Here is a 57477-nt window from a genome sequence, read left to right as displayed (position 1 = left end):
GCGCCAGCAACTTGAAATCGCCATAGCCCATGCCTTCCTTGCCGGTGATCAGCTTGAACACCCAGAACACCGACCACAGGCTCAGGTAACCGGCCACCGTACCCCACAGCGCGTCTTCCAGCGGCACGAACAGCTCGAAGGCATTGACGATCAGCCCCAGCCACAACAGCGGCAGCACCAGGGCATCGGGCAACAGATGGTGTTCGATGTCGATCATGCTCATGGCCAGCAGGCCCCAGCTCAGCACCATCAGCGCCAGGGCGCTGGCGGTAAAGCCCAAATGCCAGGCGACAAACAGCGTCAGCGCCGCGCAGGCCAGCTCCACCAGCGGATAGCGCGGGCTGATGCGCGCCTGGCAATCGGAGCAACGCCCGCGCAAGGCCAGGTAACTCACCACCGGAATGTTTTCCCAGGGGCGGATGCGGTGGGCGCAATGCGGGCATTGCGAGGGCGGCAAAAACAGGTCGAAGCGCGGCGCCTGCGCCGCCTCGGGCAGCGCCAGCACCTCACGCGCTTCGGCCTGCCATTGGCGTTCGAGCATGATCGGCAGGCGATGCACCAGCACATTGAGAAAACTGCCCACGATCAGCCCGAGCAACAGGGCGATGCTCAGGTACAGCAGTGGCTGGCTGGCCAGGGTGTTCAACAGGTTCATGGTCAGATCACATTGCCCAGCTGGAAGATTGGCAGGTACATGGCGATCACCAGGCTGCCCACCAGCAGCCCGAGGATCAGCACGATCAAGGGTTCGAGCAGGGCGGTCAGGTTATCGAGCAGGTGGTCGATAGCCTGTTCATAGTGGCTGGCGATCCTGGCGAGCATATCGTCCAGCGTGCCGGCTGTCTCGCCAATGGCGCACATCTGCACCACCAGCGTCGGGAACAAACCGCTGGCGCGCAGTGCCACGTGCAACGCCTGACCACTGGCCAGGTCCTCGCGCACCTTGTGCAGCGCCTGCTCGAACAACGGATTGCCACAGGCCCCGGCAACCGGCCCCAGCGCTTCAACCAACGGCACTCCGGCGGCAAACGAGGTCGACAAGGTGCGGGCAAAGCGGGCGAGGGCGGCATGCTGGAGCAGGCTGCCCAGCACTGGCAGGCGCAGGGCCAAACGCATCAACCACAAGCGAAACCCGGGCTTGCGCCGATAAGCCTGGAGCACCGCGATGGTTACACAGCACAAGCTTATCAACAGCCACCCGAGCTGCGCGCCCAACCACTGCGACAAGCTGATCACCTGCTGGGTGAAGACCGGTAGTTCGGAACCAAAGCCTGCGAACAACGACTGAAAGCGCGGCACCACCTCCAACAGCAACAACGCCGACACCCCAAAGCCCACCAGCAGCACCAGCAGTGGATACGTCATGGCCTTTTTCAGCCGCGCGCGCAGGGCCTGGCGTTGCTCCTGCAGTGCCGCCACCTGGGCCAGGACGGTCTCCAGGCTGCCGGATTGCTCGCCGGCGTCCACCAGGTTGCAGTACAGCCGATCGAAATATTGCGGATGCCGGCGCAAAGCATTGGCCAGGCTGCTGCCGGCGGCGATATCGGCCTTGATCGCCCCCAGCAGGCTGGCCATCGCCGGGTTGGCGCTGCTTTGGGCGACCACCTCCAGCGCCTGCAACAACGCTACCCCGGCCTTGACCAGGGTGGCCAGCTGGCGGCTGAACTGGCTCAAAGCTTTGCCATCCAGTGGCTTGCGCCATTGCCACAATGGCGCGCGCACACTGTCGATGCGCCCCGGGCGAATCCCGCGCTGGCGCAACTGCGCCCTGATCAGTGCCGGGCTGCGCGCGGCGCTCTGGCCATTGACCAAGGCGCCCTGGGCGTTGGTGCCTTGCCAGTGGTACATACGGTTGCTTGCGGTCATCGCGACATCCTTGCTGCGCTGCCTTGCACAAGCCTGGTAACAGCTCCAGGCCCCGAGTGGCGAGCAGTGTTGCCCGCTGCCCACTAGAGTAGTCGAGCGAGGATGACCGAATGACCGTCACGGGGTGACAAAAGGTGTCTGTTCGGGCCTACTGGCGCGCCTGCTGGCGCCGCACCCCTGCGGCCCGGCATGAACCGATTTTGTGAGGGAGAGTGTCCATGCAAGGACAACGCGGTATTACCTTGATCGAACTGATGATCGTCGTGGCGATCATCGGCATTCTGGCGACCATCGCCTTGCCGATTTACACCAACAGCCAGGTACGCACCAAAGCCACGGCGGCCCTGGTCGAAATTTCCGCCCTCAAGACCGCCTTCGACCTGCGCCTGAACGAAGGCAAAGACATCGCCAACGTCGCCGCCCTCGGCGGCCAGGAACGCACCGCCCACTGCAGCATCACCGCCAGCGGCACTGCGGCTACGGGCGTGGGCAGCATCGTCTGCACCCTGATCGACGCCCCGGCCATCGCCACCGACAAAACCCTCACCCTGACCCGCTCCGCCACGGGCTGGGCGTGTACCAGCACCCTCAACGAAGACCTCGCCCCGGCAGGCTGCAAAGCACTCTGAAACACACGCAATTGCTGTTAATAAACAGTGATTTGCGTAAGCGACCCGGCAGTGGTAGCGTTATCGCCACGCCGGTGTAGCTCAGTCGGTAGAGCAGCGCACTCGTAACGCGAAGGTCGCAGGTTCGATTCCTGTCTCCGGCACCAGTCAATAGATTCATGCAGTGCCAAGCAGTCGCATGAAATCCCCCAGAAGCCCGCCTAGTGCGGGCTTTCTGTTTCATGCGGTTGTAGTGGTCAACTCATCCCGGACACGGTTTTGAGTTTTTCTTCAGCTTTCGCCGGAGCCAGTCCATCGTTGAATTGATGGGGTCGGATCCAGTTGTAGTGGTTCATCAGGTATCGGCTAATGTCTCGTTGAGCTTGCTGCCCGGTCAGGTAGCCTGTGGTCGGTATCCACTCTGATTTCAAGCTGCGAAATACTCGCTGCATCGGCGCATTATCCCAGCAGTTGCCCCGGTGGCTCATGCTCTGCCGCATGCGGTAGCGCCACAGTCTCTGGCGGAACTGACGGCTGCCATATTGCGACCCCTGGTCGGAGTGGAACAGCAGCCCTTGAGGCTTTCCGCGTTGTTCGTAAGCCACGTCCAGCGCTTTGACCACGAGGTCTGCGTCCGGCTTTTCTGATAAGGCCCAGCCCACCACTCTGCGTGCATAGAGATCCAGGACAACTGCCAGATAGTGCCATTTGCCCTGCGCCCAAACGTAAGTGATGTCGCCACACCAGACCTGATTTGGCGCTTCGACATCAAACGCTCGGTTCAAGATACTCGGAATATCTGGCCGCTCCACTGTGGCCTTTTTGTACGCATGTGATCCTGGCTGCTTGCTGACCAACGCCAGCTCACGCATCAGGCTGCGTACCTTGAACCTTCCGATTTGCTCACCCTCTTCTTGCATCATTGCCTTGATGCTACGGCTGCCGGGCGCACTTCGCCCTCGCGTGAACAGCTCATTCACTCGACTGCGCAACCGCAGTCGTTCAACGTCCGGAGTTCGCCTTCTATGACGATGTGCGTAGTAACTTGAGCGAGTGACTTCGAACACTTCGCACAAACAATCAACGGGCTCATGGTCGCTGAGCTGGCGGATCAGCGCGTACGCTCGAGATCTTCCGACATCAAGAGCGCGGTAGCCTTTTTTAGTATCGACTTCTCGCGTTCAAGGCGCGTGATCCGAGCTTCCAGCTCTTGGATTTTTTGCTGCTCTGGCGTCAACGCTTTGCTGGCCGGCGTGATGCCGCCGCGCTCTTGCTGAAGCTGATTGACCCACCGGCGCAGGGCCGACTCGACCAAGCCGAGCGAGCGTGCAGCTTCGGCGTGGCTATAGCCTTGGTCGAGCACCAGGCAGGCAGCTTCGCGCTTGAACTCAGGGGTAAAGGTACGGCGTTGCTTGGTCATCAGACACCTCTCTGTGGCGAGCATTCTCGCCTAAATGGGTGTCCGGGGTTAGTAGACCACTACAGTCCGATTAGCTGACTAGCATCACCGCTCGACAGAGGTACGTCTTAATCTTCGCTGATGGTTCCCGCTGAGTAATGGGCACGGGGATAGATGAACACCCTTAAAATGTAGTGTTTCAAGTGTTTCAAGTGTTTCAGGTGTTGCATTCCACCTAAGCTACCGTTTTATATAGAATAAAATTGTGTAACAGCTGTCGATGCTGGTGGTGTAACACTCATGAATAAACTTCCACGGTGTTACAAGCCTGCTTCCTTTTTTTCTGTGGATTTTACCCTTCTGTTCTGGCTAGAAAGAGTAGTCAATTGTCTCGAGAAAATTAGAGGCTATTCAGTTTTGGATTTCCATGAGGAGGCGAACACCCAAGATCCTTCTGCGTGCTGCTCGGTCGGACTTTGCAAGAGCAGCGATCTTTTCTGCTTCAAGCTGAAGAAGTTTGTTTGTAATAAAGTCATCCAGCGCAATCATGCACTGGGAACCAGTGCAGAATGTAAAAGCCCGTCCCCATCCCAAAATTATTTTATCGATACGGTAAAGGGCAGAAGAGTACGAGTACTTTCCGTCGCCATCTTGATATTGTGCGTTATAGCGAAGAGCATGTGAGGCTGCGGAAAACTCTGCGTCCAACTTTTTCCTGAATCGCCTCCGCGTCGCTTCGCTAGGCTGGACAAGACCAGGAGAAATATTGCATCCCAAGAAATCGAACCCCGCATCTGTGGGCCCACGGGAAGCCTTTGTTTTGTCTGTTCGTGGGTCGTAAGCCCCCAACCCAATCCTACCCAGCTCCTTCAGAGATCTATTGAAAGCCTTGTCTACATCACTAAGACTGTCCCCAAGGAGCAGGAAGTCATCGATATAGCGAAGGCACGTAATGCCGTTCGAGTTCATTGCTAGGTCAAAATCGGCCAGGTAGATATTTGCTAGCAACGGGGATAGTGGGGACCCCTGGGCCACGCCCTCAATTCCAATAGGAAAAATTTCGTCTAGGCCCTTTCTTCTGAGGTCGTCGAGATTGGCCAAATCTGTTCTGATTGCTTCCTTAAAAAGCGTGAGAGTAGCCTCACAGTTCAAATGTGGTCGAAGAAGCTCTAGAACGCGGTCTTTATTAATTTTGGTGAAAAATGCGGGGATGTCGGACCGAATATGAAATCGTGCCCCTGAATGCATTGCTTCCCGAGCATCTGCGATGGCCATGGCTACTCGTTTCTCAGGAATACCACCGTAGCTTGTAGGCGTGCCCAGAACTCGCTTAATGAATCGGACACGGCGCTGCAGTACATCTAGCAAGGCACGTTGGACGACACGATTCGGTATGGGAGCCAACACCAATGGCCGGGATTTTCCACTTGGTTTCTTCTGGGCGACGCCAGTCTGCTGGAGAAACTTGAACACCTGCTTGGATAGGGCGCGCTGTATTTCAATCAAAGAGTCGGGGAGACGACTTTCGAATTCTTCAGCCTCCCGCCTGATTTCGTCGGAAGAGGAGAAGTAAGCGCTGCTGCGCACCTTCCTCCAGGCACCGTAGAGAGTCCGTTGGCTGCAAATGTCCTTATATAGCCTACTCACATCCAATCCTTGTGTTGTTGGGCGTCACCAGTTCGCTCCCACCCAACTGCTACAGGGACTCACTACCTACGGGAGACCCAGATACCAGAACGGCTATCTTGGTCGCGACCCGAACAGCGCCCTCCGAAGAGAGATCGCTGCCGTCTGGCAAACTGGGTTCACCGCCGCGTGGCGGCTCGACCAGCAAGCAAACGAAGCAGAGGACAGCTAGGAACAGCCGAGCTGTCGCACATGCCGTATTGGCACGTTTTTGCATGAGAGCATCTTGGCCTCCTGATCGTGTGGGGCACAATAAATCGTACCTTTTTCGGTCCCTCGGTCAAGCGCGCATCACGCGGCCGGACGTCGAGCGCCGCACTCAAAATAAAGCTGCCAACCGCCTGGTGAGCCCAATGAAAGGACAGAGTCGCGGTCGTTAAAGCAGCAGTCGGGCGACACTCACTACCTACGGGAGACCCAGATACCAGAACGGCTATCTTGGTCGCGACCCGAACAGCGCCCTCCGAAGAGAGATCGCTGCCGTCTGGCAAACTGGGTTCACCGCCGCGTGGCGGCTCGACCAGCAAGCAAACGAAGTAACAACACAATAGCCATCTCACGGGTTCCGGGCAATGAGTAATGGCTGCTTTATTTTGAGGGCCCGATTCGAGCCCAGAGCGACATAATGCTGAAAGGTTTAACTGGTAGAAAAGTGGTCGTTCGAGAGGCCTGCGGAACGAGGAATACCTCATAAAACCCAAGTAAGATGATTAAAAACAGCCCTCGCCAGAGCTGTTTGCCTGGCATTTATTTGGCCTGCTGGTAAGCTGCTGCAAGCTTAATGTGCCAACCACTAACCAACATGCCAAACGCACGATGAATTAAAGATAATATAGATAAGTATGTGGGTCGCCATGGCTTGTGCAACCACATCTTAAGTCCAATTGGCAAAAATTGAAAAACCCGCAAATAGCCACGCAAGGAGGAACAATGAAGTTTGTCTGGGATGATATTTTATTTAAGCATGAGAAGCCGGACAGTATTAGCTTGTTCGAACACATGTTTTCCGCCGCTAGTCTACAGGCAGTATTCAACGAGCGCTTCATTAGCAACTCTGCAAAAGGTATTGATCGACTCAATGGCTATCAATTTGCAAGTCGCTCAAATGCAGAGTTAATAATAGCTTCAAATAAATGCTTGGATGGGTCATTTCGTTTCGCCCCCTTTCTTGAAAAGTTGAAGTTAAAGGGCCGCGGAAAGCCCCCAAGAGTTATCGGCGTACCCATCGTTAGAGATAGAGTAATACTTCATCAGCTACAGAAATATCTCGCAGTTATTTTTCCAGAGCGCGTGCCAAAAAACATTGCGAGCACTTATGTTCGACAAATTTCAGATGATATGAAAACGTTGGACCCTTCATCAACTTGGGTCTGCAGCACAGACATAAAAACTTTTTACGACTCCATCCAGCCCGAAAGGCTTAACAAAGAAATCGCCAAAAAAGTAAAGTGCGAAAAAGCGTTAAAATTGATTTCTCATGCACTGAGAACTCCAACAGTACCTAAAAACACAAAGAAAGCACAACGATTCAAATTCCAGCACGCAGAAGGTGTTCCCCAGGGCCTTGCAATATCCAATATCCTTGCATCTATCTACATGCAAGTAATTGATGACGCATTCAAGAATAACTCCGACATAACATACTTCAGATATGTGGACGACGTGTTAATGTACGGCCCTGAGGGATCAATAAAAAAATCATACATATCCCTTAAAAATCGCCTGAACACAAGAGGACTTTCGCTACACAATCTTGCATCCGGAAAAACACACATAGCTCCAATTTCAAGTACATTCGCATATCTTGGATATACTTTTTCCTGGCCAGAGATCACAGTAAGAGATGCAACTATTGAACGATTCCTACAGTCTATTGCCGAAAAGCTAACCGAATACAAACATAACAAACTGAAGCGATTAGAGCGACAAAAGTACCTTACTAAGGATCGCTTGGTAGAGATTTTTTTCATGGAGCTTAACGAAAAAATCACCGGCGCCATTAGCGGTAACAAACGGTATGGTTGGGTTGCATATTTCAATCAGATAACGGATATTTCGCTATTATATAAAATGGATCAAGCCATTCTCGGAATGCTCAAACGAATGCACGAGATAAATGTACAAGCACCTAACACAATCAAGAAGCTAAGTAGGGCGTACTACGAAATGAAATTCAACCCCAAAGGTGGATACGTCAGGAATTATGATGAGATCACCACGTCTGCACAGAAAATAAGTTTTCTGGCAGCCAGAGGTCGAATAGATCCAGAAATCCCACTTACAGATAAGCAGATTGATGAAATATATGATGAATACCTCAAAGCTGTCCTTGCAGCCATGCATTCAGATGAAGGTGAAATTTATTCCTAACCCGTGTACATTAGCATCCGTGAGTGGCGCCTACTGCGCAAGCAGTACCTCTTACCATTCATTGGCAAGAGCGGAAGTGCCCAAAACCTAGCGAAAGCAGGGCCTGACACCTAGTGTTAAACCTTCTCGAGGGCTACTTGGTAGCTGCCCGGGAAGAGGATCTGACTGATCTCTCAGGCGCCACGCACACACACTTTTTGGAAAAGTCAATGCTTGAATATCTGGAAAAACTGCAAACCACCGTCTGGAGAACGTCCGGAGCCAGGTACAACGCTTCTCGTCGCCTAAAGAGAAGGGAGTTGTTTTCCACGATTAGCTTAGCTCTATTCTCTGCAATAAGCATAATTATTGCCGTTGTGCAAAGAATATATTCAACCCCAATACAATGCATTTCCGGCCTAGATAACTTGCTAACTGCAATATCTATATGCATGGGTCTTTTTATTTTGGTATTTACTTTAATGGAGTGGGGCTCGGCAAATGGAGTAAAAGCATATGTGCTTCATAAAAATGCAGAGAATCTAAATGCCCTTCAAAGCAAAATAGGCCATATCATTGCGAAACACAAAGATAACCAAGAAGAAACTATCAGCCATGACGATGTCAACTTATTAAGATTAGATTATGAAGAAATAAAAGGTCAGTGCGCTGAGAACCACACACCGACCGATGATAGATTTTTCTTAACCTCTAAGCGTTTCTCACCAGAATTTAAGTACTTAAATCTAACAAAACAAGAAGCTGGAATAGCTTGGCTGGTATGGAATGCATCGAGCATATGGTACTACGCAGGGCTGTGGGTTATTACAATACTTGTTATGTGGCACGCACTCTCAAAAATTATCCCAGCATAATTTTCATGCCATATCAACAAATCGATTATAGATTCAATCGACAGCTAAAATATTAGACTAGCCGTATGTGCACTTCTTATCTTAACGGTTCAATATAAGATATAAGCCGCTCGGTCATTTGTCCTGCCTGGACATATGAGTATCTTCGTCTTTGATTTTCAATGCGACCCAGTCCGTTGACCATTTTTATTCATGCGAATGAATTGATAGAAACAGTATTTTTGCAACCCACCTTCAGCACATAGTCAAAAATAAAAAGGGGCCTACTGCCCCTATTTAACTCCTGCATTTAAATTTCCGATATTTACCGCCACCCTCCGAGCTGCACTTCTATACGCTGGATTTCTAAATCAATAACATCAATTGACATGGCCTCGACTTTGGTCAGGTTTCTGTAGTTTCCTCTTATTATTTTGATCAAATGTTTAAGATGGAGCCTCCGCGCCCCCAAGCCCTCTAACATTGAGACTGCACCTTCAGCCTTTTTACTCATGTACATATCTCGAAATCTCGTACATCACGTAGGTGATGTCATTAACAGGTAGCGTATAATGCGATTGCATCACGCAATTGTTTCCTTCTGATGCACCCTTATCTAAACTATTACGTCGCTTCGATTTCAACGAACACGTCACCCTGAAAATTTATAATTTGTGTCGGCCCGTATTGGTAGCTGAGCTTCAGCAAATCGCTCCAATCCCAAGCGATAGTGGAGCTCAGTTCGTTACGGATCTTCAAATCATGGAAGGCATTCTGCCCCCAGCCCATGTAACGCTTACCGGCATACAGCTTCGAACCCGTAGCTATCAGCTGCTGAACTGCGGCATCCCAATCCTCCTGAAGCCGCTCGGTGGCCAGACGGACCGCTGATCGTTCTATCTTTTCCAACTCGCGGACAGCCTCTTCAGACTGTAGCCAAGGACGGTGGGGACCCTAGGGGATTGCCTGAGATACGGGGCTGGAAACCCGCGGATCTTTGTTAGCTGCTGGGTAGCCAGCTTAGTGAACTGGTACACCTGGTGAACAGGGGTGAACTGTGCATCATTTTGGACACTGGTCGTGTTAAGCCCTAATGTGTTCGGGCTCGTAACCATCGGCCAGGGGCGTGGAACGGCTGACGGCTTTGATCCAAGAATGACGTTGCAAGGAGAGGAAATGGAGTCCGCACGGGATAGGGTAACGCTGGAAGTTGTAGATGCTGAAGATCTGTGGCTTTTGCCTGAGGTTGATAGGAATGGCTACATTTGCAGAGGATGTGCTCTGACGGTGTATCCAGCCTCCTACTTGAAGACGAATTTGCAGCGTCCCCATTTTCGAAGCCCACCTGGGAAAACGCATTTCCAGGACTGTGATATCGAAGGTGAGGAAAAAGCCGTCGCCAGAGGAAAAAAGGGTTCTGTACGGGACGAGCTACAGACCAGTCCTGCCCTGTCCCCGGCGCGGTTGGTACTCAGGAGTGAGCGACCTGTTGTAGATCCCACCGCTCAGCCGTCGTCGTCGGGGGCAACCCGATCCGTACGGACTGGCACCTCAGGAAATGGAGAAACGCGGCCTCAAGGGCGTAGGTCCGCGCAGAGCATTAGACGTATCTGCCGTGCGTTCATCAATTTTCCATTCGATCGGTCACTCTCTCTGGAGGTTCCAGGAGTCGAGGCCACAACCTACCTGCACGTGTTCAAAAAGCTTCGAGGGGACGGAGTCGAGGATTTGCCTTCCCTGAGGATTTTCTATGGTGAGCTCAGTTGGGGCAGGGCTGAGGCTGCCGAAGACAACCTTCTGATTACCCTTTCAGCTGGTGAGTGGGGCAAGGAGGCCAGCAGGTACGTCCGCCCTTACAAAGTGCAGGTGACTTGGGCAGGTTGGTCTAAGGCAAAGCGGACTATGGTCACCAACGAACTTGATGTCGTTCGGCAGGAGGGCATAGATGCTAAGAAAGGCGGTAGAAAGGATCGGCCCTACATTTTCTTCCTAGGCCGTCAGGACGAGGACGACCCATCCGTTTTCCATGTGGACGACCATCGTTTGATCTGTGCGCTGTTGGCCACAATCACGTATCCACCCCGCGACTAGCGAAGGTACTTTCTTTTTTAGGGATACGTTTAGGGATACATAACAGAATCGGTGATGGTTAGATCAAGTAAAATATGGGTTAAACCACTACTATTCGATTCCTGTCTCCGCACCATCCAGCTGTTCCGATACGTCTCCTCCTGTATACGGAACCCCCTGAAAAGCCCGCCAAGTGCGGGCTTTCTTGTTTCTACCTGTCTCGTTCTGTCTCTAGGCATATACTGTAGTGGTCAAGTCTGGTGCTGGGCTTGCGCTGTATGAGAGAAATCAACTCACTTTGTATCTATCCACCACTGCGCCGCCCCGTTACGGTTTGCACCTTTTGCATAACCTGGGGCAACCATGGAACTCACTGCTATCCCTTTTGGAACAACCGACTGGTCGAAGATCGAGCCCACTGTGCATCCGGGTGAAACCGGTACCGCCTTCTGGCGTACTTGCCAGTTCGGCAACATTCGCGTTCGCTTGGTTGAGTACACGCCGGGTTATCTCGCCGACCATTGGTGCAGCAAGGGCCATATCCTGTTTTGCCTGGAAGGCCAGCTCGACACTGAGCTGGACGATGCTCGTACTTTTACGCTCACCGCCGGCATGAGTTACCAGGTTGGCGATAACGCCGAGGCGCATCGTTCATCGACTGTTGTCGGCGCCAAGTTATTCATCGTGGATTGATACCTATGTCGCTGATCACACAACGCGTGGCACTCGCTCGCAATGGCGAAAATGACAAAGTGATTTGCCGGATGGCTTCAGGCTGGGCGGTGATGGGGGATGTGCAGTTTTTGCAGGGTTATTGCCTGTTGCTGCCCGACCCGGTTGTCCCGAGCCTGAATGATCTGGATAGCGAAGCCCGGGCACTTTATCTGCTCGATATGGCCCGAATCGGGGATGCGGTGTTGCAGGTTACCGGGGCGCTTCGCATGAACTACGAAATTCTCGGTAATTCAGAGCCTGAGCTGCACTGCCATATCTTCCCTCGCTACGCCCACGAACCTGAAGACAAACGCAGAATGCCGGCATGGTTCTACGACTGGAAAACAGCACCGCCCTATGACGAGTCTCTGCACGGTGATTTGCGCAAGCAAATAGCTGAGGTGTTGCAGGCAGCGAATGGTGGCTGACGTGCCGGGCGCTCGCTGCCAAGACATGGCGCTCGCTTGGCAGTATCCTGCGCGGTCTTCCAGGGAGAGGGTTTTACATGCGTGAGAGAAAGTCGGCGCGGTTGCTGGTGATCAGCCCGTCAAACCAGGTGCTGCTGTTTCGTTTCGAGCATGCGGACGGTGCGTTGGCAGGGGAGAGTTGCTGGGCCACCCCAGGTGGCGCGCTGGAGAGCGATGAGACGTTCGAGGCGGCGGCAATCCGTGAGTTGCGAGAGGAGACTGGTATTGTTGTCAGCACTGTCGCGGCACCTGTGGATTGCAGAGAGTTTCCAATGTTGCTGCCCAGTGGCGAAGAGGTGTTCGCCGTTGAGCAGTACTTCGTTGTGCAGGTAGAGCAGCGCGAACTTTCGCGTGCTGAATGGACGGCCCATGAGCTGCAGGTCATGACGGATCACCATTGGTGGTCAGAGCAGGAATTGCGTTCTACGCAGGAGACGGTATGGCCTGAGGGGTTGATTGCAATGCTCGCGGATGCAGGCGTTTTCCAGCGGGCGATTTAATCAGCGGCTTTCGACCCTCGGGTGTGTACGAAAAGTCCAGTGGGAGCGGGCTTGTCCCGCGAAGCAGGCACCGCGATGAATGGCACGGGCTTCGCCCGTGTTCGCGGGTCAAGCCCGCTCCCACTGGGATCTCGCCAGCTTTTAAAAAGCTGTGCAAGACAGTTGCTCCTACAAACATGGGTACGGCTAAAGGTTAGGTTCAGCCATTGCGTGCGCAACATCCTCAACCAATGCCTTGGCCATCCCGCTCAGGTAATGAGCCGCACAAACCATGGTTTCATCTCTTTCGAGCATCGCCAGGTGTGTGAGCTTGCCCACACAGCCGATCAACACAGCCGCTTGCTCCATTGCAAAATCCGCACTATGCCCAGGCTCAACCCGGAACAGTCGTTCAGTGCTCATTCCGCGCTGACCTTCACCGAATACGCCGATGCCTGTTGTTTGCAAACCTGAAGTGCGGCCTTCAATCGAGTTCTCGCTCATCCATACCTCCCACGGCGTGCCGTGCCATCAAGCAACCAGCCTTGCCCGGGCAACGCTGGCGCTCGCTTGAAAGAACCTCAGTGCTTCAACTGCACTTTGCTCAGTGCTACTTCCACCAAGCTGCGGGCATGTTCGATTTCATGCATGGTCGCCAAGGTCAGCACCTGGCCGGGTGGTCTGGTGTGGAGCAATGCCGTTTGTTGGGCAATGGTGAGGGCGCAGACCAGGTACTCGGACGTCTGGACGAGGAGGTCTTCGAGGGATTGGTTGGGGTGATGCGGTGGGTCTGGGACGATCTTGAGCATGCGAACCTCTAGAGTCAGTGAGACTGCTACAGACTTGCTGTCAAACAAGAAGGTGGCAGCTGTACGCGGGTTGACAGACCGAGGACTCTAGAGACTCGGCGCACACGAAGTGCCCCACGTACAGCCGCCATAAAGCGTGCACGTGTTCTAGAGATCTGGAACGGCCTGTCAAAGCCGGTCGTTGAATGTCAACGACTGGCCGAGACTAGAGTGGGCCCAATACCATCGCAATGGTTAACGCGCGGCAAAAGTATGATTGGGAAATGGACTACAGGGAATCAGGAAATCCTGAAGATATCCGCTGTAAAAGTACTGATATTGGCGCCTATTCGTTACAAGTCACTACCAGTACCACAGCAACCATGGAGTGTAACTGCGACTTGGCCCATCCAAAGCGTTGGCTTTGCTGACAATCAGTTCAGCGTGATTGGCGCTGGCGTATGGGCAGCAGTGTTCAGGCGTTCTTCGAGTTCGGCACATGCTGTCATCAGTACGTCGAACGATGGCGGGGTGCTGTCGAACATCCCGCCCTCTAACATTTTGGCGTAATCAGTTTCCAAATGAGCCCTTGCTTCACCGCTCGGTACCAGTCGAAGGTTGCCTGAAACAGCATGGTGGTAGTCCACGTTACTGCCGTCAGCGGCCTTTTCACTAAAGAACCAGGATTTGTGCTCTGCCACCAACGCAGCGATATCTCGACGGTCGATGACTTCTGCGAACCTCTGGCTTTGGACAATGGCGTTGAGGTCGTGCCAATGGCGGGCGAACCGTTCGCTCTTCAACCGCTGCTGTACACAGTACACATGGGCAGCGGTGGCTTTCTCCCAGAAGGTTCGAGCCACGTCCATGACGATGGGGGTTGCCTCGGGAAACAGCACTCCATCTAGTTGGGCTGCAGCCATGTCACAGCAAACATGCTGGCGGCCATGCGGTTCTCCGCTAGAACGCGCCCCAAATTCCAGTAGTACCCTTGGCATGACGTAATCGTTGGCCAGGGTGCATGGTCGATAGTGCAGGTAAAGCTTATCTTCATCCCGGCTCAGCTCTGCCGCCATGTTGTCGGCCCTGAGTGCATCGGACAGTAACGGAACAACGGATTCGTCAATCCAGCCGGGGAGCAGGGCCCGAGCTTTGGATGACCATTTTCTGGCTTGGCTGCTACTGGGTGGAATCTCACTTTCTGCCTCTGGCAGGATTTGCCGAATATCGTAGGTAAGGTCGATATCCTCGGAGAATCGATCAATCAGCCGGTAAACCTTGGAGAGTGAAGTACCGCCCTTGAACGTGAGGTGGTCACCCGCTGGGGCGGAAAAGAGTTTGCCCAGGGTCCAAACAACCCAAAGATCCTTTTCTAACAGGTAGGCTGGACGACCGAGGTTCGAGGATGCCTGCAGCAGTGCCTCTTTTTGGTCTTCTGGAGTCAGGGAGAAGAAGTTTTCAGCCACAGAGAGCCTCGCTACCAATCATTCTGGCCATCCAGGAAGGCAGCACTGCGCGAAACCCCATGAGTTTCGCCCATTCCGCTTCCGGCAGTCGCTTATGCAACTGGTGGATCACGCTTCTGGATTGCGTTTCTCCCAGCCAGGCAAAGGCGCGAACGGCTTCGCCGGCGGCCGAGGCTGAGAGCATCCAGCGTGGAGCGTGATTGATTTGAATCTCGGACTTGCCAAGCCTCAATGTACGGGCACGCCCGCTGGTGAGAAACACCTGGCGCACCGGAACCTGCTGGGTCAAACCCAAACCGTTGGCAGCGCGTGCACCGCTGGATGTTACGGGCTCGCTGGTTTTCTGCGCCAGTGACTGGATGACCTTTTCGGGCTCTGGCGCTCGAGTGCCGAAACGGCTCTTTACCGGGGCGACATACATTCCACGACAGATGCGCAGCAGTTTTCCGCGCCGGGCCAGGCGCGAGAACGCTTGGTCAACGGCTGCACGACTGCCCGCGCTCAGAAACTCTTTGGGCGACAGCACTTCGCCCTCAGGCAAAGACTGACTGCGTTGGAGGATCATTTCTGGAAGCTTTTGCATGGCGGTACGCACTGGGTTTGATACTGTGTCAGAAACTTATCATAGTTTCTGACAGTTGTTCAAATAATCGCCAGGCGCTTCTCCATCCACAAGCTACCTGCGCCCCACTCCAGTCGCTATTGAGAATATTTACTATTTGATGCTACTGTGCCGACCCCTTTTGCGCGCAGTTCAGGATGCTTGGCGAATGTCGCGGGATCGTGAACATCTTTTGGCTACCTTCATGGAAAACCGCGAAGCGCTGCAGGCTTACCTGGTGCGCCAGTTCGGCAATGCCAACGTGGCCGAAGACCTGGCCCAGGAGACCTGGCTGCGGGTCGCCAGCCGCAAGCTGGGCGAGCAGATCGGCAATCCGCGCGCGTATATCTTTCGCATCGCCCGTAACCTGGGCATGGACCTGCGCCGCCGCGAGGCGCTGGGCATCGAGGTGCAGGCCGACCCGGTGGTGGTCGAGCTGGTCGCTGACGCCAGGGTCGATCCGCTGCGTGAAGCCGAGATGAGCCGTGAGCTGCAGCGCCTGATGCAGGTGGTGGCCGAGCTGCCGGCACGCTGTCGCGAAGTGTTCCTGTTGTGCCGGGTTGAAGGCCTGGATCACCAGCAGGTTGCCGAGCGCTTGAACATTTCCAAGAGCACGGTGGTCTCGCAGATGGTCAAGGCCATGCAGCGCATCGAGAAAGCAATGCAATGACCGAATCCGACTCGCAGACTCCCCTGGACCAGGCGCTGGAATGGTGCGTGCGCCTGCAGGACGCCGGCGTCAGCGAGGCCGAGCGCGAGGCGTTTGCCCGCTGGCTTGGCGCCGATCGCCGCCATCCGCTGGCCTGGCAGCGCGCGCAGCAGGTGTGGCAGGCATCAGGGGCGGCGGGCCAGGCCTATGTCGCCACGCGCAGCGCGCCGCGGCGCCGTTCATCCCGGCGGCGCTGGGCAGGCCTTGCGAGCGCCGCCGCGGTCCTCATGGCGCTGGCCGTATTCACGCTGTCGCCAGCGCGCTGGGCGGATTACCGCACCGAGGTGGCCCAGGTGCGCAGCTGGACGCTGGAAGACGGCTCGACCGTGCAACTGGCGCCGCAGTCGGCGCTGGATGTGCGTTTCAGCGAAGGTGAGCGGCGCATTCATCTGTACCGGGGCGAGGCCTGGTTCAAGGTGGCCAGCAACCCGGCCCGGCCGTTCGTTGTTGAGGCTGCGCAAGGCTCTGTGCGTGCGCTGGGTACCGCCTTCGATGTGCGCCTGGCGGGCAATGGCGCCGAGGTGACGGTGACCGAGCATGCGGTGCGGGTCAGCCAGGCCGGGCAGCAGGCCGAAGCGCGCGAGGGGCAGGCGCTGCACTACGACGCCCGCGGTATTGGCCCGCTGCGCAGTGTTGACCTTAACCAGCAACTGGCCTGGCGCGAGCAGCGCCTGGCCTTTCGTGACGAGCCGCTGGCACAGGTACTAGAACGGCTGCAGCCGTACTCGCGCGCGCAGTTGCTGCTGAGCGACGCGAGCCTGGGCCAGCTGCGGGTAACGGCTGCCGTGCAGGCGCGCGAGGTCGATGGGGCGCTGCAAAGCCTGCAGGTCATCCTGCCGATTCGGGTCACCCGCATTGGCCCCTGGTTGACGCTGGTACGGGCCCGGGCGCAGTGATGGAAAATAATTTCACTTAGCCCGTCGTTGTCTTTGCTCACTGGTCCGTCATAAGTCTTGATCGCAAACGCGAATGAGTTGCGAATACTGCCATCACGACGGATTAGAGATCGAATGCCCACGCCTTTCGCACGTCCCCACCCGAGTCGTCCTTGCGCCATGCGCCTCAAGCCCCTGCTGCTGGCCAGCGCCATTGGCTGCGTGTCTGCCCTCGGTGCCTGGCCACAGGCCCAGGCCGCCAGCAGCAGTCAGGCGCAGACCCGCACCTACGCGATCGGCGCCCAGCCGCTGGAAAGTGCGATCCTGCAATGGTCGGCCAGCAGCGGCATTCAGCTGTTCGTCGATGGCGCGCTGACCCGCGGCAAGACCAGCAGCGCCGTGCACGGCGAGTACACCGCCAGCGCCGCGCTGCAGCAACTGCTGGCAGGCACCGGCTTGAGCTTCGTACTTGCCGAGGGCAATCGCGCCTACCTGCAGCAACGGAGTGATGGCGAGGCCGCCGTAGAGTTGGGGGCCACCACCATTCAGGGCCAGGGCCTGGGTGCGCTCAGCGAGAACAGCGGTTCATACATCACCGGTGCCACCAGCGTCGGCAGCAAGGTTGCGCAATCGCTCAAAGAGGTGCCGCACTCGGTGTCGGTGGTGACGCGCCAGCGCATCGAGGACCAGAACCTCACCACCCTGACCGACGCGCTGGACAAGACCACCGGGGTCACCCTGCAGAAGAACGGCGCCTCCGGTTCGTCGCTGGGCAACGATACCAACTTCTTCTCCCGCGGCTTCGCGGTGTCGAACATCCAGTTCGACGGCGGCGCGCCGATGGACACCTCGATCTCCGGCTACGGGTCGATCAGCCAGCTGGACCTGGCCCAATACGACCACGTGGAGTTTCTGCGCGGTGTCGACGGCCTGTACTCGGGCAGCGGCAACCCCGGCGGCACCATCAACCTGGTGCGCAAGCGCGCCCTGGACCACAACCAGCTGAAGTTCTCCGCCTCTGCTGGCAGCTGGGACACCTACCGCAGCGAGCTCGATGTCACCGGCCCGCTCAATGACGCCGGCAACGTCCGCGGCAGGGCAGGGATGGCCTATCAGGACAACAGGTTCTTCTACGATGTGGCCAACATGGAAAAGCACCTGTACTACGGCTCGCTCGAGTTCGACCTGAGCCCGGACACCCTGCTCACCGTTGGCGCCAGCTACCAGGAGAATGAAGGTATCCCCAACTTCGGCGGCCTGCCGCGTTACAAGAACGGTGATGATATCGGCCTGTCGCACGACACCGCCTACCTTGCCTCCTGGGGCTCGGTCCAGGAAAAAACCAGGCAGGCGTACCTCAAGCTTGACCACAACTTCAACGAAGACTGGCTGTGGACCACCGACCTGACCTGGATGGACATGGACCGCGACGGCAACTCGCTGTTCGCCAACGGCGCGGTAGACCCGATCACCCACAAGGGCACGACCTGGTTGAACTACCCGGCCAAGACCGGCCTTGAGCGCAAGGGCATAAACAGCTACCTCAAGGGCGGCTTCGAGCTGTTCGACCTGCACCACGACGTGCTGGTGGGGGCTGATTACTCCACCGCCGATGGCTACACGGTGCAGCGCTGGGGCCTGCTCAACGGCACTGCGCTCGATATCTTCAACCCGGTGCAGCCGCTCGACCCGGGCAGCACGCCGAACAAGACCGACGACAACACCACCGAAAAGTACGGCTACTACGGCATGACCCGGCTGTCGTTGAACGAGCGCACCAAGTTGATCCTGGGCGCCCGGGTGTCTACTTACAAGTACCGCGACCTGGAAGTGTTCTTCGACGACTTCGGCAATGTCCTGGAGGACCCGGCGCCCTACAAACGCCGGTTCAAGGAACAGGGCGTGACCACACCCTATGCCGGCCTGATCTACGACCTGACGCCGAACTGGAGCACCTACGTCAGCTATGCCGAGACGTACAAGCCGCAGTTCCTGCAAGTGGCCTATCCGAACCAGGCACTGGATGCCGCCACCGCGAAAAACTACGAGGTGGGCCTCAAGGGCCTGCTGTTCGACGACAAGGTCAACACCAGCTTCGCCATCTACCGTATCGAGCAGCAAGGCGCGGCCATTGCCGATCCGCGCTACCCGCAGACCTACGGGGCCAACAACTGCTGCTTCCTGAGCCAGGGTGAGGTCGTCAGCGAAGGCTTTGATGCTGAAATCAGCGGTGAGCTGCTTACCGGCCTCGACCTGTTTGCCGGCTACACCTACAACCACACCGTCGACAAGGCCAACGATGAGACGCGCGCCATCTACTCGGCGGTGACCCCCAAGCACCTGTTCAAGCTCTGGGGTACCTACCGCTTGCCGGGTGATCTGGAGAAATGGAAAGTCGGCCTGGGTGTCACTGCCCAGAGCAACAATGGCCGCAGCGGCACGGTGAACCCCTACAACCCGTCTACCGGCCGTTACGACGGCGATGCCGAAGCATTCACCTTCAACCAGGCGGGTTATGCCATCTGGGCCTCGAGCCTGGAGTACCAGATCGACAAGCACTGGTCGGCAATCGCCAACGCCAACAACCTCTTCGACAAGAAGTACTACCAGACCGTCGGCACCTCGGCCAATGGCAACTTCTATGGCGAACCGCGCAATTTCACCCTGACTGTGCGCGCTACCTATTGACTACGAGCGAGCTTTTTAAAAGCTGGCGAGATCCCTGTGGGAGCGGGCTTGCCCCGCGATACGATCTGGCTGACAGAACGCTATCGCGGGGCAAGCCCGCTCCCACCGGGTCCTGTTTCAATGCTTCCACTTGATCAGCACAGCAACAATGCGCTGCCCATACAGGCCGACAGCCAGCCCCGAGACGATCAGCACCACGGCGAGGATTTTGTTGGGTGACAGGCTTTCGTTGAAGATCAGCAGCGAACCCAGCAGCCCGAACACCGGCACCAGTAACGACAAGGGCGCGACGGTGGACACTGGGTAGCGTTTGAGCAGTGAGTTCCACACCCAGTAGCCGAACAAGGTGTTGGGGTACACCTGGAACAGGATCGACAGCACGGCGCGGTAGTCGAGCTGGTGGACCAGGGCGCTGTAACCGGCCGCGCCGTTCACGGCGTAGTCGAGGGCAAACAAGGGAATGGGCGAAAAGGCGCTGGACCACACCAGAAACGCGAACACCTGGGTGGTCCTGGCTTTTTTGATGATCACGTTGGCCACGCTCCAGGCCAGGGCCCCCAGCAGCACCAGGGCCAGGCCGAGGAGGGTGACGGTGCCGTCGACGATGGAGAGGATGCTCAGCAGGCCACCCAGGGCGATGCCCATGCCTGCCAGTTGGTAGCGGGTCAGCGCTTCCTTGAACAGCCACGCGCCGAGCAGGAGGGTGAAGAACGCACTGAACTGCAGCACCAGCGATGCAATGCCGGCAGACAGACCCGACTGGATGCCCAGGTTGACCACACCCCATAGGCCGATGCCGAAGACCAGCCCGTAACCGATGAGGTAGCGCCATGGCACATCAGGTTTGGCGATGAACAAGATCGCCGGCAGGGCGCACAGGGTGAAGCGAATGCCGGCGAGTATCAGCGGGTCGACGCTGGTGAGCCCCAGTTTGATCACCGAGAAGTTCACGCCCCAGATGGCGGTGATAAAGATCGCAAGTAGCAGGTGGCGGGTTTTCATCGGCGGCTTCCTTGACCGGGTGTAGTGGCATGCATCGAGAGTAACCACAGCAGCAAGGCTGTCGCGCTGATCAACGCCCCCAGCAAGCTGACCGCATTCCAGCCCCACAGCGCATAAACCTGGGTCGCGGCCGCGGCGCCCAATGCGCTGCCCACCGAGTAGAAGCACATGTAGGCGCCGACCATGCGGCTTTGGGCATCGGGCCGCGCGGCAAAGATCAGGCTCTGGTTGGTTACGTGCACCGCTTGTACCGCGAAGTCGAGGGCGATGACCCCGAACACCAGGGCGAGCAGCGAGCTCTGGGCATAGCTGATGGGCAGCCACGACAGGGTCAGGAGCAGCAGTGAAATGCCTGTCACCCGTTGCCCCAAGCCCTGGTCGGCCCAGCGCCCGGAACGTCTGGCCGCCAGCGCCCCGGCGACGCCGGCCAGGCCGAACAGGCCGATGGCGGTGTGCGAAAGCGACAGGGGCGGGGCGCTCAAGGGCAGGACCATGGCGGTCCACAGCACAGAAAAAGCAGCAAAGATCAGCAAGGCCAGCAGGCCCCTGAGGCGCAACACAGGTTCGGTGAGGTACAGCATGAACAGCGAGCGTATCAGCGCCGGGTAGCGGTGTTGGCGGAGTGGTGATTCAGCTGCAGGAAGCACTTTGCAGAACACCGCAGCGATGACCAGCATCAACCCGGCCGACACGAAATACACCGCCCGCCAGCCCGCCAGGTCGGCGATCAGCCCGGAGGTAAAGCGCGCCAGCAATATGCCCAGGACAATCCCACTGGTCACGCTGCCAACCGCTTGCCCACGTTGCGACGGCGTTGCCAGCACGGCGGCATAGGCCACCAGCACTTGCACCACCACGGCCAGCAGGCCGACGGTGACCATCGCGCTCAACAGGGTCAGCCACTGCTGCGCGGCGCCAACCGCCGCCAAGGCCAGTGCCGACAACAGCACCTGGGTCAGCACCAGCCACTTGCGGTTCAGCAAGTCGCCCAGCGGCACGATGAACAGCAAGCCGATGGCGTAACCCACCTGGGTCGCCGTCACCACCACGCCGATCATCGAGGCGTCCACGTTCAGGCTGTGGGCCATGGAATCGAGCAGGGGTTGGGCGAAGTAGACGTTGGCGACGGCCAGCGCACAGGTGATCGAGAGCAACAACGTGAGGGAGGGCGAAAGCCCTGGGGCGCGCGCTGCAGTGCGCCCATGCCCGGGCAACGCTTGGGCGGCTGACTCGGCATCTGCTGTCATGTGAGCCTCTGTGGGTTAAACTGGTTTCAATTAAAAACTTGTTTCGATTGTTGTCGAATAAGGTTTCAAATTGCAACCAGATTTCGCCGTCGTCATTCAAGAGGTCCATAGCATGGTGGCAGACACTGCAGCGCAAAACCGCGAATGCCCGGTGGCAAGAGCATTGGAGGTCATTGGCGATCGTTGGTCGTTGATGATCGTTCGCGACGCATTTGACGATATTCGCCGCTTCAGCGAATTCCAGAAGAGCCTCGGGGTGGCCAAGAATATTCTCGCCTCTCGGCTCAAGGCTCTGGTTGAAGTGGGGGTGTTCGATGTGCAGCCGGCGTCCGATGGCAGCGCCTACAAGGAATACGTTTTGACGGACAAAGGCCGTGAAATTTTCCCGCTGGTGATCAGCCTGCGTCAGTGGGGCGAGCGCTACCTGTTCGAGCACGGCGAGACGCGCTCGCAGCTGTTGGACAACGCCTGCGGCCAGCCGCTGATGCCGCTCCAGGTGCGCGCCTCAAGCGGGCAAGTGCTGGGGCCGGCTGATTGCCACCGGGTTCGGCTGGTAGACGGGAAAGGCTGAGCCGGCCATTGCGGTTCAATCCATCGTAAGATGGCAGCGCAGCCTGGCCGGTTCAGGTGCTGCGTTATAGACGAAGGGCACTTGAAGCCCTCTTTTTTTGCTGGGGCGATGGATGAAACAAAGGCGAGTGTGGGCGCTGATGCTGGCGGTGGGGATTTTGGCCGGGTGTGCTACCGCGCCGCCACGGGATCAGAACAATCTGTGCAACATCTACCGTGAGTACCCGGACTGGTACGAAGATTCGCTGAAGATGCAGCAGCAGTTCGGCACGCCGCAACATGTGGCCATGGCGATCATGAAGCAGGAAAGCAGCTTCGTTTCCGATGCACTGCCGCCCCGTGACTACCTGCTGTGGGTCATCCCATGGGGGCGAGTGAGTTCGGCCTACGGTTATGCACAGGCCCAGGACCCGGTCTGGGGCGAGTACAAGAGCGGTACCGGCAACGGTGGCTCGCGGGATAACTTCGATGACGCGGTCATGTTCATTGGCTGGTACACCGCCGGCACCCAGCGCCAGTTGGGGATTTCCAAGTGGGATGTGTACAACCAGTACCTGGCCTACCACGAAGGGCGCGGCGGTTTCAGTCGTGGGACTTATCGCAGCAAGCCGTGGCTGATGCAGGTGGCGCGCAAGGTGGAGGCGCAGTCCCGAGTCTACGGTGCCCAGCTCAAGGTGTGTCGCCAGGAGCTGGAGGATGATCGCGGCTGGTTCTAGTTGGCTGATGGGATCAGTCGGTATTTCAGCAAGGAAGCGCTATGAACCATGAAGCACGGGTACAGCAAATTATCTCGGCCGATACGCGCAGGTGGCAGCTGCTCGATGTGGTCCGGCGCCTGGAACTTCCGGACTGTTGGATTGGTGCCGGATTTGTGCGCAATGCGGTATGGGACCACCTGCACGACCGCAGGCCGTCACCGCTTACAGGGGATGTAGATGTCATCTGGTTTGATCCCGGCCGTGCCGACCCTGACGAAGACCAACGTCTGGAAGCGACATTGCGCACGTTGGCCCCCGGCATCGACTGGTCGGTAAAAAACCAGGCGCGTATGCACAGCCGCAACGGCGATGCGCCCTACGGTTCATCAGCCCAAGCGATGTCCTTCTGGTGCGAAACGGCCACAGCCGTTGCGGTACGGCGCACCGCAGCAGGGGGGTGTGAAGTGTCGGCGCCTTTGGGGCTTGATGATCTGTTCGGGCTGTTGCTCAGGCCGAGCCGGCGTTTTGTGGTGGAGAAGCGGCAGATCTATGAGGAGCGGATTGCGGCCAAGGCATGGTTAAGCAAATGGCCCAGGTTGCGCTGTATTGGCTGACAGGGATTACGCCCAGCCAAACAACGCACAGGCATTGCCCGTACTCACCTCTGCCAGCCGTTCAACCTCGATCCCCATGATCGTAGCCAGCGCCTGGGCAATCTGCGGCAGATGCGCCGGGCTGTTGCGCACGCCCGGGAACATCACCGGCGCCATGTCCGGCGCATCCGTCTCCAGCACCACGCTATCGAGCGGCAGCTGAGGCAGCACCTTGTGCAGGCGCAGGGCCTGGGGCCAGGTTGCGGCGCCGCCGAGGCCAAGCTTGAACCCCAGTTTGTGATATTCGCGCGCCTCTTCGACGCTGCCGGCAAAGGCATGGATGATGCCGCCGCGCTTGAGCTTGTAGCGCTTGAGCGTGGCAATCACCCTGGCATGGCTGCGGCGCACGTGCAGCAGGGCGGGCAGGTTGAAGTCCACGGCCAGTTGCAACTGGGCTTCGAACAGCGCCTGCTGGCGTTCGCGGTCGAGCTCGGGCAGGTAGTAGTCCAGGCCGAATTCACCCACGGCGCACAGCTGGCGCTCGCCCTGCATGCGGGTCAGCCAATCGCGCAATTCTTCCAGATGCTCCGGGCGGTGCTGCTCGAGGTAGACCGGGTGCAGGCCGAACGCGGCGTACAGCTGGGCGTCGCTGCGCACCAGGTCCCAGACCCGCTGCCAGTTATCCTGATACACCCCCAGCACCACCATGCGTTCGACGCCGCCCGCCCGGGCATTGGCCAGCAGGGCCGGGCGGTCGGGGTCGAAGTCTGGAAAATCCAGATGGGTGTGGGTGTCGATCAGGCGCATGCTCAGGCCGGGAAGAGTCGCTGTTTGAAGGTTCGCCCAATGGCATGCACGCCGGGTTGGTACTGCTTCTGCTCGACGGCGGCGAGGGCCAGTTTGAGTGCGGTTTCGGCGATCAGGCCGTGCTGCTGGGCCATGGCGTTGACCGGCAGCGGCAGAAAGTCGAGCAACTGGTTATCACCGAAGGTGCCCAGTTGCAGGCTGCGCGAGTCGGCCGGGCGTGCCTGCAGCACGTCGAACACGCCTTGCAGCAACACATAGGACGTGGTCACCAGGGCGTCGGGCAGGCGGCCCAGTTCGTCGATCAACTGGTTCATCAGGCGCTGGCCGCACTCGCGGCTGAAGGCTTCGCCCTGCAGGCGGCTGACCTTGCCGCTGAAGCCTTCCAGGGCCTGGTCAAAACCGCCGGCACGGGCCTGGCTGACACTCAGCTCCGGGCGGGCACCGATCAGGGCGATATGCGCGGGCTGGGTGGCCAGCAAGCTGCGGGTCAATTGCTGGCTGGCGTTACGGTCGTCGCTGACGATCGAACAGAAGTGCGCCGGGTCCAGGCTGCGGTCGATGGCGATGATCGGCAGGCCCTTGGCTTGCAGTTCGCGGTAGCTGTCGTCTTCGGGGGGCAGGCAGCTGGCGACGAACAGCGCATCGCAACGGCGGGCGCGGAACAGTTGCTGCAACTGACGCTCGCTCTCGGGCTGGTCGTCGCTGCTGGCGATCAGCAGTTGGTAACCCTGGGCGCGGGCGCGTTGCTCCAGTTGCTTGGCAATGCGTGCGTAGCTGGGGTTTTCCAGGTCGGGGAGGATAAAGCCCAGGGTACGCGTGTGCCGGCTGCGCAAACCGGCAGCCTGGGGGTTGGGGGTGAAGCCATGGGCTTCGACCACCGCCCGCACCCGCTCGACAGTGCTGTTGCTGATGCGTTGCTGTTCGGCCTTGCCATTGATGACGTAACTGGCCGTGGTCACGGACACACCGGCCAGACGTGCGATATCGCTGAGTTTCACCGCATTTTCCTTGTTATTACCGAGGCTGGCTGCAAAGCCTGACCGGGTATTGTCGCCGATCCGGTGAGGAAGGCGCAGACGACCATTGTCGCAATTGTCCTACAAGATGGGCAATGTTGTTCACAGTAGGTGCACCTGTGGGAGCGGGCTTGACCCGCGATAAGGCCAGCAGTCAGCAATACGACAAGCAGGGCTTCATAGATCGCACATTATCGAGTAACGTGCTCATGAATCTAGATTAAACGTTTCAGCAGGCGATTTTTCTGCCGATCCACTCGCCTGCTCCGGGTTATTGCCGCTGGCCCCGGGCTGAACAATTCACAACAATACCTCAGCACCCACTTGGTGCTGCAAAGGAGAAGGTCATGCTCGAGCTCACCGTGGAGCAGATATCCATGGGCCAGTCGGCTGTGGATAAGTCGGCAGCGCTGCACTTGTTGGCCGAGCGCCTGGTCAGTGATGGCCTGGTCGCCGATGGCTATCTGGCTGGGCTGCAAGCCCGTGAAGCGCAGGGCTCGACCTTTCTTGGCCAAGGTATTGCCATCCCCCATGGCACCCCCGAAACCCGCGAGCTGGTGCATGCCACGGGCGTGCGCCTGTTGCAGTTCCCCGAAGGCGTGGACTGGGGCGACGGGCAGATCGTCTACCTGGCCATCGGCATTGCTGCCCGCTCCGATGAGCACCTGCGCCTGCTGCAACTGCTGACCCGTGCCCTGGGCGAGACCGATCTGGCCGAAGCCCTGCGCCGCGCCAGCTCCGCCGACGCCTTGCTCAAGTTGCTGCAGGGCGCGCCGCAAGCACTGGCGCTGGATGCGCAAATGATCGGCCTGGGCGTGCCCGCCGAAGATTTCGATGAGCTGGTGTGGCGTGCCGCGCGCCTGCTGACCCGCGCCGAGTGTGTCAGCCCGGGTTTTGCCGGGGTGTTGCAGCAGGTCGAGCCGCTGCCGCTGGGCGAGGGTTTGTGGTGGCTGCACAGCGAGCAGGCGGTGCGCCAGCCGGGCCTGGCCTTCGTCACCCCGCAACAGCCGCTGCGCCATAACGGCCAACCGTTGCTGGGGCTGTTCTGCCTGGCCAGCCTCGGTGCTGCCCATCAGGCGTTGCTTGAGCGCCTGTGCACGCTGTTGATCGAAGGCCGCGGCCAGGAGCTGTGCCGCGCCACCAGCAGCCGCACGGTGCTGGAAGTGCTCGGCGGCGAGTTGCCGAGTGATTGGCCGAGTGCGCGCATCGGCCTGGCCAACGCCCACGGCCTGCATGCGCGCCCGGCCAAGGAGCTGGCGCAACTGGCGAAAAATTTTGCTGGCGAGATTCGCCTGCGCCTGGTCGACAGTGGCCAGCCTGCGGTCTCGGCCAAGAGCCTGAGCAAGCTGCTCAGCCTCGGCGCGCGGCGTGGGCAGGTGCTGGAAATCATCGCCGAACCGAGTATCGCCAACGATGCCTTGCCCGCGCTGCTGGCCGCCATCGAGGCGGGCCTGGGCGAAGAGGTCGAGGCACTGGCACCTGTCGTTGAGGCGGTCATCGAAGTGATGGCCGAGCCTGAGTGTGTGGCGCCCACAGCTGGCGCGCAGATCCAGGGTGTTGCCGCCGCACCGGGCATTGCCAGCGGCCCGGCGCATATCCAGGTGCTGCGCGAGTTCGATTACCCGCTGCGCGGTGAGTCGCTGCCGATCGAACGGCAACGCCTGCAGCAAGCCCTGGCCAATGTGAACCATGAGATCCAAGCGCTGACCCAGCGCAGCCCGGCCAAGGCCATCCGCGAGATTTTCATCACCCACCAGGAGATGCTCGCCGACCCGGACCTCACCGACGAAGTCGACCAGCGCCTGCGCCAGGGTGAAAGCGCGGCGGCGGCGTGGATGGCGGTGATCGATGCTGCCGCGCGCCAGCAGGAAGCCTTGCACGACGCCCTGCTGGCCGAGCGCGCCGCCGACCTGCGTGATATCGGTCGGCGGGTGCTGGCCCAGCTGTGTGGCGAAGCTGAAGTGCAGGCGCCGGATCAGCCGTATGTGCTGGTGATGGAGGAGGTCGGCCCCTCGGATGTGGCGCGGCTCGACCCGCAATGCGTGGCCGGGATCCTCACCGCCCGGGGTGGCGCCACCGCCCACAGCGCAATCGTCGCCCGCGCCTTGGGCATCCCCGCCGTTGTTGGCGCAGGCGATGCCGTCCTGCTGATTGCGCCGGGCACGCCACTATTGCTCGACGGCCAACGCGGCCGCCTGAGCGTGGCGCCGGCTGCTGACGAACTCGAACGGGCCCTGGCCGAACGTGACCGCCGCGAGCAACGTCTGCAAGCTGCCAAGGCCCGGCGCCTGGAACCGGCGATCACCCGCGACGGCCATGCCATCGAGGTGTTCGCCAACATTGGTGAAAGCGCGGGTATCGAAGCGGTGGTCGAGCAGGGCGCCGAAGGCGTCGGCCTGCTGCGCACCGAACTGATTTTCATGGCCCATCAGCAAGCCCCGGACGAAGCCGTGCAAGAGGCCGAATACCGCCGTGTGCTCGACGGCCTCGACGGTCGGCCGCTGGTGGTGCGCACCCTGGATGTCGGCGGCGACAAACCCTTGCCTTACTGGCCGATCGCCAAGGAAGAAAACCCCTTCCTCGGCGTACGCGGCATTCGCCTGACCCTGCAACGCCCGCAGGTGATGGAAAGCCAGTTGCGCGCCTTGCTCCGCGCCGCTGGCGACCGCCCGCTGCGGATCATGTTCCCGATGGTCGGCCAGCTCGAAGAGTGGCGCCAGGCCCGGGCCATGGTCGAGCGCCTGCGTGAGGAAATCAGCGTCAGCGACCTGCAGCTGGGGATCATGATCGAGGTGCCGTCGGCCGCCTTGCTGGCGCCAGTGCTGGCCCAGGAGGTGGACTTCTTCAGCATCGGCACCAACGACCTGACCCAGTACACCCTGGCCATCGACCGTGGCCACCCGAGCCTTTCGGCGCAAGCCGACGGCCTGCACCCGGCGGTGCTGCAACTGATCGATATCACCGTGCGCGCCGCCCATGCCCATGGCAAATGGGTCGGCGTGTGCGGCGAGCTGGCGGCCGACCCGCAGGCGGTGGCGTTGTTGCTCGGCCTTGGTGTCGATGAACTGAGCGTCGCGGCGCGCAGCATCGCCGAGGTGAAAGCCGAAGTACGTGAACTGAACTTTGAACATGCCCGGCAGCTTGCGCGCCAAGCCTTGCAGCTGGGCAGTGCCAGCGCAGTGCGGGCACTGCTGGAGACCCATTGATGGCCAAGATACTGACCCTGACCCTGAACCCGGCGCTGGACCTTACCGTCAGCCTCGACAGCCTGCAGGCAGGGCAGGTCAACCGCAGCCAGGCGCAGCACAGCCACGCGGCAGGCAAGGGCCTGAACGTTGCCCAGGTGCTGGCCGACCTGGGCCACAGTGTGACCGTGGGTGGTTTTCTGGGCCGTGACAACCTGGCGCCGTTCGAAGCTCTGATTGCCCGCCGTGGCTTTGCCGATTGCTTCGTGCGGGTGGCGGGCGAGACCCGCTGCAACATCAAGCTGGTCGAAGCCGGCGGGCAGGTCACCGATATCAATGGCCCTGGCCCGCTGGTCGATGAACAGGCGCGGCTGGCACTGCTGACTGGCCTTGAGCAGATCGCCCCCGGTCACGATGCGGTGGTGGTCGCCGGCAGCCTGCCGCGGGGCATCAGCCCGCAGTGGTTGCAGATGCTCCTGGCCCGGCTCAAGGCCATGGGTCTGAAGGTGGCCCTGGACAGCAGCGGCGAAGCCTTGCGTGCCGGGCTTGTGTGCGGGCCCTGGCTGGTCAAGCCCAACACCGATGAGCTGGGCGAAGTGCTCGGCAGCGCCGTCAATGACTTTGCCCAGCAGCAGCACGCGGCGGCTCAACTGATCGGCCAGGGCATCGAGCATGTGGTGGTGTCCCAGGGCGAGCAGGGCGTCAACTGGTTCCGCCAGGGCTGGGCCTTGAGCGCCGTGCCGCCCAAGGTCGCGGTGGCCAGCACCGTCGGCGCCGGCGACTCGCTGCTGGCAGGCATGGTCCATGGCTTGCTCAGCGCTGATAGCCCCGGGCAAACCCTGCGCCGGGCCACGGCGATTGCCGCCCAGGCGGTGACCCAGATCGGTTTTGGCATCAACGACCGGGCGCAACTGGCGCAGCTGGAAAACCAGGTGCAACTGAGCGAAGAACAACAAGAGGCTTGCAGATGAACATTGCCATCGTCACCGCCTGCCCCAATGGCCAGGTCTCCAGTGTGCTCAGTGCGCGCCTGCTGGAAGCGGCCGCGCAGCGCTTGGGCTGGAACACCTGCGTCGAAGTGCACGACCCGCAGCAACCCGAGCGCCAGTTGTCGGCAGCGGCGATTGCCGCTGCCGACTGGGTGCTGGTGATCAAAACCGGCCCGCTGGACCTGCGCCGTTTTGCCGGCAAGCGTCTGTACCAGAGCACCCCGGCACAAGCGCTGGCGGATGTGGAAACTTTTCTGCGCGATGCGGCCAACCGGGCTGTGGTCTATCAGCCCGAAGCCGAGCAACGTGCTTCTCCTGTAGAGCGCAGCGCGAAGATCGTCGCGGTCACCGCCTGCCCGACAGGCGTGGCCCACACCTTCATGGCCGCCGAGGCCTTGCAGCAGGCGGCGCAGCAACTGGGCTACCAGCTCAGTGTTGAAACCCAAGGCTCGGTGGGGGCGCGCAATCCTCTGTCGGCAGTGGCCATTGCCGAGGCCGATGTGGTGTTGCTGGCCGCCGATATCGAGGTGCCCACCGCGCGCTTTGCCGGCAAGCGTATCTATCGCTGCGGTACCGGCGTGGCCCTCAAGCAGGCCCAGGCGACGTTGAACAAAGCCCTGGCCGAAGGTCGTGAGGAGTCGGCGGCGCAAGGTACAAACGCAGCCCCGGCCGGCAGCGAGAAAACCGGGGTGTACAAGCACCTGCTCACCGGCGTGTCGTTCATGCTGCCGATGGTGGTGGCCGGTGGTTTGCTGATCGCGCTGTCGTTCGTCTTCGGTATCGAGGCCTACAAGGAGCCCGGCACCTTGCCTGCCGCCCTGATGCAGATCGGTGGCGAGGCGGCGTTCAAACTGATGGTGCCGCTGCTGGCCGGTTACATCGCCTATTCGATTGCCGACCGCCCGGGGCTTGCGCCAGGGATGATTGGCGGCCTTCTGGCCAGCACCCTGGGCGCGGGTTTTATCGGCGGTATCGTCGCAGGCTTTCTCGCCGGTTACAGCGCCAAGGCCATCAGTCGCTGGGCACGCCTGCCCAGTAGCCTGGAAGCGCTCAAGCCGATCCTGATCATCCCGCTGCTGGCCAGCCTGTTCACCGGTCTTGTGATGATTTATGTGGTCGGCAAACCGGTGGCCGGCATGCTCGAAGGCCTGACCCATTTTCTCGACAGCATGGGTACCACCAATGCGATTCTGCTTGGAGTGTTGCTCGGTGGGATGATGTGCGTCGACCTCGGCGGGCCGATCAACAAGGCGGCCTATGCTTTCTCCGTGGGGCTGTTGGCCTCGCAAAGCTACGCACCGATGGCCGCGACCATGGCCGCCGGCATGGTGCCGCCAATTGGCCTGGGGATCGCCAGCTTCATCGCCCGGCGCAAGTTCGCCCAAAGCGAGCGCGAAGCCGGCAAGGCGGCATTGGTGCTGGGCCTGTGCTTTATCTCCGAGGGGGCGATTCCGTTTGCTGCCAAGGACCCGCTGCGGGTGATCCCGGCCAGTGTCGCTGGCGGTGCGCTGACCGGCGCGTTGTCGATGTATTTTGGTTGCAAGCTGATGGCGCCCCATGGCGGCCTGTTCGTCATGTTGATCCCCAATGCGATCAACCATGCCTTGTTGTATCTGCTCGCGATCGTTGCCGGCAGCCTGCTGACGGCGCTGGTCTATGCCGTGCTCAAACGCGGTGAAGGGGTGGAGCTGGCGGTACAGCCCGCCAAGGCCTGATCAGCTGCGCGGCCGCGGGTGCTTCTTGCGCAGGGGCACCAGCAGGTCGCTCAGGCCGTTGTGATCGACTTCGTGCATCAGCGCCAGCAGGCCGCCCAGTTCGCCCTTGGGAAAGCCCTGGCGGGCGAACCAGTTGAGGTAGTGACCAGGCAGGTCGGCGATCAGTCGGCCCTGGTATTTGCCGTAGGGCATTTCACGGGTGACCAGCAGGACGAGGGCTTCCGGGTTCATGGCAAACCTGTTGTTGAAGAATGATGAGGCCAACTTACATGCAATCTGCATGAAGGCCAAAGGACAGTTCATGCAGAACGCGTGCAAATCATAAGTTCAATAAATTTCAACTTGTTGAAAAATAACAATATTTAGTTTGTTTTCGGGCTGGCACAAACCCTGCTCCGCTCCCTTGCATCTTCCCTCATGCAAAGGAGCATGGTCATGACTAGCCCCAACAAAGAGGTTGTCTCGGTACTCAATGAACTGATCGAGTTCAGCAAGGACGGCGAAAAGGGTTTCAAAACTTCTGCCGAGGATGTGAAGAACCCGCAACTCAAAAGCTACTTCATCCAGCGTGCGGGGGAGTGCGGCACTGCCGCAGCAGAGCTGCAACAGCAGGTACGCAGCCTCGGTGGCGATCCGGAAACCTCCACCAGCGTCAGCGGTGACCTGCACCGTGGTTGGGTCAACTTGAAGTCGATGCTTACGGGTAAGGATGAAGAAGCGGTGCTCAATGAAGTCGAGCGCGGTGAGGATCATGCCCTGAAAGCCTACAAGGACGCCCTGGATAAGCTGGCCCGCCTCAATTCCCTGCCAGGCAGTGAAGTCTATGCCCTGGTGGAGCGCCAGTACCATGGCGTGCAGCGCAACCATGACCAGGTCAAGGCCTTGCGCAACGAGGCGCGCGCCCGCTCTTAGACTGCGGCTTCGACCCGGTTGCGACCGTTGCCTTTGGCCCGGTAGAGCGCCTCGTCGGCATCGCCCAGCAAGGTCTGCAGATCTTGCTGGGCGCCTGGCGTGTGGCAACCGATGCCGATACTGACGGTGATGGGCGCGCTGTCGTCGCCAAACGGCGGCAATGCCTCGATGGCCGCGCGGATACGCTCGGCCAGCAGGCGGGCGCCGGGCAGTTCAGTCTCCGGCAGTACCACCAGGAACTCCTCGCCACCGTAGCGCGCCGCCAGGTCGGCCGGGCGGCGGATGCTGTTGGCGATGGCCGTGGCCACCTGGCGCAAGGCGGCATCACCGCCGGGGTGGCCATGACGGTCGTTGAAGGCCTTGAAGTGGTCGACATCGACCATCAGTACCGCCAGTGGCCGGGCATTGCGCAGGCTGCGCGCCCACTCCTGGCGTAGTACCTGGTCCAGGCGCCGGCGGTTGGCCAGGCCGGTCAGGCTGTCGGTGGCGGCGAGGGCGGCCAGGCCTTGTTCGGCGCTCTGCCGGCGGCGCAGTTCACGGCCCAGCAGCAAGGTCAGCCAGAGGATACCGATGCACAACACGCCGGTGGCTACGCTGACCAGCACGGCAGTGCGCTGCCACGACTCGAAGACTTCGTCGGCGGAATGGGCAACGATGACGATCAGCGGCAAGTCGCCGACCCGGGCAAAGGTGAACAGGCGTTCTTTGCCCGTGCGCGTGGAAATGCCGGAGAAGGTGCCACTGACATCGGCACGCATGCGCTGAAAGTTCGGCCGGTCGCTGTAGTTGTTGCCGATTTTTGGCTCGTCCGGGGTGCCCGGCTGGCGCACCAGCAGCACGCCTTCGGTGTTCATCAGGTTGATGCTGCTGTCGCTGCCGATGTCCAGGCGCTGGAACAGCGCGCTGAAGTAGGACAGGCGCAAAGCCCCGGCGGCGACCCCGAGGAATTCACCCTTGGGCCCGGAAATCCGTCGGCTGAAGCTGATGCACCAGTCCAGGTCGCCCAGCCGCGCCTTGAACGGCTGGCCGATCAGCAACCCCAGATTGGGGTTTGCCCGGTGCTGCTGGAAGTCGGCGCTGTTGGCGAAATTGGCCTGGCGTGGGATGGCGCTGGTGGAGTCGGCGACCACGTCGCCCTTGGCATCGAGCCAGAGGATATCGCCGCGTACCGGGGCGGTGACGGCCTGACTGAAGAGAATCTGTTGGCGCAGCTCGATCGGTACGGCGAGCAGTTCGGGGCGCTGTGTGGCCCAGATCAGGCCTTGCAGGGACAGGTCATAGAGTTCGACATTGCGCACGATGTCGCTTTCGATCAATTGCACGATATTGCTGGCTGAGCGCGCTGCGGCCTGCTCGACGCTGCTGCGTTCGCGCATCAGCAAGAAGGTGACGATGGCGACGATGGCGAGCACCGCAAGGCAGCTGCCCAGATTGAGGATCAGCTCCGGATGAGACTTGTACAGGGCGGATCGCTGGGATCGGGTGGGCAACGTCATGGTCACTGATGCCGAAGACCGTCTAGAAAGTGCGGTATTACTGCGCGGCGGCCGTATTCTAGGGGCCTGAGGATTGTCGGACAAGGAGTTAATCGCATCTATCTGACGATATGCTGGGGTGTGGGAGCGGACTTGCCCCGCGATTGCAATGGGACAGTCACATCGCATCGCGGGGCAAGCCCGCTCCTACAGGGTTGCTCAGAAGATGTTCAGTGGGTAGTCAACGATCACCCGGTACTCGTCGACATCGTTGTCGATGTGCGAGTAACCCTGACTGCCACGGTGCGAAGCCCAGCGCAGCAGTACCGAAAGATCCTTCAGTTGGCCTTCCTGGAACACGTACTGCAGGTCGAAGTCACGCTCCCAGTGCCGGGCGTTCTCGCCCTCGGCGTTGTACCAGTGGCCGTAGCCGACGCTGTTGGCGTCGACCTTGCTCATGTCCAGCTCACCGCGCGAGTAGGACACCACCGAGGTCAGGCCCGGAATACCGGCACCGGCGAAGTCGTAGGCGTACTTGAGTTTCCACGAGCGCTCGTTGGGGCCGTTGAAGTCCGAGTAGATCTGCGAGTTGTCCAGGAACACGCTGTCGCCCTGGTTGATGTAGTCGAACGGGGTGTTGCCGTTGACCCGCTGGTACACCGCCGTGAGGCTGTTGTAGCCCAGGTTGACGGTGAAGTGCAGGCTGTAGGTGTTGTTGTCGATATGCCCCAGCAGCGCCTGGCCGGTGTCCTGGGTGTGGTAGTAGTGCAGGCCCGGGTTGAGGCTGACCAGGTCGCTGAGCTGCCAGGTGTAGTCGACGTCGAAGTAGTACTGGTTCCAGATGTCCTTGAGCTCGGCCGCGTACAGGCTCGAAGTCAGGTTCGGCACGCCGCTCCAGGCCACGCCGGCCCAGTTCAGGTGGCGGCTGTCACGCTCGTCCGGCAGGTGGCCGTAAAAGGTGTCGATGCGCCGATGGCCGCTCTGGTTGTAGGGCTTGGTGAAGCTGGCCTGGCCGGCTTCGAGCATGACCCCGGCAAAGCTGTTGTTGGTCACGCTGACGCCGCGGAAGGTCTGCGGCAGCATGCGCGACTCGCCACCGGCGATCACCGGGTTGGTGAGGAACAGGTCGCCAGCCTTGAGCTCGGTGTCGAAGGCTTTCATCTTCAGCGCAGCACCGGCGGTAGAGAACGAATCGTGCGCCTTGCCCGGCTCGCCATCGCCCTTGGTGTTGATCGGCAGGATGCTGGAGCCGGACGTACCGCCACCGCCGTCGAGTTTAAGGCCGAGCATGGCGTGGGCATCCAGGCCGAAACCGACTGTTCCCGGGGTGTAGCCCGATTCGAACTTGCCGAGAAAGCCCTGGCCCCATTCGCGGTTGTCACGCACCCCTGGCAGCAACTGGTTGCGGTTCAGGTAGTAGTTGCGGGCGTGCACATTGAGGCTCGACCCTTCGATAAAGCCTTCGGCCTTTTCCTCGTCGGCCTGGGCTGTGAAGGGCATCGTTGCAGCCAATGCAACGAATAGCGGGGTGAAGCGTAAAGCAGTGTTCACCGGTGTAGACTCCTTTGGGGTGAATGTACGGCAGTTTTTATTGTGTTAAAGACGCTCTTGTCATCAACAAACGAGCCAGCGCGCTGGCACTTTTCGACACACGAAAAAAAAGCCGCTGATCGGCAGCGGCTTTGAAAGACAACCGCACAGGCGCTCAAGTCACCTGTGCTGTCGTCGAGGGAGTCAAAGAGGTGGAACGTGGGCCGATCAGCTGTCGGAGTCGTCACTCGCCTCGGCCTTGGAAGCGGTCTGCTCAAGGCCTTGGGCCTGCTCGGCCTGCTGTGCGGCGATGGCTTCCTGAACGACGGCGGCACGCTCGGTATTACGTGCGACAAAAGCCTGGGATTCTTCTGCCATGGCCAGTGGCGACAGCAACAGGGACGACAGGACGAATACGCTGGCAACACCCATACTGTTGGACATTTACAACAACCTTCTTGCTTGGCAAGTGTGAAGTAGGTCTGAGTAAATTAGTCGGAAATGGGTGAGAGAAACAGTTACTTTTAGGATAAGAACTGTTGCGTCAAAGGTAATAGTCATCGCGGGTCATGCGGGAGCGGGCTTGCCCCGCGATGAGCCCCTCAAGCCGGCAACAAGATGCCGAAGGTATTGGCCCCCGCCTGGCTGCGCACGAACACACTGCCGCCATGCATCAGGGCAATCGCCTTGACGATCGCCAGGCCCAGCCCGTGATTGCCACTGCCGCTGTTGCTGCGCGCCGCATCCACCCGGTAGAAGCGCTCGAACAGCATTGCCAGGTGTTCCTGGCCAATCGCCGGCCCCGGGTTGCTCACGGCAATGCTGACCTGGCCGTCCTGCGCCTCGATCCGCACCTGGATTACCTGCTCGGGTAGGGTGTGCTGCACGGCGTTGTTCAGCAGGTTGATCAGCGCCCGGCGCAACTGGGCTTTTTCGATCCGCGCCTGGGCATCGCCACTGACCTGCACGCGGATGTGTGCGTCTTCGAGGATGTAATCCAGGTAGTCGAGGGTGGTCGCCACTTCCTCGGCCAGCGAGCTGCAGGTCAGGGCCGTGGCCTTGCTGCCCTGGTCGGCACTGGCGAGGAACAGCATGTCGTTGATGATGCTGCGCAGCCGCTCCAGCTCTTCCAGGTTCGATTGCAGCACCTCGAAGTAATGCTCGGCGCTGCGCCCGCGGGTCAGGGCCACCTGGGTCTGGCCGATCAGGTTGGTCAGGGGCGAGCGCAGCTCATGGGCGACATCGGCGTTGAATGCTTCCAGGCGGCTGTAGGCTTGGTCGACGCGTTCCAGGGTCGAGTTGAACGCGCGGGCAAACTGCGCAAGCTCCGGCGCCAGGTCAGCCAGTTGCAGGCGTCCGCTCAAGCGTGGCGGGGCCAGTTTCTGTGCTTCAGCCGAGAGCGCCAGCAACGGGCGCAGGCCATAGCGCGCCACCCAGTAACCGAGTAATGAGGCCAGCACCACGCCCAGCACCGACAGGCTGATGATTGCCACCAGCAAGGTGTGTTGGGTGTGCCAGAAGGTCTGGGTGTCGATGCCGATCAAAAAACGCAGGGCCGGGCGATTGCCCATGGCTGGCAGTTCGCTGACCAGTACCTTGTACGGGTAGGGGCTGGCGGCCAGGCGCAGGTCGCGCATGCCCAGCGGGCCTTGGGCAAAGTTGCGGATGTTGGCATCGGGCTGGCCATATTCGAACGGGCTGGCGCCGCTGACCACCCAGAAGCGGATGCGCCGGTCTTCTTCGCTGAGGAGGTTGAGCTTGTTGGTGACTTTCTGCCAGTGCTCACGGGTGTCGTAGCGGGTCAGCGATGACTCCAGCACACTCAAACGCGCCTCCAGTTCTGCCGTAGGCAGCAGGTCGAGGCTGCGGTCGACCTGCTTGTACAGCGCCGTACCAATCACCAGGAACACACCCAGCGCCACCAGGGTGAACAGCGCGCTCAGGCGCAAGGCAATCGAATTAGTCGGCACGGTTTTCCAGAACATAGCCCATGCCTCGAATGGTGTGCAGCAGTTTGCTTTCGAACGGGCCGTCGAGCTTGGCCCGCAGGCGTTTGATCGCCACTTCGACGACGTTGGCATCGCTGTCGAAATTGATGTCCCAGACCAGCTCGGCGATAGCGGTCTTGGAGAGGATTTCACCGTGACGCCGGGCCAGTACGCTGAGCAGCGAGAACTCCTTGGCGGTCAGGTCCAGGCGCTGCCCGGCACGGCTGGCCTTGCGGCTGATCAGGTCGACCCAGAGGTCGGCGACCTGGATCTGTACCGGCTCATGGGCGCCGCCACGGCGGGTCAGGGCCTGCAGGCGGGCCACCAGTTCAAGGAAGGAAAACGGCTTGCCAAGGTAGTCGTCGGCGCCTTCGCGCAGGCCATGGATACGGTCTTCAACCCGCTCTCGGGCAGTGAGCATGATCACCGGCGTCTGTTTGCGCGCGCGCAGGGCGCGCAGCACGCCGTAGCCGTCCAGACCCGGGAGCATCACGTCGAGGACGATCACCGCGTAATCGCCTTCCAGGGCCATGTGCAGGCCATCGATACCGTCACGTGCCAGGTCCACGGTAAAGCCCTGCTCGCTGAGGCCGCGGTGCAGGTAGTCGGCGGTTTTCTCTTCATCTTCGATAATCAGCACACGCATGATCGGTTCTCAACGGGCATCGGTTTGCGCCAGGGTCACGGCCTGCTGGCGCCGGTGGAACAGGCGCTCCAGGGCCAAGTATATGACCGGTGTGGTGAACAGTGTCAGGGCCTGGCTGACCAGCAGCCCGCCGACCACGGCGATGCCCAGCGGCTGGCGCAGCTCGGCGCCGGCGCCCATGCCGAACATCAGCGGCACCGCACCCAGCAGGGCGGCGAGGGTGGTCATCATGATCGGTCGAAAGCGCGTCAGGCAGGCCTGGTAGATCGCCACTTCGGGGCTCAGCCCGTGGTGCCGCTGGGCATCGAGGGCGAAGTCGACAAGCAAAATGCCGTTCTTCTTGACGATGCCGATCAACAGCACGATGCCGATCAGGCCCATGATGCTGAAGTCCTGGCCCGACAGCCACAGCAGCGCCAGGGCCCCGAGCCCGGCCGAGGGCAGGGTGGAGATGATGGTCAGCGGATGGACGAAGCTCTCGTAGAGCACGCCGAGGATGATGTACACCGCCACCAGCGCGGCGAGGATCAGCCAAGGCTGGCTCGCCAGGGAGCTCTGGAAAGCCTGGGCCGCGCCCTGGAAAGTGCCGATGATTGAGTCGGGCATGCCCAGTTCGCGCTGGGTGCGTTCAAGGATTTGCACCGCATCGCCGAGGGCGACACCGGGCGCCAGGTTGAACGACAGGTTGGCCGCCGGGAACAGGCCGTCGTGGGCAATCGACAGCGGCCCGGTGCTCGGCGCTGCGACCTTGGCCAGCACCGACAGCGGCACCATCTCGCCGTTCAACGGTGAGCGCAGGTAGAAATAGTTGAGGCTTTCGGCCTTGCCGCGCTGGCGGGCGTCGAGTTCGAGGATCACCTTGTACTGGTTGGTCTCGGTCTGGAACTCGCTGATCTGCCGCTGGCCGAAAGCATCGTAGAGCGCCTGGTCGATGTCGCTGGTGGTCAGGCCGAAACGCGCCGCGGCCTTGCGGTCGATGTCGATGCGGGTGACGCTGGCGCCCAGTTGCAGGTCGTTGGACAGGTCGCGAAAGGCCGGGTTGGCCTTCAGGCGTTCGGTCAGGCGCTGGGTCCAGAGGTTCAGCGCGGCGCCGTCGTTGCTCTTGAGCACGTACTGGTACTGGCTGCGGCTCGGCCCGGAGCTCAAGTTGATGTCCTGGCCGGCGCGCAGGTACAGGACCACGCCCGGCACCTTGGCCAGTTGTGGCCGCAGGCGGTCGATGAACTCACTGGCCGAGACATCGCGATCGTCGCGATCCTTGAGGGCGATCCAGAAGCGGCCGTTGGCGATGGTCTGGTTGCTGCCGGTGACTCCGACTGCGTGCGAGAAGGCGCGCACCGCCGGGTCGGCCTCGACGATCTTCGCCAGTGCCTGGTGTTTGGCGAGCATGTCCGGGTAGGACACATCGGCCGCCGCTTCACTGGTGCCGAGCACGAAGCCGGTGTCCTGTACCGGGAAAAAGCCCTTGGGGATCGCCACGTAACCGGCCACCGCCAAGGCCAGGGTCAGGCCGAACAGGCCCAGCATCAACCGTTGGTGCGCCAGGGCCTTGAGCAGCCCGCGCTGGTACCAGCCCAGCAGGCGGCCCGAGGTGTCCTGCCGGTGCTGCTGCGGGCGGTGCATGAACAGGGCGCAGAGGGTCGGCGCCAGCGTCAGCGACACCACCACCGATACCAGGATGGTCGAGGTGGCGGTCAGGGCGAATTCCTTGAACAGGCGCCCGACCACGCCGCCCATGAACAGCAGCGGAATGAATGCGGCAACCAGCGAGAAGCTGATCGAGACCACAGTGAAGCTGATCTCGGCAGAGCCCTTGAGCGCTGCCTCGCGGCTGTTATCGCCGGCTTCCAGGTGGCGGTGGATGTTTTCCACCACCACGATCGCGTCGTCGACGACAAAGCCCACGGCGATGACGATGGCCACCAGGGTCAGGTTGTTGAGGCTGAAACCGAACAGGTACATCAGCGCAAAACTTGCCGTCAGCGACACGCCGAGCACGCTGGAAACGATCAGGGTCGCCGACCACTGGCGCAGGAACAGCGCCATCACCCCGATCACCAGCAGCACGGCGATCATCAGGGTGACTTCGACCTCATGCAGCGAGGCACGGATGGTCTGGGTACGGTCGTTGAGCACCGACACCTGCACCGCCGCCGGCAGCATCTGCTCAAGGCCGGGCAAGGCCTCCATGACCCGGTCGACGGTGTCGACGATATTGGCCCCGGGCTGGCGGAACACCACCAGGTTCAGGCCCTGCTGCTCGCCGGACCAGGCCTTGACGTAGGCGTTCTCGGCGCCGTTGATGACCGTGGCGACGTCCTGCAGGTGCACCGGCGCGCCGTTGCGGTAGGAGACGATCAACTGCGCGTATTGCTCGGGGTGAAACAACTGGTCGTTGGTGGCGAGGGTCGACACGCTGTTCTGCCCGTACAGCGCGCCCTTGGCCAGGTTCAGGCTGGTTTGCTGGATGGCCTGGCGCAGGTCGGCCAGGGTCAGGCCGAGGGCGGCGAGTTTTTCTGGCTGGGCCTGTACGCGGATGGCCGGACGTTGTTGCCCGGTGATGTTGATCAGGCCGACGCCGTCGATCTGGCTCAGTTGGCGGGCCAGCAAGGTTTCGGCGTAGTCGCTGAGTTCGTTGGCCGGCATCTGCGCGGAGCTTACGGTGAGGATCAGCACCGGGCTGTCGGCCGGGTTGACCTTGCGCCAGGTCGGCGGGCTGGGCATATCCTGGGGCAGGCGGGCGCTGGCGGTGTTGATCGCCGCCTGGACTTCCTGGGCGGCGGTGTCGATGCTCTTGTCGAGGCTGAATTGCAGGATCAGGTTGGTCGAGCCCAAGGCGCTGCTGGAAGTCATCTGAGTCATGCCGGGGATGGCGCTGAACTGCACTTCAAGGGGCGTGGCCACTGACGAGGCCATGGTTTGCGGGCTGGCGCCAGGCAATTGCGCGGTGACCTGAATGGTCGGGAAGTCGGCTTCGGGCAACGGGGCCACTGGCAGGCGGCCAAAGGCGATGACCCCGAGCAGCACCAGGGCGAAGGTCAGCAGCACGGTGGCGATTGGCCGGTCGATGCACCAGGCGCTGATCGATCCGCGCGGGTTCATGGTTGCACCTTGCCGCTGGCCACGTCTTCTACCGGCGGTGCATCGGCGGCCACCTCGACCTGGGCGCCGGGCTTGAGCCGCGACTGGCCATCGGACACCAGGCGATCACCGGCCCCGACCCCGGCAATGATGTTCAGCACGCTGTCCTGGTACAGCACCTTGACCGGCACGCTGTCGACCTTGTCGCCATTGATCCGGTACACATAGTGGCCATCGATGCCGCGTTGCACCACCTGTGGTGGGACTACCAGGGCTTTCTGCTCCAGCGCCGTCTGCAGTTTCAGGGTTACCAGTTGCCCGGGCCAGAGGCGCGCAGCGGAGTTGGCGAACTCGGCCTTGACCCGGATAGTGCCGGTGTTGGCCGCTACCTGATTGTCGATAAGGGTCAGGTGACCTTCGCCGAGCAGGGTGCCGCCGCTGTCACCATCGCCTTCCAGGTAGGCCTGGACTACGGCCGGGGTTGGCGCGGCGAGCAGGCCTTGCAGGGTTGGCAACAACTGCTGCGGCAGCGAGAACTCGACGCCGATGGGGTCGATCTGGGTCACGCTGAACAGCCCCTGGGCATCGGCGACGCGCAGGAAGTTGCCTTCATCGACAGTGCGAATACCCACCCGGCCACTGACCGGGGAGTGGATCTGGGTATAGGACAGCTGCACCTGGGCGGCGGCGATCGCCGCCTGGTTACCCAGTACCGTGGCCTTGAGCTGGTTGAACAGCGCCTGCTGTTGGTCGAGGGTCTGGCGCGACACACTGTTGTCGCTGCTCAGCAGGCGGTAGCGCTTGAGGTCGACCTCGGCTACCTGCAATTGCGCCTGGCTCTGGCCCAGCTGGGCCTTGGCCTGTTCGAGGCTGGCGCGGATTGCGCGATCGTCGATGGTCGCCAGCAACTCGCCTTGCGTGACCGCCTGGCCTTCCTTGACCAGCAGGCGGGTCAGCAGCCCCTCGACCTGTGGGCGAATCACCACGCTGTGCAGCGACAGCACCGAACCGATAGCACTGACAAAGCGGGGTACGTCCTGTTGCTTGACGCTGACCACGCGTACCGGGATGGCGTTGCTGACGACGGGCTTGTCCTGGCCCGGGCGGTTGAACAGCCACAGCAAGGTGCCGGCCATGGCCACCAGCAGGGTGCAGACAACGAGGGAGCGAGGCTTGATTGGCATGCTTGCAGGGCACCGCGGACATGAGGTCGATACTGAGGGTTATAGCCGCTCGATCAGGTCAGCAGCGTGACCGCTAGCTGACAGCGCTGACAGCTGTCGCGGCAAGGGCCTGTGGCGGGAGCGGCGGTGCGGCGGCCGACTTGCCCCGCGATGCGATGCGGCTGACAGAACGCCATCGTGGGGCAAGCCCGCTCCCACCGGCATGAGAATTTTCCCGGCTTCTTTGGGAAACATAGTTATTTCATTGGGATTTCTCCAGGTCTTTGCCCAAGAGCAGTGAAGGCATAGTGGCCCCCGTCGTGTGCAGCAGGGGAAGCAGGTCGGGCGCCGACCTGCGGGTTGCTGTTGCACGTCGCCACTGTCCAGCGCAAGACGCGCACAACCTATCTGGAGTTGCAATGAAAAAGCTCACGTTCAGCGGCCTGTTCGCCGCCTTGACCCTCGCCGGTGTCACTCAGTCCGCCCAGGCAGCTGATGGCGAAATCAGCTTCGAAGGTTTCATCGTCAACAGCACCTGCGCCATTGAGATCGGCGACAGCACCGGCGGCGTTCGTGGTGTCGTCAAGCTGGGTGACGAAGTACCGACCAGCAGCCTGTCGAGCGCTGGCATGGTCGCCGGTGGTGGTTCGTTCAACCTGCAGGTCAACAGCTCTGACCCAGGCTGCGATGTCTCGGGTAAATCGGCCACCGTCACCTTCCTGCCGGTCAGCGGCTCGGTCGGGCCGAGCGGCCAGTGGCTGGCGCTGGACAGCGTTGCCGGCGCGGCAACCAATGTCGCCGTACAGCTGCGCGACCGCCGCGGGGTGGAGCTGCCAATATCCGAGCCATCGGAAGAGTATGTCGACCTGACCCAACCCATGCGTTTCACCGCCAACTACATCGCCACCGGCACCGCAACACCAGGGCCGGCCAATGCCAAGGCGCTGTTCACTGTAAACATCCAGTAACCCACACCGCCGGTGCGTACCCCGGTACGCACCGGCGGCAGCATCGAGGAAGCAGTCATGCATCCGTTTTTTCGATATGAACGGGGTTTGCGCCTATGCCTGGCAGGTGTGCTGGCCATGCTGCCGGCCATGAGTGCCCAGGCCGGGATCATCCTGAGCAATACCCGAGTGGTGTTCGATGCCAACAAACGTGATGTGTCTGTCACGGCCGGCAACGCCACCGACAAACCCTACGCGGTGCAGGTCTGGGTCAATACCGAAGCCGATGACAATGCTATCGCCGCGCCCTTTATTGCCACGCCGCCGTTGTTTCGCCTGGACTCGATGAAGGAGCAGATGGTGCGCATTGTGCCCACCGCCAATGACCTGCCCCGTGATCGCGAGTCGGTCTTCTACTTCAATGCCCAGGAGATTCCTGCGGCCAACAGTGAGGAGGACGGCACGCTGAAGATAGCGTTGCGTACCCGAATCAAGCTGTTCTATCGGCCCAAAGGTCTTGAGGGCTCGTTGCTCGAGGCGCTGCCCGGGCTGCAATGGGCGTTGCGTCGGGAGCAGGGTAAAGCGCTGCTGGAAGTGCACAACCCTTCGCCATTTCATATCTCGTTCATTCACATCAAGGTCGCTGCCGGCGAGCGCGAGAGCGAAATCGACAAGCCCGTCATGGTGGCGCCGCATTCACGCCGGGTGTACGAGATCGACCCCGGCCTGAACTGGACGCCCCAGAGCGTGGTGTTTTCGGTGATCAACGACCATGGCGGTTTCACCGACCCCGAGCAGGTCAGCCTGAGCGCCGCACGCTGAGGGCCGACCCGGACTATCGCAGAGCCCGCTTGCGCAGGCTTCGAATCGAGTAAGTGCAATGTTTGAGTTACCGTGCCCCTGGCGAACCCCTCGTTCTGCCGGCGGCCTGCCGCTGGCCGTGATTTTTACCCTGGCCGCAGTGGCAGGCCCTGGCAGCGCCCATTCGGCCACTTTCGACAGCAGTTTCATGCAGTCTTTTGGCGGCGGATCGGCCGGTCCCAACCTTGACCTGGAAGCGATCGCGCAGAGCACCCAGATTGGCCCCGGCGTATATTCGGTGTCGATCCGCTTGAACCAGAGCTTTTTCGATCGGCGCGAGCTGCGTTTCGATGACCAGGGCGCCGGGGAGGTTGCGGCCTGCCTGACGCCGGCGCTATTGCTGGACATGGGCGTGAAGCTCGACGCCTTGCTCGACAAAGCGCAACTGGCCACGCTCGATTGCGTGGACCTGGCTGCAGTGATCGACGGTGCCGCCGTCAGCTTCGATGCGGCCTACCTGGTGGTGGATATCATCGTTCCGCAAATTGCCCTGCAGCGTGATGCGGTGGGCTATGTCTCGCCCAGCGAATGGGACGATGGCATCAATGCCGGCCTGCTCAACTATCAGTTTGTCGCCGCCCAAGGCCACAGCGACGACCAGGGCAGCAACAGCCAGTACAACCTGTACCTGAACGGTGGCCTGAATCTCGGCGGCTGGCGCCTGCGTTCCAATGCCTACCTGAGCCAGGATTCGGTGCTGGGGCGCCAGTGGCAGCGCTCCAATACCTATGCCCAGACCGACTTGCCGGCAACCTTTGGCACCTTGACCCTGGGCGACAGCTTCACGGCGGGCGACGTTTTCGACAGCCTGCCGTTTCGCGGTGTGCAACTGGCAACCGACATGGGCATGTGGCCGGACTCGCTGCAAGGCTATGCCCCTGTGGTGCGCGGCGTGGCCGAAACCCGGGCGAAGGTGGAGGTGCTGCACAACGGCTACTCGCTGTACTCGACCTACGTGCCCCCGGGGCCGTTCGAAATCGATGACCTCAACGCCGCAGGCGGCAGTGGCGATCTGGAAGTGATCATCACCGAGGCCGATGGCCGTGAGCGACGCTTTACCCAGCCCTATGCGACGCTGGGTAACCTGATGCGCGAAAAGGCCTGGCGCTACAGCCTGACCCTGGGCGAATACAACGCCGCCGACGAAGGCGAGCGGCCCAAACTCGGCCAGGCAACCCTGGCCTATGGCCTGCCCGCCGACTACACCGTGTATGGCGGTGTGCTCGGCAACGATTTCTACCAGGCCACGCTGCTGGGGCTGGGCAAGAACCTTGGGCATTTCGGCGCGGTTTCGCTGGATGCGACCCAGGCCCGCACCGACGGTGCCGATGGCCGGCGCGACACTGGCCAGAGCTATGGGTTGCGCTATGGCAAGGCGTTCGCCACGGGTACTTCGGTACGTTTTGCCGGATATCGCTACTCCACCAAAGGCTATCGGGACTTTGCCGAGGCCGCCTGGCAGCACGACAATGCCAGCTTCGATCGCGCCACCAAACGCAGCCGGGTGCAGGCCAGCGTGGCCCACAACTTTGCCAGCACCGCCTTTTACCTGAACCTCAGCCAGCAGGACTACTGGAATACCTCACGGCGTGAACGGCAGCTGCAACTGGGTATCAACACCCAGTACCGCGGCGTCAGTTACGGGTTGTACGCGAGCAAGAGCCTGGTCGATTCGTTTGGCCAGTCCAGCCAGGTTGGCCTGAGCGTTTCCTTGCCCTTGGGCGGTGGCAGCAGTGCCAACCTGGCACTGACACGCAACGATGATGGCAGCTATGACGAACGGGCCGGGTTTCGTGGGCGGGCCGGTCGTGATGGGCACCTCTCCTACAACATCGATGCCAGCCACAGCGAGCGCAGCGGCTCGTCCGGTTCGGCGTCGGTCAATTACCTGGCGCCCTTCGCCCAGTTGGGCGCCGGGCTCAGTGCTGGCGAGCGCTTTGAGCAGGCCAGTATCAACCTGGCCGGCTCCCTGATCGCCCATGCCGATGGCATGACGCTGGGGCATACCCTGGGTGAGACCGTGGGCCTGGTACACGTGGCCGATACCGCCGATGTCGGCGTTCTCAACGCACCAGGTACCCGCACCAATGCCGATGGTTATTCGGTCATCCCCTACATGACGCCTTACCGCAAGAACCGGGTGAGCCTGGACACCCAGGATCTGGATCACAACGTCGATATTGATAACGGCGTGACCCAGGTGGTGCCGCGGCGAGGGGCATTGGTCAAAGCTTCGTTCGAGGCCAAGCGCTCCGAGAAGATCCTGCTCAACCTGCGTCTGTCCGAGGGTGGTCATCCACCGTTCGGCGCCCAGGTGCTCGACAGCGAGCAACAGTCGGTCGGCGTGGTCGGGCCGGGTGGGCAGGTGCTGCTGACCTTGCCGGAGACCAGCAACCAGATTCGAGTCCGGTGGGGCAAGGCGGCACACCAGCAATGCCGGGCATCGCTCGACACAAGGAGCCCGGAGCTTGCCAGTGACACCTATCGCCAGGTGCAAGCGACCTGTCAGCCCATTACCGATGACGCAGGAGTGACACCGTGAGAAAGCTAACCAAGTGGTGCGCTCGCTCTTGGTTGCTCCCCCTTTGCAGGGCAGATAAACCCCGGGACGATAGGGCTCACTTTTTTCGCGCGTTACATTCAGACAGGGCGCGACCGGCCTGAAGCAGGCTCTGCCAATGCGGCTGCCGGGTTCACTATCACTTACAAATGAGTCGAGCGACATCAGTATGCAACCGCAGCGGCTCGGGCATTGCGGTATTTTCAAGAATGCGAGAGGCAACATCATATGAACGCTCACTGCTTGAACAACTGTCGCCGGCTACTGGCTGCGTTGGTTTTTAGCGCGCCCTGTACAGTGTGGGCCTGCGACTTTGCACCGGGCTATTTTCTTAACGTCAACCTGAATGCGGGGGCGCTGTATGTGCCCAGAGACGCCCCGCCTGGCACGGTGATCGGAGCTCGACAGGTCTCAGTACATGGCCTCAATCCCGCTCAACTGTGCAGCATGGCTGCGGTGTACACGGTCAGCTCGCCGTTGCGTGCTGAATATGGTTCGCCGTTGGTTAGCGCGGGGGAGGTGGTGCTGCATACGGATATCCCGGGCGTTGCCGTAGTGGTCGATACGCGACTGTCACCGGCTTCATGGGAATCGCCCCACTGGAACTATGTGCCAGGTACTGGGCTTAACCGCTCTGGCGTACCTTATGTGGCACACAACCTGGGGGTAGTCGATGGGGGCTATGCCAGAGTCTTTGACGTAACCCTGGGCTATCGGATCATCAAGACCGGCCCCATCGACCCTGGCAATGGCCCGCACTCGCTGTCAGGCGTGACGCTGGCTCGTTTTTCGAGCAGCCGTATCGGCCCTATGATCGACATCAAGATCAACAGCGGTACCTTGACCGTCGCGCAATGCAGCCTGCCGTCCGCGCCGGGCAACCAGATCAAGGTCCCCCTGGGGAGCTGGAACCAGAGCGCCTTCAACGGCCAGGGTTCATCGACCGATGCCTCAGCTTTTTACATTCCATTGAGTGGTTGCAGCAATGGCAGCGGTGCGGCGAACAACCACTTCGCCCACATCCGCCTGGACCCACGCAATGGCTCCACGGTGGTCGACGGTCCGCGCGGGATCGTTGGCCTGACGGCTGACTCCACGGCCACGGGCGTGGCCGTGCAGGTGCTCAAGGAAGATTTGAGTCCGCTGGCCTTGAACGAGGATGTCCCCATCCGGCGATTGCAGAACGGCAGCATCACCCTGCCCATGGCCGCACGTTACATCCAGGTCGGCGATGCCGGGCCTACGGGAGGCATTGCCAATGCGGCGGTCAACTTCACTATTACCTACCGATAGCCACTAGCGCGGTGGTGGATACTCGGAACGCCGGGCGCCTAATTGTGCCTGAGCGTCAGGCACATTCAAGCGCAGCACTACCTGGCTGTGTTTCAGCGTTCTGCAAAAGCCACGGCGCGGGCGGCGACGATCAGGCAGTCGGTCAGCTCCGGCGAAGAGAACTTGGTCAGCACCGCATTGGCCCCCACTTCCTTGGCTTTATCGCTGTTCATGGCGCTGTCCAGCGAGGTGTGCAGCAAGACATACAGGTGCTGGAAGTCAGGGGTTTCGCGCAGGGTGCGGGTAAAGGCGAAACCGTCCATTTCGGACATCTCGATGTCCGACACCACCACGTTGATCTCGCGCTCGGTGCCTTGCAGCTCCAGCAGGGTGTTGATCGCATCCTTGGCGCTGCGCGCGGTGTGGCATTCGATGCCGAGGTTGCGCAGGGTATGCACCGATTGCTGCAGGGCCACCTGGCTGTCATCGACCACCAGGATATTGGTGGCGCCCAGCACCGCGGAATCCTCGGCACTGAGCACGGAGGTGAGCACTTCGCGCTGTGGAGGGGCGATGCCGTGGATGACCTTTTCGATATCCAGTACCTGCACCAGGGTGTTGTCGACCCGGGTCACGCCGGTAATGAACGACTTGCTGCCCGAACCGAACGGTGGCGGTTTGATGTCGGTGCTCAGGCAGTGGACGATCTTGCTCACCGCCTGCACGTGCAGGCCCTGCTTGGAGCGGCTGATGTCGGTGACGATCAGGCAGCCACCCTGCGGATCTGCCAGTGGCCGCTCGCCGATGGCCCGCGACAGGTCGATGACCGACAGTGAATTGCCGCGCAAGGTGGCCACGCCCTGGACGTGAGGGTGCGACTCCGGCAGCTTGGTCAGCGGCGGGCAGGGGATGATTTCACTGACCTTGAGCAGGTTGATCGCCATCAGCTTGCCGCTGCGCAGGGTGAACAGCAGCAGCGACAGCGAGTCCGCGCGGGCATTTTGCGACGCCATAGGCACCTTCAGGGCAGAGTAATTGGGGGAGATGCCAGGTTATCGACCCGGCAGCCCGGGGCTTTAATCACTCGGTGCAATCAGCGTAGACCCAAGCGCCGTGCCAGGCGACTCAGATTTGCCCGGTCCAGGCCCAGCTCGCGGGCGGTGCTGGCCCAGTTCTGCTGGTGGCGTTCAAGGCAAGCCTGGATCAACTGGCGCTGGTAGTCGTCCAGGGCCTGGCGCAGGTCGCCGCTGGGCAGTGGCTGATCAGCCAGCGCGGTGGTTTGGGCTGGTGTCGGGAAGGCCTGGACCGGGCGCAAATCCAGGTCGGCAGCCTCCAGGGTGAGGATTTTTGGCCGTTGCGCGTGTTGCCCCAGGGCCTTGAGCGCCGAGCGACCGATCAGGTGTTCCAGCTCCCGGACATTGCCCGGCCAGCCGTAGCTGCTCAGCGCAGCCTGGGCCTCGGCACTCAGGCGCAAACTGCCCAGGCCCATGCGTGAGCGGTTCTGCTCGAGAAAGTAGCCGCTGAGCAGCAGTACATCGCGGCCGCGCTCTCGCAGTGGTGGCACCAGCAGCGGGTACACGCTCAGGCGATGGTAGAAGTCGGCGCGGTAGCGTCCGGCGCGTACTTCTTCTGCCAGGTCGCGGTTGGTTGCCGCGATCAGGCGCACATCCACACGGTGCTCCTGGTCCGAACCCAGCCGTTGCAGCTGCCCGCTCTGCAGCACGCGCAGCAGCTTGGCTTGCACGCTCAACGACAACTCGCCGACTTCATCGAGAAACAGCGTACCGCCATTGGCCAGCTCGAACTTGCCGCGCCGTTCGCCCACCGCGCCGGTAAAAGCGCCACGCACATGACCGAACAGCTCGCTCTCGACCAGGGTGTCCGGCAGCGCCGCGCAGTTCAGGCTGATCATCGGCCTGGCTGCGCGGCTCGAGGCCTGGTGGATGGCCTGGGCCACCAGCTCCTTGCCGACCCCGGTTTCGCCGGTGATCAACACCGTCAGGTCGCTGCTGCCGACCAGGCGGATTTCTTCCAGCAGGCGTTTGTGCGCCTTGCTCTGGCCGATCAGTTCCTTGTGCTGCTGACCGCTGGCCTGGCGATAGACTTCGGCGCGCTGGTGTTCGTCTTCGACGCGCAGGGCCAGGTGTTCGATGCGCTCGGCAACATTCACCGTGGCCGCCGCCAGGCTGGCAAAGGCCTGCAGGGCATCGAGCTCGACCTGCTGGAACTGCTCCGGGTCCAGCGCATCGAGGGTGATCAGGCCCCAGGGCCGTTCATCGACAAACAGCGGGCAACCCATGCAGTCGTGCACCTCAAGGTGCTGGTGCAGGCCTTCGACCAGGCCGTCGTAAGGGTCGGGCAGCGTGCTGTCGCTGGCGAAGCGGGTCGGCTCGCTGCGGCTGAGAATCGCGGCGAAACGAGGATGCTCATCGACCTTGAAGCGCCGCCCGAGGGTGTCGGTGCTCAAACCGTTCACCGCCAGTGGTACCAGCCATTCACCGTCCAGGCGCAGCAGGGCGGCGGCATCGCACGGCAGCAGGCTGCGCATGGCTTCGAGCAGGCGCCGGTAGCGTTCGCGCTCGGGCAACTCGCGGGACAGGTCGCTGACCAGGGGCAGCAAAGCGGTGAGCAGGGATTTTGCGGTCATAATGACTCCTGTAAGTCGAAATGACTATATCGCAGTTGTTGTCTTTATGACTCATTTGTTTGTAAGTTATTGATTTTTAATAATTTAATAGTTGGCACGAAAGCTGTAATAGCTCAGGCATTCATCAAGAAGCCACAGGCTCAGGAGTCATCCATGCTCAATGCCCAGGATCGTGCAATCGTCAAAGCCACCGTACCTCTGCTGGAAAGCGGCGGTGAAGCGCTGACCACTCATTTTTACAAACTGATGCTCAGCGAGTACCCGCAAGTGCGTCCGCTGTTCAACCAGGCGCACCAGGCCAGTGGCGACCAGCCACGGGCGCTGGCCAACGGCGTGCTGATGTACGCCCGGCACATTGACCAGCTTGAGCAGCTCGGTGGCCTGGTCGGGCAGATCATCAACAAGCATGTGGCCTTGCAGATCCTCCCGGAACATTACCCGATTGTCGGCAGCTGCCTGCTGCGCGCCATTGAAGAAGTCCTCGGCAAAGACATCGCCACCCCCGAAGTGATTGCCGCCTGGGGCGCGGCCTATCAGCAACTGGCCGATATCCTCATCGGTGCTGAAAGTGACGTCTACGCGCAAAAGGCCGCAGCACCTGGTGGCTGGCGCGGTGCGCGCGAATTCACGCTGGTGGAGCGGGTCGAGGAGAGCAGCGAGATCGTCTCCTTCTATTTTGCCCCGGTCGACGGCGGGGCGATCCTGCAGGCCGAACCAGGCCAGTACATCGGCCTGCAACTGATCATCGACGGCCAGGAGCAGCGCCGTAACTACTCGCTGTCGGCTCTGAGCAATGCCGGCCAGTACCGCATCAGCGTCAAGCGCGAAGCCGGTGGCAAGGTCTCCAGCTACCTGCACGAGCAGTTCGCCGTGGGCGATACCCTCAACCTGTTCCCGCCATCGGGCGAATTCACCCTGAGCGCCAGCGACAAGCCGCTGGTGCTGATCAGCGGTGGCGTCGGCATCACCCCGACCCTGCCGATGCTCGAAGCTGCGCTGGCCAGCGGGCGCCTGGTGCACTTCATTCACTGTGCGCGCAACGGCGCGGTGCACGCCTTCCGTGACTGGGTCGATGAACTGGCGGCGCGCCACCCGCAGGTCAAGCGCTTCTACTGCTACGCCGAAGACGATGGCCACAGCCAGCCGGCGGATGCGCTGGGCCTGCTCAGCGCCGATCAGCTCGGCCAGTGGCTGCCGCAAGAACGTGACGTGGATGCCTACTTCCTCGGCCCCAAAGCCTTCATGGCCACCATCAAGCGCCACCTCAAGGGCCTGGGCGTGCCCGAGCAACAGAGCCGCTATGAGTTCTTCGGCCCGGCGTCGGCCCTGGAATGAACACGCTGCGGTAACCGCGAATTGAAAGGATGAAGGCACAGCCAGCGATGGCTGTGCCTTGCGGCATTCGGTCGCCTTCTCAAGCAGGGGGCCTGGCCTCTTTACTGCATACCGACAAAGCGTCATGCGCCTGGCGCATCATCCTTCCAGCCGTATCAAGGAAACCGTATCGTGAGCATCAATTGGGCTGACAAACTGCGCAAGCGCCTGCATGGCTCGGCCGACTCGCTGGGCAACCTGTGCGTCGAGGCGTTCCATTACCTGGCCCTGTTCGGCATCGGTGGCATCACTGCCTACGCGGCCGTGGTCACCTTCATCGAGATGCTCGGCAAGGGCGTCAGTGTCGACGACATCCTGCTGCTGTTCATCTACCTCGAACTCGGCGCCATGGTGGGGATCTACTTCAAGACCAACCACATGCCGATCCGCTTCCTGTTGTATGTGGCCATTACGGCGCTGACCCGCCTGCTGATTGGCGATGTTTCGCACCACAAGGCGCCGGATGTGGGGTTGTTGTACGTGTGTGGCGGCATTCTGTTGCTGGCGTTCGCGATCCTGGTGGTGCGCTATGCCTCGTATCGTTATCCGTCGACCAAGGCCATCGATGCCAGTGGCAAGGAAATCGAGGAAGCGAAGTAACAGACGCAGGACGCTCCTACAAAAAAGGCGAGCCCTTGGGGCTCGCCTTTTTAGCGTCTGCGTTACGGCTTATCCGTTGAGTCGAGCTTGCTCGTTCTCCAGGAATTCTTCCTGCAACAGCCCGTCATTCTGGGCGTCGTCAATGCCTTGATTGGGGACCGCGCGTTTGCTGCGCAGCTTGCCGTAGAAGTGCTCCAGGGCGTGGTCCAGTTTGATTGCGGCACCTTCGACAGCCTGGTCGAGGGATGCGGACTTATGGCTTACGGAAATCGGTTGATGGCCTTTTGGGCGTGCCTCCATCTGGCAGCGTTTGTCATGCGGACCAGGCTTGTCGCCATTCTCGTCGCGCAGGTGGACCTCGATGCGGGTGAGGTCTTCTTCAAAACGTTCGAGCGTGCTTTCTACCGTGCTGCGGACCCACTCTTCCAGCCGGATGTTGCCTTGAATATGGTTGTCGCTATTGACTTGGATTTGCATAGTTCAATCCCTTATTCAGCTAGCTCGCAAGAGAATCGACGGGGCCTTGGCGGCCTGTGAGAACCATCGCCTCTTGACTACAAGGTCAGGCAGTTGGCGGAACAATTCAAGCCCTTTTGAAATAAAAATATCTTGTAGCAAAAAGCCCGGCGGCGGCCGGGCTTTTGCATGCGCTGGATCAGAACGCGACGGAGGTCTGCAGGTATACCGTACGAGGTTCTCCTACGTACTTGCCCTTGTTGTTGTCGTCGAACGAGCGGGTGTAGTACTGGTGATTGAAGATGTTTTTCACCCCCACGGCGACGTTGAGGTTCGACAGTTGCGGGCCGAAATCGTAGGCCGCACGGCTGCTGAACAGCATGTAGCCGGGGATGCGTCCGGTGCTGCCGTCGGCGCTTTCGGCCGAGGTGTTGGCATTGTCGGCGAACTGGTCGCTTTGGTAGGTGCTGTCGAGGTTGAGCTTCCACTGGCCCTCGGTGTAACCAATACCCAGGGTGCCTTTGTGGCGTGACGAGAAGGGCACACGATTGCCCTTGTTCGGCCCGTCTTCGCGGATTTTCGCATCGACAAAGGCATAGGTGGCGTACACGTCGAAACCTGCCAGTGCCGGGTTCAGGCCTTCGAGGGCGTACTTGACGCTGGTCTCGATGCCCTGGTGGCGGGTTTCACCGCGGGCGATCACCGAATCGTTGGTCTGGTTGCTTTCGTACTGGTTATCGAAGTTGATCAAAAACGCACCGATTTCGGCTTGCAGGTTGCCATTGTCGTAGCGCGTCCCCAGCTCCCAGGTGCGGGCTTTTTCCGGTTTCACTTCGCCGCTGCTGACCCGGTTGGGCATCTGGCTGTACTGCACGCTGCCGAACGAGCCTTCGGTGTTGGCATACAGGTTCCAGCTGTCGCTCAGGTGATACATCACGTTGAGCGCCGGCAATGCGGTGTTGTAGTCGCCCTGGTAGCGCTGGCCGGTGAGCTTGTTGGATTGCTCGGAGTCGATCATCTCGTAGCGGATGCCCGGGGTGATGGTCCACTGGCCTATGTCGATGCGGTCATCGAGGAAAATCGCATGGGCGTCGGTGCCGCCACGGGTGTCGCGGTCGTTGCGGCTGGCGGTGGTTGGCAACTGGTTGGCGGCGATCGGCTCGCGGTAGCGCAGTTCATGGCCTGCTTCGTTGATGTAGCGGTAGCCGACGCCGACTTCGTGCCAGCTTTCACCGAGGGCAAAGCCCTGGGAGAAGCGCGTTTCGATGCCGCGTACCCAGTACTCGCGCGGCGACAGCGAGACGAAAGTGCCCTGGTCCAGGTAACCGCTGCGCAGGGTCTTGGTGAAGAAGCTGTTAACGCTGAACTGGCGGGCGTCTTCCTTGTAGTCGTAGCCGAAGTTGAACATCGTCCGGCGGCCCCAGAACTTGTCTTGCAGGCGGGTCGACTGATACGGGTCGGCATCGTAGTCGGCGACGCTCAGGCCGCCGGGCATCTGCGCCTCGCCCTCGTAGTACTGGGCCATGGCGTGCAGGCTGTTGGCTTCGTCGAGCTGGTACTTGCCCTTGAGGATCAGGTCGTCGATCTGCGTATCGCTGTGCTCGCGCCAGTCACCGCCACGGGTGCCGGAGTAGAGCAGGGCGCCGCCCAGGCCGTTGGCGTTGGTGCCGCCGGCCAGCAGGTTGGCGCTGGTCTTGAAGCCGTCATGGCTGGACGAGGGGCTGGTCTGGGTCTGGAAGCCGGCCTTGACCGTCGGCTCGTCGGGGATCGCCCGGGTCACGAAGTTGACGATGCCGCCGACGTTCTGCGGGCCGTAACGCACCGCGCCGCCGCCGCGGACCACGTCCACCGCGTCCATGTTGCCCATGCTGATCGGGGCGAACGATAACTGCGGCTGACCGTAAGGGGCGAACGGTACCGGGATGCCGTCCATCAGCACGGTGGAGCGTGAGGCCAGGCGTGGGTTGAGCCCGCGAATACCGAAGTTCATTGCCATGTCATGGCTGCCGGTGCCGTTGTTTTCCGGGGCGTTGACCCCGGGGATGCGGTTGAGCACTTCGCGGGCGGTGGTGGCGCCGCTGCGTTCGAATTCTTCACGGCGGATCACGTCACGCGCACCGGCGTGTTCGAAGACGTTGTCTTGCTGCGCCGCGCCCAGCCAGTCGCCGACCACGGTGGAGGCGCCGAGCTCGACCGGCGCGTTGACGGCGGCGAGCGGTTGCAGGCTGAAGGCATTCTCGCCCTCGGCACGCGCTTGCAGGCCGGTGCCCTGCAACAGCGCGTCGAGGCCTTGTTGCGGGCTGTACTGGCCGTGCAGGCCGGGGCTTTGCACGCCACTGGTGACCTGCGAGCCGAAGGAAATCAACACACCGCTTTCGCGGCCGAACTGATTCAGCGCGGCTTCCAGGCTGCTCGGAGCGATCTGGTAGGTGCGCGCCGGGGCCTCGGCCGCCTGGGCGGCAAGCGTGGTGAAACTCAGGCTGGCACCCAGCAGCAGGGTGCGCAGGGCCTGGGCAAGTGGACTCGGTCGAAGGGGCATGCGGGAGGTCCTTGAGAAGGTCGAAGCAAAGGGTTCTGCCTTCTCTGTCACGCGAGATTTAAAAACGGCTCAGGTCAGTTGAAAAAAGTTTCAGGCCCGCGCTTGGACCGTCACCCAGTAGCGGGTAAAGCGCCGCACGCGCACCGGCAGCGCTACTTCGAGCAGGTCGAGAATGCGCTCGCTGTCGGCCAGCGGATAACTGCCGGAGATCAGCAGGTTGGCCACCTCGGGCGCGCAGTTGAGCTGGCCGCGACGGTAGCGGCCCAGTTCCTCGAGGAACGCGCCCAAGGGCATGTGCGCGGCCATCAGCATGCCGTCGACCCAGGCTCCGGCATTGCTGTCCAGGGCTTGGCTGGCCTGCCATTGCGGACCATTGAAGCGCGCTTGCTGACCGCTTGGCAGGACCTTGCCGGCCAGGCTGGCGCTGCCTTCATACACCGCCAACTGGCTGTACTGCGGGAACTGGCGCAGGTTGTAGCGACCGTTGCTCAAGTTCACCAGGCCATGTTCGGTGAGCAACTGCAGCGGTCGCGTATCACGGGCCACGGTCAGTTGCAGTTCACCTTCGAGCAGGCGCACCAGACGCTGGCTGGCATCGAAACGCACATCAGCGGCGCTGCGGGTGTTGAGCTGCAACAGGCTGCCGTCGTCCAGGGCCAGGCGCCGACGTTCGCCCACCGGGCTGCGGTAATCGGCCAGCAGCGTCGGCAGCGGGCTGTGTTGGTGCAAGGCCAGGCCGCTGGCGCTGCCGACGCCGAGGATCAGCAGGGTTTTCAGCGCCCGTCGGCGGCTGGCTGAACGCGGTGCCTGCAAGGCTGCATGGGCAAGCGGCGAGGACAGGCCACGTAAACGCTGGTTGATCCGCTCAATGTGCTCCCAGGCGCGTCGATGGCTGTCATCGGCCTGCAACCATTGCTGCATCGCCTGCTGCTGACGCGCATCGAGGGCGCCGCCCTGCAGCTCGATCAGCCAGTGCACGGCCTGTTCGGCCACCTGCGGGGAAAACGCCTGATGGCTGCTCACAGGGCAAAGTAACAGCGCATGGCCGCCTTGTTCAGGTAGCGCTTGACCGTGGCCAGGGAAATGCCCAGTTGCGCAGCGATCTGGCTGTAGCTCAGGCCGTCGACCTGGGCCATCAGGAAGGCCCGTTTGACCGGCAGGGGCAGGCCGTCGAGCAGGCGGTCGAGCTCCAGCAGGGTTTCGAAAATGATTGCCCGGTGTTCTTCCGACGGCGCCAGTGCTTCGGGCAACTGCGCCAGGGCCTGCAGGTAGGCACGCTCCAGGTCCTGACGACGGTAGTGGTTGCACAACACCCGTTTGGCCACGGTGGTGAGGAACGCCCGCGGCTCGTTGAGCAGTGGCGTGTCGCGGGCCTGGAGCAGGCGCATGAAGGTGTCCTGGGCCAGGTCTGCGGCGCTGTCGGGGCAGCCGAGGCGGCGGCGCAACCAGCCGGTCAGCCAGTTGTGATGGTCGACGTAGAGGCCTTCGAGCGAGGAAGAGGGAGCGCTGGGCACCGTGAACACTCCGGCGCCAGTATGCGCAACAGAATAAGAATTGTTCGCATTGTAGTGAAAGGTGCTGCCCGTCGGCAATCGGCGCCTGACTGACGGGCGTAGCAGAGGATCGGGAAAATGTAAAAAACGTAAATACGCTTTACTCTCATTTGAGAATAAATAGCATTCGCTCCCTAGATGAATTTACGCAACATTTACATTTCTCAGGGAGAGGTCCTCGTGTCCCCGACTTTCAGCAAATCCTGCCTCGCGCTCACCCTCTGCTCGTTGTACAGCGCCCACGCCACCGCCCAGACCCAGCCGCTGGAGCTGGACAACATGGTGGTGACCGCGTCGGGTTTCTCCCAGCAGATCAAGGATGCGCCGGCATCGATTTCGGTCATTACCCGCGAGCAGATCGAGAACAAATCCTACCGCGACGTCACTGACGCCCTGCGCGATGTGCCAGGGGTGGTGGTCACCGGCGGTGCC

General features: G+C 60.9%; 50 protein-coding genes and 1 tRNA gene (2 of these 51 only partly in view). 24 read left to right on the top strand and 27 right to left on the bottom strand.

Features of this window, described 5'->3' with window-relative positions; translation table 11 throughout:
- Both EXN22_RS23430 and EXN22_RS23425 read right to left on the bottom strand, forming a co-directional pair.
- A protein-coding gene (locus tag EXN22_RS23430) for a prepilin peptidase (protein WP_130266296.1) crosses the window boundary here: on the bottom strand, positions 1-655 show its 5' portion. It extends 215 nt beyond the left edge of the window; 655 of the gene's 870 nt are visible here — the first part of the coding sequence; it begins with the start codon at positions 653-655; its stop codon lies off the left edge, out of view.
- Between the two features lie 2 nt (positions 656-657).
- Positions 658-1866 (bottom strand): type II secretion system F family protein, encoded by a 1209-nt coding sequence (locus tag EXN22_RS23425; RefSeq protein ID WP_130266295.1) that lies wholly within the window; start codon positions 1864-1866, stop codon positions 658-660.
- Between the two features lie 218 nt (positions 1867-2084).
- On the opposite strand from EXN22_RS23425, the gene EXN22_RS23420 reads away from it, so the two are divergent.
- Both EXN22_RS23420 and EXN22_RS23415 read left to right on the top strand, forming a co-directional pair.
- Complete coding sequence (locus EXN22_RS23420) at positions 2085-2495, top strand: pilin (protein ID WP_130266294.1); 411 nt, start codon at positions 2085-2087, stop codon at positions 2493-2495.
- A gap of 70 nt (positions 2496-2565) precedes the next feature.
- Positions 2566-2641 (top strand) — tRNA-Thr (locus EXN22_RS23415).
- 90 nt (positions 2642-2731) lie between these two features.
- Here EXN22_RS23415 and EXN22_RS23410 read toward each other — a convergent pair.
- A protein-coding gene (locus EXN22_RS23410; protein ID WP_130266293.1) for an IS3 family transposase occupies positions 2732-3894 on the bottom strand; the annotation gives its coding sequence in 2 pieces (ribosomal slippage) (positions 2732-3639 and positions 3639-3894; 1164 coding nt in all).
- A gap of 390 nt (positions 3895-4284) precedes the next feature.
- Complete coding sequence (locus tag EXN22_RS23405) at positions 4285-5460, bottom strand: reverse transcriptase domain-containing protein (protein WP_233281664.1); 1176 nt, start codon at positions 5458-5460, stop codon at positions 4285-4287.
- 1029 nt (positions 5461-6489) lie between these two features.
- Here EXN22_RS23405 and EXN22_RS23400 point away from each other — a divergent pair.
- Positions 6490-7929 carry a reverse transcriptase domain-containing protein gene (locus EXN22_RS23400; RefSeq protein WP_165392257.1) on the top strand — a complete coding sequence of 480 codons (1440 nt, stop codon included), beginning with the start codon at positions 6490-6492 and terminating at the stop codon, positions 7927-7929.
- Between the two features lie 209 nt (positions 7930-8138).
- Positions 8139-8783 carry an SLATT domain-containing protein gene (locus tag EXN22_RS23395; RefSeq protein WP_130266291.1) on the top strand — a complete coding sequence of 215 codons (645 nt, stop codon included), beginning with the start codon at positions 8139-8141 and terminating at the stop codon, positions 8781-8783.
- Positions 8784-9386: 603 nt separating this feature from the next.
- On the opposite strand, the gene EXN22_RS23390 is transcribed toward EXN22_RS23395, so the two are convergent.
- On the bottom strand, positions 9387-9671 hold the full coding sequence (locus tag EXN22_RS23390) for a hypothetical protein (protein ID WP_130266290.1): 285 nt from the start codon (positions 9669-9671) through the stop codon (positions 9387-9389).
- Between the two features lie 1524 nt (positions 9672-11195).
- On the opposite strand from EXN22_RS23390, the gene EXN22_RS23385 reads away from it, so the two are divergent.
- The 3 genes from EXN22_RS23385 to EXN22_RS23375 all read left to right on the top strand — a co-directional run bounded on the left by EXN22_RS23385 (position 11196) and on the right by EXN22_RS23375 (position 12513).
- Positions 11196-11525, top strand: coding sequence for a DHCW motif cupin fold protein (locus EXN22_RS23385; RefSeq protein WP_130266289.1), 330 nt, complete (start codon positions 11196-11198; stop codon positions 11523-11525).
- 5 nt (positions 11526-11530) lie between these two features.
- A complete protein-coding gene (locus EXN22_RS23380; protein ID WP_130266288.1) occupies positions 11531-11974 on the top strand; it encodes an HIT family protein in 444 nt (147 codons plus the stop codon).
- A 77-nt stretch (positions 11975-12051) separates the two neighbouring features.
- Entirely contained in the window at positions 12052-12513 is a 462-nt protein-coding gene (locus EXN22_RS23375; protein WP_130266287.1) for an NUDIX hydrolase, read from the top strand.
- Positions 12514-12699: 186 nt separating this feature from the next.
- On the opposite strand, the gene EXN22_RS23370 is transcribed toward EXN22_RS23375, so the two are convergent.
- The 4 genes from EXN22_RS23370 to EXN22_RS23355 all read right to left on the bottom strand — a co-directional run bounded on the left by EXN22_RS23370 (position 12700) and on the right by EXN22_RS23355 (position 15329).
- The gene (locus EXN22_RS23370) at positions 12700-12996 is read right to left on the bottom strand and encodes a DUF3077 domain-containing protein (protein WP_130266286.1); all 297 of its coding nucleotides are present in this window, start codon (positions 12994-12996) and stop codon (positions 12700-12702) included.
- A 77-nt stretch (positions 12997-13073) separates the two neighbouring features.
- Positions 13074-13301 (bottom strand): hypothetical protein, encoded by a 228-nt coding sequence (locus EXN22_RS23365; protein ID WP_130266285.1) that lies wholly within the window; start codon positions 13299-13301, stop codon positions 13074-13076.
- Between the two features lie 413 nt (positions 13302-13714).
- Positions 13715-14746, bottom strand: coding sequence for a nucleotidyl transferase AbiEii/AbiGii toxin family protein (locus EXN22_RS23360; RefSeq protein ID WP_130266284.1), 1032 nt, complete (start codon positions 14744-14746; stop codon positions 13715-13717).
- Positions 14739-15329 carry a DUF6088 family protein gene (locus EXN22_RS23355; RefSeq protein WP_130266283.1) on the bottom strand — a complete coding sequence of 197 codons (591 nt, stop codon included), beginning with the start codon at positions 15327-15329 and terminating at the stop codon, positions 14739-14741. Before EXN22_RS23355 ends, EXN22_RS23360 begins: the two co-directional genes overlap by 8 nt.
- A 187-nt stretch (positions 15330-15516) precedes the next feature.
- Between EXN22_RS23355 and EXN22_RS23350 the strand changes: the two genes are divergently transcribed.
- The 3 genes from EXN22_RS23350 to EXN22_RS23340 all read left to right on the top strand — a co-directional run bounded on the left by EXN22_RS23350 (position 15517) and on the right by EXN22_RS23340 (position 19619).
- Positions 15517-16017 carry an RNA polymerase sigma factor gene (locus EXN22_RS23350; RefSeq protein ID WP_165392256.1) on the top strand — a complete coding sequence of 167 codons (501 nt, stop codon included), beginning with the start codon at positions 15517-15519 and terminating at the stop codon, positions 16015-16017.
- Positions 16014-16952 (top strand): FecR family protein, encoded by a 939-nt coding sequence (locus EXN22_RS23345; RefSeq protein ID WP_130266281.1) that lies wholly within the window; start codon positions 16014-16016, stop codon positions 16950-16952. The genes EXN22_RS23350 and EXN22_RS23345 overlap by 4 nt, the downstream gene beginning before the upstream one ends.
- Positions 16953-17066: 114 nt before the next feature.
- Positions 17067-19619: a TonB-dependent siderophore receptor gene (locus EXN22_RS23340; protein ID WP_130266280.1), complete on the top strand. Its 2553-nt coding sequence runs from the start codon at positions 17067-17069 to the stop codon at positions 19617-19619.
- A 117-nt stretch (positions 19620-19736) separates the two neighbouring features.
- Here EXN22_RS23340 and EXN22_RS23335 read toward each other — a convergent pair whose 3' ends face one another.
- Both EXN22_RS23335 and EXN22_RS23330 read right to left on the bottom strand, forming a co-directional pair.
- Entirely contained in the window at positions 19737-20621 is an 885-nt protein-coding gene (locus tag EXN22_RS23335; RefSeq protein WP_130266279.1) for an EamA family transporter, read from the bottom strand.
- On the bottom strand, positions 20618-21868 hold the full coding sequence (locus EXN22_RS23330) for an MFS transporter (protein WP_130266278.1): 1251 nt from the start codon (positions 21866-21868) through the stop codon (positions 20618-20620). Before EXN22_RS23330 ends, EXN22_RS23335 begins: the two co-directional genes overlap by 4 nt.
- Before the next feature lie 112 nt (positions 21869-21980).
- On the opposite strand from EXN22_RS23330, the gene EXN22_RS23325 reads away from it, so the two are divergent.
- The 3 genes from EXN22_RS23325 to EXN22_RS23315 all read left to right on the top strand — a co-directional run bounded on the left by EXN22_RS23325 (position 21981) and on the right by EXN22_RS23315 (position 23750).
- The gene (locus tag EXN22_RS23325; protein ID WP_130266277.1) at positions 21981-22439 is read left to right on the top strand and encodes a winged helix-turn-helix transcriptional regulator; all 459 of its coding nucleotides are present in this window, start codon (positions 21981-21983) and stop codon (positions 22437-22439) included.
- A gap of 112 nt (positions 22440-22551) precedes the next feature.
- Positions 22552-23154, top strand: a complete 603-nt coding sequence (locus EXN22_RS23320) for a transglycosylase SLT domain-containing protein (protein ID WP_130266276.1) — start codon at positions 22552-22554, stop codon at positions 23152-23154.
- Between the two features lie 41 nt (positions 23155-23195).
- Positions 23196-23750, top strand: a complete 555-nt coding sequence (locus tag EXN22_RS23315) for a nucleotidyltransferase family protein (protein WP_130266275.1) — start codon at positions 23196-23198, stop codon at positions 23748-23750.
- Positions 23751-23756: 6 nt separating this feature from the next.
- Here EXN22_RS23315 and EXN22_RS23310 read toward each other — a convergent pair whose 3' ends face one another.
- Together EXN22_RS23310 and cra are read right to left on the bottom strand one after the other, a co-directional pair.
- The gene (locus tag EXN22_RS23310) at positions 23757-24536 is read right to left on the bottom strand and encodes a TatD family hydrolase (protein WP_130266274.1); all 780 of its coding nucleotides are present in this window, start codon (positions 24534-24536) and stop codon (positions 23757-23759) included.
- Between the two features lie 2 nt (positions 24537-24538).
- Positions 24539-25534, bottom strand: coding sequence for a catabolite repressor/activator (gene cra / locus EXN22_RS23305; RefSeq protein ID WP_130266273.1), 996 nt, complete (start codon positions 25532-25534; stop codon positions 24539-24541).
- Positions 25535-25899: 365 nt separating this feature from the next.
- Between cra and ptsP the strand changes: the two genes are divergently transcribed.
- The 3 genes from ptsP to EXN22_RS23290 are packed head-to-tail and all read left to right on the top strand — an operon-like array spanning position 25900 to position 31441.
- Complete coding sequence (gene ptsP, locus EXN22_RS23300; RefSeq protein ID WP_130266272.1) at positions 25900-28758, top strand: phosphoenolpyruvate--protein phosphotransferase; 2859 nt, start codon at positions 25900-25902, stop codon at positions 28756-28758.
- On the top strand, positions 28758-29708 hold the full coding sequence (gene pfkB / locus EXN22_RS23295; RefSeq protein ID WP_130266271.1) for a 1-phosphofructokinase: 951 nt from the start codon (positions 28758-28760) through the stop codon (positions 29706-29708). Before ptsP ends, pfkB begins: the two co-directional genes overlap by 1 nt.
- On the top strand, positions 29705-31441 hold the full coding sequence (locus EXN22_RS23290; protein ID WP_130266270.1) for a PTS fructose-like transporter subunit IIB: 1737 nt from the start codon (positions 29705-29707) through the stop codon (positions 31439-31441). The genes pfkB and EXN22_RS23290 overlap by 4 nt, the downstream gene beginning before the upstream one ends.
- Here EXN22_RS23290 and EXN22_RS23285 read toward each other — a convergent pair whose 3' ends face one another.
- Positions 31442-31672 carry a DUF3820 family protein gene (locus tag EXN22_RS23285; RefSeq protein WP_130266269.1) on the bottom strand — a complete coding sequence of 77 codons (231 nt, stop codon included), beginning with the start codon at positions 31670-31672 and terminating at the stop codon, positions 31442-31444.
- A 204-nt stretch (positions 31673-31876) separates the two neighbouring features.
- Here EXN22_RS23285 and EXN22_RS23280 point away from each other — a divergent pair, with 204 nt between their 5' ends.
- Positions 31877-32353, top strand: coding sequence for a PA2169 family four-helix-bundle protein (locus tag EXN22_RS23280; protein ID WP_130266268.1), 477 nt, complete (start codon positions 31877-31879; stop codon positions 32351-32353).
- Here the strand turns inward: EXN22_RS23280 and EXN22_RS23275 are convergent.
- From EXN22_RS23275 to EXN22_RS23245, 7 genes are all read right to left on the bottom strand, one after another.
- Positions 32350-33843, bottom strand: a complete 1494-nt coding sequence (locus EXN22_RS23275) for a GGDEF domain-containing protein (protein WP_130266889.1) — start codon at positions 33841-33843, stop codon at positions 32350-32352. The genes EXN22_RS23280 and EXN22_RS23275 overlap by 4 nt on opposite strands.
- 204 nt (positions 33844-34047) lie before the next feature.
- The gene (locus tag EXN22_RS23270; RefSeq protein WP_130266267.1) at positions 34048-35379 is read right to left on the bottom strand and encodes an OprD family porin; all 1332 of its coding nucleotides are present in this window, start codon (positions 35377-35379) and stop codon (positions 34048-34050) included.
- A gap of 207 nt (positions 35380-35586) precedes the next feature.
- Entirely contained in the window at positions 35587-35802 is a 216-nt protein-coding gene (locus EXN22_RS23265) for a hypothetical protein (RefSeq protein ID WP_130266266.1), read from the bottom strand.
- A 158-nt stretch (positions 35803-35960) separates the two neighbouring features.
- A complete protein-coding gene (locus EXN22_RS23260; protein WP_130266265.1) occupies positions 35961-37343 on the bottom strand; it encodes a heavy metal sensor histidine kinase in 1383 nt (460 codons plus the stop codon).
- On the bottom strand, positions 37318-37992 hold the full coding sequence (locus EXN22_RS23255; protein ID WP_130266264.1) for a heavy metal response regulator transcription factor: 675 nt from the start codon (positions 37990-37992) through the stop codon (positions 37318-37320). The genes EXN22_RS23260 and EXN22_RS23255 overlap by 26 nt, the downstream gene beginning before the upstream one ends.
- Positions 37993-38001: 9 nt before the next feature.
- Complete coding sequence (locus EXN22_RS23250) at positions 38002-41094, bottom strand: multidrug efflux RND transporter permease subunit (protein WP_130266263.1); 3093 nt, start codon at positions 41092-41094, stop codon at positions 38002-38004.
- Entirely contained in the window at positions 41091-42257 is a 1167-nt protein-coding gene (locus EXN22_RS23245) for an efflux RND transporter periplasmic adaptor subunit (protein WP_130266262.1), read from the bottom strand. Before EXN22_RS23245 ends, EXN22_RS23250 begins: the two co-directional genes overlap by 4 nt.
- A 398-nt stretch (positions 42258-42655) precedes the next feature.
- Here EXN22_RS23245 and EXN22_RS23240 point away from each other — a divergent pair, with 398 nt between their 5' ends.
- The 4 genes from EXN22_RS23240 to EXN22_RS23225 all read left to right on the top strand — a co-directional run bounded on the left by EXN22_RS23240 (position 42656) and on the right by EXN22_RS23225 (position 47897).
- Complete coding sequence (locus tag EXN22_RS23240; protein ID WP_130266261.1) at positions 42656-43204, top strand: fimbrial protein; 549 nt, start codon at positions 42656-42658, stop codon at positions 43202-43204.
- A 57-nt stretch (positions 43205-43261) separates the two neighbouring features.
- Positions 43262-44005, top strand: coding sequence for a fimbrial biogenesis chaperone (locus tag EXN22_RS23235; protein WP_130266260.1), 744 nt, complete (start codon positions 43262-43264; stop codon positions 44003-44005).
- A 58-nt stretch (positions 44006-44063) separates the two neighbouring features.
- The gene (locus EXN22_RS23230) at positions 44064-46586 is read left to right on the top strand and encodes a fimbria/pilus outer membrane usher protein (RefSeq protein WP_130266259.1); all 2523 of its coding nucleotides are present in this window, start codon (positions 44064-44066) and stop codon (positions 46584-46586) included.
- 465 nt (positions 46587-47051) lie between these two features.
- Complete coding sequence (locus EXN22_RS23225; protein WP_165392255.1) at positions 47052-47897, top strand: fimbrial protein; 846 nt, start codon at positions 47052-47054, stop codon at positions 47895-47897.
- Positions 47898-47989: 92 nt separating this feature from the next.
- Here EXN22_RS23225 and EXN22_RS23220 read toward each other — a convergent pair whose 3' ends face one another.
- On the bottom strand, positions 47990-48889 hold the full coding sequence (locus EXN22_RS23220) for a chemotaxis protein (protein WP_130266257.1): 900 nt from the start codon (positions 48887-48889) through the stop codon (positions 47990-47992).
- Positions 48890-48969: 80 nt separating this feature from the next.
- Positions 48970-50523 carry a nitric oxide reductase transcriptional regulator NorR gene (gene norR / locus EXN22_RS23215; protein WP_130266256.1) on the bottom strand — a complete coding sequence of 518 codons (1554 nt, stop codon included), beginning with the start codon at positions 50521-50523 and terminating at the stop codon, positions 48970-48972.
- 153 nt (positions 50524-50676) lie between these two features.
- Between norR and hmpA the strand changes: the two genes are divergently transcribed.
- Both hmpA and EXN22_RS23205 read left to right on the top strand, forming a co-directional pair.
- Entirely contained in the window at positions 50677-51858 is a 1182-nt protein-coding gene (gene hmpA / locus EXN22_RS23210) for an NO-inducible flavohemoprotein (protein WP_130266255.1), read from the top strand.
- A gap of 171 nt (positions 51859-52029) precedes the next feature.
- Positions 52030-52497 carry a phosphate-starvation-inducible protein PsiE gene (locus EXN22_RS23205; RefSeq protein WP_130266254.1) on the top strand — a complete coding sequence of 156 codons (468 nt, stop codon included), beginning with the start codon at positions 52030-52032 and terminating at the stop codon, positions 52495-52497.
- A 69-nt stretch (positions 52498-52566) separates the two neighbouring features.
- Here the strand turns inward: EXN22_RS23205 and EXN22_RS23200 are convergent, their stop codons facing one another.
- The 4 genes from EXN22_RS23200 to EXN22_RS23185 all read right to left on the bottom strand — a co-directional run bounded on the left by EXN22_RS23200 (position 52567) and on the right by EXN22_RS23185 (position 57006).
- Positions 52567-52974, bottom strand: coding sequence for an HPF/RaiA family ribosome-associated protein (locus EXN22_RS23200; protein WP_130266253.1), 408 nt, complete (start codon positions 52972-52974; stop codon positions 52567-52569).
- A gap of 178 nt (positions 52975-53152) precedes the next feature.
- Complete coding sequence (gene fecA, locus EXN22_RS23195) at positions 53153-55492, bottom strand: TonB-dependent Fe(3+) dicitrate receptor FecA (RefSeq protein WP_130266252.1); 2340 nt, start codon at positions 55490-55492, stop codon at positions 53153-53155.
- A gap of 90 nt (positions 55493-55582) precedes the next feature.
- Positions 55583-56515: a FecR domain-containing protein gene (locus EXN22_RS23190; RefSeq protein WP_130266251.1), complete on the bottom strand. Its 933-nt coding sequence runs from the start codon at positions 56513-56515 to the stop codon at positions 55583-55585.
- On the bottom strand, positions 56512-57006 hold the full coding sequence (locus EXN22_RS23185) for a sigma-70 family RNA polymerase sigma factor (RefSeq protein ID WP_130266250.1): 495 nt from the start codon (positions 57004-57006) through the stop codon (positions 56512-56514). Before EXN22_RS23185 ends, EXN22_RS23190 begins: the two co-directional genes overlap by 4 nt.
- Positions 57007-57225: 219 nt before the next feature.
- Between EXN22_RS23185 and EXN22_RS23180 the strand changes: the two genes are divergently transcribed.
- On the top strand, positions 57226-57477 hold the 5' portion of the coding sequence (locus EXN22_RS23180) for a ligand-gated channel protein (RefSeq protein ID WP_130266249.1). Its footprint extends 1716 nt past the window's final position; the window shows 252 of its 1968 coding nt (coding positions 1-252); the start codon lies at positions 57226-57228; its stop codon lies off the right edge, out of view.

The sequence above is a fragment of the Pseudomonas tructae genome, from assembly GCF_004214895.1.
Taxonomy (GTDB): domain Bacteria; phylum Pseudomonadota; class Gammaproteobacteria; order Pseudomonadales; family Pseudomonadaceae; genus Aquipseudomonas; species Aquipseudomonas tructae.
The sequence above is the reverse complement of the archived record's forward strand: the minus strand, read 5'-3'. Positions and strand labels throughout refer to the sequence as shown.

Coding starts and splice junctions, on each gene's coding strand:
- ptsP (WP_130266272.1), top strand. CDS start 25,900: ATGCTCGAGCTCACCGTGGAGCAGATATCCATGGGCCAGTCGGCTGTG.
- EXN22_RS23355 (WP_130266283.1), bottom strand. CDS start 15,329: ATGCAAAAGCTTCCAGAAATGATCCTCCAACGCAGTCAGTCTTTGCCT.
- EXN22_RS23230 (WP_130266259.1), top strand. CDS start 44,064: ATGTTTGAGTTACCGTGCCCCTGGCGAACCCCTCGTTCTGCCGGCGGC.
- EXN22_RS23265 (WP_130266266.1), bottom strand. CDS start 35,802: ATGTCCAACAGTATGGGTGTTGCCAGCGTATTCGTCCTGTCGTCCCTG.
- EXN22_RS23255 (WP_130266264.1), bottom strand. CDS start 37,992: ATGCGTGTGCTGATTATCGAAGATGAAGAGAAAACCGCCGACTACCTG.
- EXN22_RS23350 (WP_165392256.1), top strand. CDS start 15,517: ATGTCGCGGGATCGTGAACATCTTTTGGCTACCTTCATGGAAAACCGC.
- EXN22_RS23330 (WP_130266278.1), bottom strand. CDS start 21,868: ATGACAGCAGATGCCGAGTCAGCCGCCCAAGCGTTGCCCGGGCATGGG.
- EXN22_RS23225 (WP_165392255.1), top strand. CDS start 47,052: ATGGCTGCGGTGTACACGGTCAGCTCGCCGTTGCGTGCTGAATATGGT.
- pfkB (WP_130266271.1), top strand. CDS start 28,758: ATGGCCAAGATACTGACCCTGACCCTGAACCCGGCGCTGGACCTTACC.
- EXN22_RS23320 (WP_130266276.1), top strand. CDS start 22,552: ATGAAACAAAGGCGAGTGTGGGCGCTGATGCTGGCGGTGGGGATTTTG.
- EXN22_RS23220 (WP_130266257.1), bottom strand. CDS start 48,889: ATGGCGTCGCAAAATGCCCGCGCGGACTCGCTGTCGCTGCTGCTGTTC.
- EXN22_RS23290 (WP_130266270.1), top strand. CDS start 29,705: ATGAACATTGCCATCGTCACCGCCTGCCCCAATGGCCAGGTCTCCAGT.
- EXN22_RS23240 (WP_130266261.1), top strand. CDS start 42,656: ATGAAAAAGCTCACGTTCAGCGGCCTGTTCGCCGCCTTGACCCTCGCC.
- EXN22_RS23365 (WP_130266285.1), bottom strand. CDS start 13,301: ATGCTCAAGATCGTCCCAGACCCACCGCATCACCCCAACCAATCCCTC.
- EXN22_RS23245 (WP_130266262.1), bottom strand. CDS start 42,257: ATGCCAATCAAGCCTCGCTCCCTCGTTGTCTGCACCCTGCTGGTGGCC.
- EXN22_RS23400 (WP_165392257.1), top strand. CDS start 6,490: ATGAAGTTTGTCTGGGATGATATTTTATTTAAGCATGAGAAGCCGGAC.
- hmpA (WP_130266255.1), top strand. CDS start 50,677: ATGCTCAATGCCCAGGATCGTGCAATCGTCAAAGCCACCGTACCTCTG.
- EXN22_RS23420 (WP_130266294.1), top strand. CDS start 2,085: ATGCAAGGACAACGCGGTATTACCTTGATCGAACTGATGATCGTCGTG.
- EXN22_RS23370 (WP_130266286.1), bottom strand. CDS start 12,996: ATGAGCGAGAACTCGATTGAAGGCCGCACTTCAGGTTTGCAAACAACA.
- EXN22_RS23285 (WP_130266269.1), bottom strand. CDS start 31,672: ATGAACCCGGAAGCCCTCGTCCTGCTGGTCACCCGTGAAATGCCCTAC.
- EXN22_RS23380 (WP_130266288.1), top strand. CDS start 11,531: ATGTCGCTGATCACACAACGCGTGGCACTCGCTCGCAATGGCGAAAAT.
- norR (WP_130266256.1), bottom strand. CDS start 50,523: ATGACCGCAAAATCCCTGCTCACCGCTTTGCTGCCCCTGGTCAGCGAC.
- EXN22_RS23395 (WP_130266291.1), top strand. CDS start 8,139: ATGCTTGAATATCTGGAAAAACTGCAAACCACCGTCTGGAGAACGTCC.
- EXN22_RS23250 (WP_130266263.1), bottom strand. CDS start 41,094: ATGAACCCGCGCGGATCGATCAGCGCCTGGTGCATCGACCGGCCAATC.
- EXN22_RS23335 (WP_130266279.1), bottom strand. CDS start 20,621: ATGAAAACCCGCCACCTGCTACTTGCGATCTTTATCACCGCCATCTGG.
- EXN22_RS23235 (WP_130266260.1), top strand. CDS start 43,262: ATGCATCCGTTTTTTCGATATGAACGGGGTTTGCGCCTATGCCTGGCA.
- EXN22_RS23340 (WP_130266280.1), top strand. CDS start 17,067: ATGCCCACGCCTTTCGCACGTCCCCACCCGAGTCGTCCTTGCGCCATG.
- fecA (WP_130266252.1), bottom strand. CDS start 55,492: ATGCCCCTTCGACCGAGTCCACTTGCCCAGGCCCTGCGCACCCTGCTG.
- EXN22_RS23375 (WP_130266287.1), top strand. CDS start 12,052: ATGCGTGAGAGAAAGTCGGCGCGGTTGCTGGTGATCAGCCCGTCAAAC.
- EXN22_RS23200 (WP_130266253.1), bottom strand. CDS start 52,974: ATGCAAATCCAAGTCAATAGCGACAACCATATTCAAGGCAACATCCGG.
- EXN22_RS23260 (WP_130266265.1), bottom strand. CDS start 37,343: ATGTTCTGGAAAACCGTGCCGACTAATTCGATTGCCTTGCGCCTGAGC.
- EXN22_RS23325 (WP_130266277.1), top strand. CDS start 21,981: ATGGTGGCAGACACTGCAGCGCAAAACCGCGAATGCCCGGTGGCAAGA.
- EXN22_RS23385 (WP_130266289.1), top strand. CDS start 11,196: ATGGAACTCACTGCTATCCCTTTTGGAACAACCGACTGGTCGAAGATC.
- EXN22_RS23425 (WP_130266295.1), bottom strand. CDS start 1,866: ATGACCGCAAGCAACCGTATGTACCACTGGCAAGGCACCAACGCCCAG.
- EXN22_RS23280 (WP_130266268.1), top strand. CDS start 31,877: ATGACTAGCCCCAACAAAGAGGTTGTCTCGGTACTCAATGAACTGATC.
- EXN22_RS23315 (WP_130266275.1), top strand. CDS start 23,196: ATGAACCATGAAGCACGGGTACAGCAAATTATCTCGGCCGATACGCGC.
- EXN22_RS23310 (WP_130266274.1), bottom strand. CDS start 24,536: ATGCGCCTGATCGACACCCACACCCATCTGGATTTTCCAGACTTCGAC.
- EXN22_RS23345 (WP_130266281.1), top strand. CDS start 16,014: ATGACCGAATCCGACTCGCAGACTCCCCTGGACCAGGCGCTGGAATGG.